This is a genomic window from Niveispirillum sp. CC-CTL257 (genome assembly GCF_059489915.1).
The window spans coordinates 749730-807400 of record NZ_JCAJXE010000004.1 but is presented as its reverse complement, the minus strand read 5'-3'; the positions used below and the strand labels follow the sequence as shown (position 1 = coordinate 807400).

Annotated in this window: 48 protein-coding genes (2 of these 48 cut by a window edge); 21 read left to right on the top strand and 27 right to left on the bottom strand. The window is 63.8% G+C overall.

The window, feature by feature from the left end:
* The 6 genes from ABC729_RS23970 to ABC729_RS23945 all read right to left on the bottom strand — a co-directional run.
* A protein-coding gene (locus tag ABC729_RS23970) for an FAD:protein FMN transferase (protein WP_495610135.1) crosses the window boundary here: on the bottom strand, positions 1-356 show its beginning. 631 nt of this gene lie to the left of the window's left edge; 356 of the gene's 987 nt are visible here — the first part of the coding sequence; it begins with the start codon at positions 354-356; the stop codon falls past the left edge of the window.
* A gap of 89 nt (positions 357-445) precedes the next feature.
* Positions 446-1261 carry a DUF4198 domain-containing protein gene (locus tag ABC729_RS23965; RefSeq protein WP_495610134.1) on the bottom strand — a complete coding sequence of 272 codons (816 nt, stop codon included), beginning with the start codon at positions 1259-1261 and terminating at the stop codon, positions 446-448.
* 39 nt (positions 1262-1300) lie between these two features.
* Positions 1301-1810 carry a DUF2271 domain-containing protein gene (locus ABC729_RS23960; RefSeq protein ID WP_495610133.1) on the bottom strand — a complete coding sequence of 170 codons (510 nt, stop codon included), beginning with the start codon at positions 1808-1810 and terminating at the stop codon, positions 1301-1303.
* Between the two features lie 18 nt (positions 1811-1828).
* Positions 1829-2446, bottom strand: a complete 618-nt coding sequence (locus tag ABC729_RS23955; protein WP_495610132.1) for a PepSY-associated TM helix domain-containing protein — start codon at positions 2444-2446, stop codon at positions 1829-1831.
* A 208-nt stretch (positions 2447-2654) separates the two neighbouring features.
* The gene (locus ABC729_RS23950; protein ID WP_495610131.1) at positions 2655-3806 is read right to left on the bottom strand and encodes a M20 family metallopeptidase; all 1152 of its coding nucleotides are present in this window, start codon (positions 3804-3806) and stop codon (positions 2655-2657) included.
* Positions 3807-3981: 175 nt separating this feature from the next.
* Positions 3982-5244 (bottom strand): Zn-dependent hydrolase, encoded by a 1263-nt coding sequence (locus ABC729_RS23945; protein ID WP_495610130.1) that lies wholly within the window; start codon positions 5242-5244, stop codon positions 3982-3984.
* A gap of 149 nt (positions 5245-5393) precedes the next feature.
* Here ABC729_RS23945 and xdhA point away from each other — a divergent pair, with 149 nt between their 5' ends.
* The 5 genes from xdhA to ABC729_RS23920 all read left to right on the top strand — a co-directional run bounded on the left by xdhA (position 5394) and on the right by ABC729_RS23920 (position 11215).
* Complete coding sequence (xdhA, locus tag ABC729_RS23940; protein ID WP_495610129.1) at positions 5394-6890, top strand: xanthine dehydrogenase small subunit; 1497 nt, start codon at positions 5394-5396, stop codon at positions 6888-6890.
* Complete coding sequence (xdhB, locus tag ABC729_RS23935; RefSeq protein ID WP_495610128.1) at positions 6887-9217, top strand: xanthine dehydrogenase molybdopterin binding subunit; 2331 nt, start codon at positions 6887-6889, stop codon at positions 9215-9217. The genes xdhA and xdhB overlap by 4 nt, the downstream gene beginning before the upstream one ends.
* Entirely contained in the window at positions 9214-10047 is an 834-nt protein-coding gene (gene xdhC / locus ABC729_RS23930; RefSeq protein ID WP_495610127.1) for a xanthine dehydrogenase accessory protein XdhC, read from the top strand. The genes xdhB and xdhC overlap by 4 nt, the downstream gene beginning before the upstream one ends.
* Before the next feature lie 194 nt (positions 10048-10241).
* On the top strand, positions 10242-10628 hold the full coding sequence (locus tag ABC729_RS23925) for a hypothetical protein (protein ID WP_495610126.1): 387 nt from the start codon (positions 10242-10244) through the stop codon (positions 10626-10628).
* 191 nt (positions 10629-10819) lie between these two features.
* Entirely contained in the window at positions 10820-11215 is a 396-nt protein-coding gene (locus ABC729_RS23920; protein ID WP_495610125.1) for a hypothetical protein, read from the top strand.
* 64 nt (positions 11216-11279) lie between these two features.
* Here ABC729_RS23920 and ABC729_RS23915 read toward each other — a convergent pair whose 3' ends face one another.
* The gene (locus tag ABC729_RS23915) at positions 11280-12242 is read right to left on the bottom strand and encodes an alpha/beta hydrolase (RefSeq protein WP_495610124.1); all 963 of its coding nucleotides are present in this window, start codon (positions 12240-12242) and stop codon (positions 11280-11282) included.
* Positions 12243-12427: 185 nt separating this feature from the next.
* On the opposite strand from ABC729_RS23915, the gene ABC729_RS23910 reads away from it, so the two are divergent.
* Positions 12428-14074, top strand: coding sequence for an alpha-glucosidase family protein (locus ABC729_RS23910; RefSeq protein ID WP_495610123.1), 1647 nt, complete (start codon positions 12428-12430; stop codon positions 14072-14074).
* Positions 14075-14089: 15 nt separating this feature from the next.
* On the opposite strand, the gene ABC729_RS23905 is transcribed toward ABC729_RS23910, so the two are convergent.
* From ABC729_RS23905 to ABC729_RS23895, 3 genes are all read right to left on the bottom strand, one after another.
* Positions 14090-14980, bottom strand: coding sequence for an alpha/beta hydrolase (locus ABC729_RS23905; RefSeq protein ID WP_495610122.1), 891 nt, complete (start codon positions 14978-14980; stop codon positions 14090-14092).
* An 85-nt stretch (positions 14981-15065) separates the two neighbouring features.
* Complete coding sequence (locus tag ABC729_RS23900; RefSeq protein WP_495610121.1) at positions 15066-16061, bottom strand: inorganic phosphate transporter; 996 nt, start codon at positions 16059-16061, stop codon at positions 15066-15068.
* A 12-nt stretch (positions 16062-16073) separates the two neighbouring features.
* Positions 16074-16727, bottom strand: coding sequence for a DUF47 domain-containing protein (locus ABC729_RS23895; protein WP_495610120.1), 654 nt, complete (start codon positions 16725-16727; stop codon positions 16074-16076).
* Positions 16728-16926: 199 nt separating this feature from the next.
* On the opposite strand from ABC729_RS23895, the gene ABC729_RS23890 reads away from it, so the two are divergent.
* The 5 genes from ABC729_RS23890 (at position 16927) to rutD (ending at position 20570) form a co-directional block, all read left to right on the top strand.
* On the top strand, positions 16927-17355 hold the full coding sequence (locus ABC729_RS23890; RefSeq protein ID WP_495610119.1) for an NUDIX hydrolase: 429 nt from the start codon (positions 16927-16929) through the stop codon (positions 17353-17355).
* A gap of 199 nt (positions 17356-17554) precedes the next feature.
* Positions 17555-18634, top strand: a complete 1080-nt coding sequence (gene rutA, locus ABC729_RS23885) for a pyrimidine utilization protein A (RefSeq protein WP_495610118.1) — start codon at positions 17555-17557, stop codon at positions 18632-18634.
* Positions 18631-19362, top strand: coding sequence for a pyrimidine utilization protein B (rutB, locus tag ABC729_RS23880; RefSeq protein WP_495610117.1), 732 nt, complete (start codon positions 18631-18633; stop codon positions 19360-19362). Before rutA ends, rutB begins: the two co-directional genes overlap by 4 nt.
* 24 nt (positions 19363-19386) lie before the next feature.
* Positions 19387-19776 carry a pyrimidine utilization protein C gene (gene rutC / locus ABC729_RS23875; protein ID WP_495610116.1) on the top strand — a complete coding sequence of 130 codons (390 nt, stop codon included), beginning with the start codon at positions 19387-19389 and terminating at the stop codon, positions 19774-19776.
* Positions 19776-20570: a pyrimidine utilization protein D gene (gene rutD / locus ABC729_RS23870; RefSeq protein ID WP_495610115.1), complete on the top strand. Its 795-nt coding sequence runs from the start codon at positions 19776-19778 to the stop codon at positions 20568-20570. Before rutC ends, rutD begins: the two co-directional genes overlap by 1 nt.
* Before the next feature lie 46 nt (positions 20571-20616).
* On the opposite strand, the gene ABC729_RS23865 is transcribed toward rutD, so the two are convergent.
* Both ABC729_RS23865 and ABC729_RS23860 read right to left on the bottom strand, forming a co-directional pair.
* Positions 20617-20859, bottom strand: a complete 243-nt coding sequence (locus ABC729_RS23865) for a type II toxin-antitoxin system ParD family antitoxin (RefSeq protein ID WP_495610114.1) — start codon at positions 20857-20859, stop codon at positions 20617-20619.
* 13 nt (positions 20860-20872) lie between these two features.
* Positions 20873-22798 (bottom strand): TonB-dependent receptor domain-containing protein, encoded by a 1926-nt coding sequence (locus ABC729_RS23860; protein ID WP_495610113.1) that lies wholly within the window; start codon positions 22796-22798, stop codon positions 20873-20875.
* Between the two features lie 267 nt (positions 22799-23065).
* On the opposite strand from ABC729_RS23860, the gene ABC729_RS23855 reads away from it, so the two are divergent.
* Entirely contained in the window at positions 23066-24232 is a 1167-nt protein-coding gene (locus ABC729_RS23855) for a GGDEF domain-containing protein (protein ID WP_495610112.1), read from the top strand.
* Between the two features lie 13 nt (positions 24233-24245).
* On the opposite strand, the gene ABC729_RS23850 is transcribed toward ABC729_RS23855, so the two are convergent.
* Entirely contained in the window at positions 24246-25508 is a 1263-nt protein-coding gene (locus ABC729_RS23850; RefSeq protein ID WP_495610111.1) for a virulence factor family protein, read from the bottom strand.
* A complete protein-coding gene (gene mprF / locus ABC729_RS23845) occupies positions 25505-28081 on the bottom strand; it encodes a bifunctional lysylphosphatidylglycerol flippase/synthetase MprF (RefSeq protein WP_495610110.1) in 2577 nt (858 codons plus the stop codon). The genes ABC729_RS23850 and mprF overlap by 4 nt, the downstream gene beginning before the upstream one ends.
* 132 nt (positions 28082-28213) lie before the next feature.
* Here mprF and aptA point away from each other — a divergent pair, with 132 nt between their 5' ends.
* Both aptA and ABC729_RS23835 read left to right on the top strand, forming a co-directional pair.
* The gene (aptA, locus tag ABC729_RS23840) at positions 28214-29542 is read left to right on the top strand and encodes an omega-aminotransferase AptA (RefSeq protein ID WP_495610109.1); all 1329 of its coding nucleotides are present in this window, start codon (positions 28214-28216) and stop codon (positions 29540-29542) included.
* A 47-nt stretch (positions 29543-29589) separates the two neighbouring features.
* Complete coding sequence (locus tag ABC729_RS23835; protein WP_495610108.1) at positions 29590-31047, top strand: NCS1 family nucleobase:cation symporter-1; 1458 nt, start codon at positions 29590-29592, stop codon at positions 31045-31047.
* On the opposite strand, the gene kynA is transcribed toward ABC729_RS23835, so the two are convergent.
* From kynA to ABC729_RS23815, 4 genes are all read right to left on the bottom strand, one after another.
* Complete coding sequence (kynA, locus tag ABC729_RS23830; RefSeq protein WP_495610107.1) at positions 31044-31877, bottom strand: tryptophan 2,3-dioxygenase; 834 nt, start codon at positions 31875-31877, stop codon at positions 31044-31046. The two genes, ABC729_RS23835 and kynA, sit on opposite strands and share 4 nt — an antisense overlap.
* Before the next feature lie 102 nt (positions 31878-31979).
* Positions 31980-34376, bottom strand: coding sequence for a glucan 1,4-alpha-glucosidase (locus tag ABC729_RS23825; RefSeq protein ID WP_495610106.1), 2397 nt, complete (start codon positions 34374-34376; stop codon positions 31980-31982).
* A 169-nt stretch (positions 34377-34545) separates the two neighbouring features.
* A complete protein-coding gene (locus ABC729_RS23820) occupies positions 34546-35655 on the bottom strand; it encodes a hypothetical protein (RefSeq protein WP_495610105.1) in 1110 nt (369 codons plus the stop codon).
* A 290-nt stretch (positions 35656-35945) separates the two neighbouring features.
* Positions 35946-37298, bottom strand: coding sequence for an MFS transporter (locus ABC729_RS23815; protein ID WP_495610104.1), 1353 nt, complete (start codon positions 37296-37298; stop codon positions 35946-35948).
* Between the two features lie 315 nt (positions 37299-37613).
* Here ABC729_RS23815 and ABC729_RS23810 point away from each other — a divergent pair, with 315 nt between their 5' ends.
* The 4 genes from ABC729_RS23810 to ABC729_RS23795 all read left to right on the top strand — a co-directional run bounded on the left by ABC729_RS23810 (position 37614) and on the right by ABC729_RS23795 (position 42007).
* Positions 37614-38828 carry a sugar MFS transporter gene (locus ABC729_RS23810; RefSeq protein ID WP_495610103.1) on the top strand — a complete coding sequence of 405 codons (1215 nt, stop codon included), beginning with the start codon at positions 37614-37616 and terminating at the stop codon, positions 38826-38828.
* A gap of 126 nt (positions 38829-38954) precedes the next feature.
* Positions 38955-40034, top strand: coding sequence for a LacI family DNA-binding transcriptional regulator (locus ABC729_RS23805; RefSeq protein WP_495610102.1), 1080 nt, complete (start codon positions 38955-38957; stop codon positions 40032-40034).
* A 43-nt stretch (positions 40035-40077) separates the two neighbouring features.
* Positions 40078-41049, top strand: coding sequence for a glucokinase (locus tag ABC729_RS23800; protein WP_495610101.1), 972 nt, complete (start codon positions 40078-40080; stop codon positions 41047-41049).
* 76 nt (positions 41050-41125) lie between these two features.
* Positions 41126-42007 (top strand): hypothetical protein, encoded by an 882-nt coding sequence (locus ABC729_RS23795; protein WP_495610100.1) that lies wholly within the window; start codon positions 41126-41128, stop codon positions 42005-42007.
* Positions 42008-42069: 62 nt separating this feature from the next.
* Here ABC729_RS23795 and ABC729_RS23790 read toward each other — a convergent pair whose 3' ends face one another.
* From ABC729_RS23790 to ABC729_RS23780, 3 genes are all read right to left on the bottom strand, one after another.
* Positions 42070-43365 carry a DUF3667 domain-containing protein gene (locus ABC729_RS23790; RefSeq protein ID WP_495610099.1) on the bottom strand — a complete coding sequence of 432 codons (1296 nt, stop codon included), beginning with the start codon at positions 43363-43365 and terminating at the stop codon, positions 42070-42072.
* Between the two features lie 233 nt (positions 43366-43598).
* The gene (locus tag ABC729_RS23785) at positions 43599-44666 is read right to left on the bottom strand and encodes an efflux RND transporter periplasmic adaptor subunit (RefSeq protein WP_495610098.1); all 1068 of its coding nucleotides are present in this window, start codon (positions 44664-44666) and stop codon (positions 43599-43601) included.
* A 193-nt stretch (positions 44667-44859) separates the two neighbouring features.
* A complete protein-coding gene (locus tag ABC729_RS23780; protein WP_495610097.1) occupies positions 44860-47970 on the bottom strand; it encodes an efflux RND transporter permease subunit in 3111 nt (1036 codons plus the stop codon).
* 201 nt (positions 47971-48171) lie between these two features.
* Here ABC729_RS23780 and ABC729_RS23775 point away from each other — a divergent pair, with 201 nt between their 5' ends.
* The 3 genes from ABC729_RS23775 to ABC729_RS23765 all read left to right on the top strand — a co-directional run bounded on the left by ABC729_RS23775 (position 48172) and on the right by ABC729_RS23765 (position 50118).
* The gene (locus ABC729_RS23775) at positions 48172-48822 is read left to right on the top strand and encodes a hypothetical protein (RefSeq protein ID WP_495610096.1); all 651 of its coding nucleotides are present in this window, start codon (positions 48172-48174) and stop codon (positions 48820-48822) included.
* Between the two features lie 79 nt (positions 48823-48901).
* Positions 48902-49615 carry a hypothetical protein gene (locus tag ABC729_RS23770; RefSeq protein WP_495610095.1) on the top strand — a complete coding sequence of 238 codons (714 nt, stop codon included), beginning with the start codon at positions 48902-48904 and terminating at the stop codon, positions 49613-49615.
* Between the two features lie 62 nt (positions 49616-49677).
* Positions 49678-50118, top strand: a complete 441-nt coding sequence (locus ABC729_RS23765; protein ID WP_495610094.1) for a YbjN domain-containing protein — start codon at positions 49678-49680, stop codon at positions 50116-50118.
* A 118-nt stretch (positions 50119-50236) separates the two neighbouring features.
* Here the strand turns inward: ABC729_RS23765 and ABC729_RS23760 are convergent, their stop codons facing one another.
* From ABC729_RS23760 to ABC729_RS23735, 6 genes are all read right to left on the bottom strand, one after another.
* Positions 50237-51658, bottom strand: coding sequence for a helix-turn-helix domain-containing protein (locus tag ABC729_RS23760; RefSeq protein ID WP_495610093.1), 1422 nt, complete (start codon positions 51656-51658; stop codon positions 50237-50239).
* Between the two features lie 336 nt (positions 51659-51994).
* A complete protein-coding gene (locus ABC729_RS23755; protein ID WP_495610092.1) occupies positions 51995-53347 on the bottom strand; it encodes a hypothetical protein in 1353 nt (450 codons plus the stop codon).
* A gap of 22 nt (positions 53348-53369) precedes the next feature.
* Positions 53370-53711, bottom strand: coding sequence for a hypothetical protein (locus tag ABC729_RS23750; RefSeq protein ID WP_495610091.1), 342 nt, complete (start codon positions 53709-53711; stop codon positions 53370-53372).
* 100 nt (positions 53712-53811) lie between these two features.
* Positions 53812-54228 carry a LuxR family transcriptional regulator gene (locus ABC729_RS23745; RefSeq protein WP_495610090.1) on the bottom strand — a complete coding sequence of 139 codons (417 nt, stop codon included), beginning with the start codon at positions 54226-54228 and terminating at the stop codon, positions 53812-53814.
* Between the two features lie 266 nt (positions 54229-54494).
* Entirely contained in the window at positions 54495-54929 is a 435-nt protein-coding gene (locus ABC729_RS23740; RefSeq protein WP_495610089.1) for a hypothetical protein, read from the bottom strand.
* On the bottom strand, positions 54916-57671 hold the 3' portion of the coding sequence (locus ABC729_RS23735) for an nSTAND1 domain-containing NTPase (protein ID WP_495610088.1). It continues 526 nt past the right edge of the window; only the last 2756 of its 3282 coding nucleotides appear in the window; the start codon falls outside the window, past its right edge; the stop codon is at positions 54916-54918. The genes ABC729_RS23740 and ABC729_RS23735 overlap by 14 nt, the downstream gene beginning before the upstream one ends.

The window sequence follows — 57671 nt, the reverse complement described above, 5'->3', positions numbered from 1 at the left end:
GGCCCCGGCGGGCCGAATCCCCAGGCATCGACCAGCCCGCCGATGGCCGGGTCATACGCGCCACCGCTCTCCATGGAGAGCGTCAGCGCCGCCGACAGCACCGCGCACAGCGACGCATCGACCGATACCCAGCCGGGCGGACTGTCATTATACCGGCACAGGTCGCTGTTCCGGTCCCAATGGCTCATCACCGCCACCACCCGGTCCAGGATGGCAACGATCCCCCGCCGCAGGTTTACGGGCGACGGCCCCTTCGGCGCGATCAGGGCGACCGACCAATAGGTGCCCATGGTCGTCCCCGACAGCCGCACCACGGGCGCGCTGGCCGGCGGCAACGCCGCCTCAGGCGCATCCATAGGCAGGATCAAGCGCAGGGGGGTGGGTTTATGATGCGGCAAGGGCATGGTTGCGGCGATAGAAGTGGGGTTTAAAGGAGAAGCCCCCCTTACTGCGCCAGCACCTCGAACGTCGCCGTATAGCTGGCCGACCGCTTGCTCGCCTGCGGCACGGTGGTCTTCTTGTCCTCGGTCTGGGCACTCATCCAATACATGCCGGGCGTCGGCCAGGTGACGGTGAAGGCACCGTCTTTGTCGGTCTTCACCTTCATCTCGCCCAGGTCGTTGCGGTAACGGATGCCGCCCGGAATGACGGTGACATCCACGTCCGCCGCCGGCTTGCCATCCAGCAGCAGCTTGAAGCTGGCCTTCTCACCCGCAAACAGATCGTTCGGATGGGTCACGGGCGACAGTTCCAGACCCTTGCCCGTGGGCTTCAGCACGGTGTCGGTGGGCTTGCCGGATGTCGCGAAGAATTCCAGACGCCGCGCGCCCTCCGTCACCTGCAACTTCTCGGCATTGGCCGGCACTTCCTTGGCAAAGGTCTCGGCGGTGCCGCGCCAGCGCTTGCGCTGCCCATTCTCTTCCCAACTGGCCATGACACCGCCGCTGGCCAGCGCCACCTTATAGGTACCGGGCTGGGTCAGATGGATGTCGAAGGTGCTGCGATACTTGCCCGTCGCCTGATTCTCCGCCGTGCCGGCGCTGCCATCGGGGTTGGTGACGGTCAGCCCGTCCAGACGCAACGGCACATGCTCGAAATAGAACAGGTCGTTGGACACGGCGGCATCCACCGTGATCCACGGGTCCTGCCCCGACAGAACCGTGGCCGATGGCAGCATCCATTGCCGGTGTGCCGCCGCCGGACCGGCAACAGAGATGGCAAGCGTCAGCGCCAGCGTGGCGCGGGTCAGCAGCGACTTCATGGGGAAACTCCTTGATCTATCGATTAACAAACGGGGCTTTTAACCTTTGACCTCGACCGCGATGCGGCCCAACTCCGTCTCGCCCTTGGCCTCGGCCTTGGCGCTCTTGCCGTTCCAATCAAACGGCACGCGGATCAGTTCGCGCCCGCCCACCTCACGCGCAGCCTCGACCACCAGCGCATAGGAACCGGGCTTCAACCCGTTCAGCGGGGCCTTGCCGCTGTCCCAGGACAGGCGGTTTTCGCCCACGGGCAGGGTGGGGGCCGACACGCCATCGACGGGCATGGTCAGATCGCGGCCCGACCGACGCCACCATTGGCGCATATCCTTCAGCCACTTGGTCCCCTCATTGTCGCGCATCTTCACGTCGTACCGGACGGTCAGATTGGCGACAAACTGCTGGTCCGGCGTCTCAATCCAGGCCGCGACATAGGGGCGGTGATATTCCGCCACCTCCAGCTTGGGGATCTCCACCGTGACCGCCAATTCCCCCGCCAGCGCAGGGGTGACGGCCAGACCGGTCAGTGACAGCGACAAAAGTGTGCGCATCGGTTCAATCCTGAAAGTTCAGTGGATAAGAAGGATCAGCAGCAGCATGGGTGCGACCAGACCCAGCCCGACCAGGGGCCAGGTCCAGGGCCGCTTGCCCGCATGCAGATGCAGAAGGAAAAGCCCGGTGATGCAGAAGATCAGGCAGGCCACCGCGAAGACATCCAGGAACCAGGACCACACAGTCCCCGTCCCCCGCCCCTTGTGCAGATCGTTGAGATAGGAAACCCAGCCCCGGTCCGTCACCTCATGCAGGACGGCCCCATCCTCGCGCGCGATGGTGGCCCAGCCGTCGCCACCGGGGCGCGGCAGGGCGATGTAGAGTTCATCCTCGGACCATTCCGGCACACCGGCGGACACATCCACGCCCATCTCGGCGGCAAACCAGTCAACGATGGCCGCCGGCACGGCCCCTTGGCCAGCCGACAGCGCGGGGCGAAGTGCTGTGGGCAGGGTGGCTTCCTTGGTGACCGTTACGGACTTGGCCTCAACAAGGCGCGCATTGTTCAGCGTGATGCCGGTAATGGCGAACAGCAGCATGCCGATCAGGCACAGGGCCGAACTGACCCAATGCCATTGGTGCAGATGCTTCAACCAAAAGGACCGCCGCCCCTGCTGCTCCGCCCCCGCCGCCATGACCCCGCTTCACCCGCGATTGATAATGGATCGCAAATAAGCACGACTGCGAGTTATTCGCAATATCGAAACGGCGGGTGGGGCATTCGCAAATCGGATGAAGGGTTTGGTGACGTGGGACGTAGGTCAGGTCGAGCCGAAGGCGAGCCCTGACAGATATGGATTGAAAGCCTTTGCCGTCAGGTCGACGCATATGCGTCGACCTGACCTACGCCACCACCCCCAACACCCGCTCCACCACGCCTTCAAGGATCGCCGTCGCCGCCACCAGCTCGTCCAGCGGCACATATTCGTTGGCTTTGTGCCCCTGCCAGCCGGCTCCGGGTCCGAAATTAACGATCTCGATCCCGTCATCGGCGAAGTAGCGGCCGTCGCTGGCCCCGGTATCCTTCAGGAATCGGGCCGATGCCCCCGTCACCCCCTCGATGGAGGCACACAGCGCTGATACCAGCGGCCCGTCATGGGGTGCCCGAAAACCGTTGGTGCCGGTCAGCAGGCGACAGGACAAATGTTCGGCCTCTGGATGCGCCGTCACCAGCGCCTCGATCTCCGCAAAGGCCTCGACAATCTTTTCCTCGGGCAGCAGGCGGCGGTCGATCTCCACGCGGGCCAGATTGGGCACGACATTGGTGTTCTCGCCGCCCCGGAAGATGCCGATATTCATGGTCGATTGCTGCTCGCCGACCTTTCGATCCCGCAACCGCTCGGCCATCACCCCATCAATATGGGTCATCACCCGCATCAGGCGCAGGATGGCATTGTCGCCCGCCGCCGGGTTGCCGGCATGGGCCGAAAGCCCCCGCGCCGTCACCTCCACCCACATCACCCCGCGTTCCGCCGTGATCAACTGGTTCTCGGTCTGCGTCCCGACCACCAGCATGTCGGGCTTCACGGCCCCAATCTCACGCAGGTAGAAGGCCCCGTCCGGCCCCAGATTTTCCTCATCCCCGCAAAAGGTGAAGACGATCTTGCCGCGCGCCGGCCCGCCGCGCCGCGCCACCTGTTCGGCCAGCCACAGCTGTGCCGCCATCGACCCTTTGCAGTTGCCGGCCCCCAGCCCATGCACGCGCCCCTCAATGACGGTGGCGACCAGCGGCTCCGTCTCCCACATGGCGCGCTCACCAATGCCCACCGTGTCGGCATGCGCGTTAAACATCAGGGTCGGGCCGGGTGCCGCCCCATCCCACTCCGCTACCACATTGGCAATCTGCGGCCGGTCGCGGTGCAGCACCTGCACCTTGTACCCAACCTTTTCCAGCCGGTCGGCGGCATAGGCACAGATCGCCGCCGTATCACCGGGCGGAAAAGTGCTGGGAATGGCGATCAGGTCGGACAGGATGGACAGGACGGGATGGGTCATGATGGGGCCTGAGTTTGCTCACCCCTTTCCCTCGTCATCCCGGCGAAAGCCGGGACCCAGGGGCCAAGGGCAATACGATCCACGGATCAATGAAAACGCTTCGCCTGCTCCCCCTGGGTCCCGGCTTTCGCCGGGATGACGAAGGGGGCGGCGGGATGGGTAGGCAGCAATGCCCCTACCCCGCCAGCCGCACCAGCGTCTCCGCCAGCACCGCCGCCCCCGCATGGCAATGCTCCGGCGACGCATATTCCACTTCATTATGGCTGATCCCATCCTTGCACGGGATGAAGATCATACCCGTGGGGCAGCGCGGGGCCATGAACTTGGCATCGTGATTTGCACCGGACGGCATGTCGCGGTTGGAGTAGCCCAACCCCACCGCCGCCTCCCGCACGGCGTCCACCACGCTCGCGTCGAAATCCACGGGTGCCGTTTTGCTGGTCTCCTTCACCACCACCTCACAGGGGGCGGCCAGCGAATGGATCAGCGGCGCCACCTTATCCCCCCGCTCCTTCACCAGTTCCGCATCGGGATGGCGGAAATCGATGGTGAAGATCACCTTTCCGGGCACGGTATTGGGCGAGCCGGGCAGCACCTCGAACCGGCCAAAGGTGCAGCGGATAATGTCATCCGGGTCATGCATCAAATCGTTCAGGGCATTGACCATTTTCAGGGCCGTCTGGAACGCGTCCTTGCGGGCACCATGCGGCGTGGTGCCAGCATGGGCCTCCTGCCCCGTCACCTCCACCTGGAACCAGCGGCTGCCCTGGATGCCCTGCACCACGCCGATGTTCTTGCCTTCGGCCTCCAGGCGCGGTCCCTGCTCAATATGCGCCTCAACATAGGCGGCAGCCGGTGATCCAAACTCCCGCACTGGCATATCGGGAGCCAGGGCCAAGGTTTCGGCCAGGGCGTCGCGCACGCTGACCCCCTTCGCGTCGGTACAGGACAGGACCATGTCCAGGTGCATCTTGCCCGCAAACAGGGCCGATCCCATGCAATAGGGCTGGAACCGCGACCCTTCCTCATTGGTCCAGGCTACCACCTCAACCGCATGCTTGGTCACCGCGCCCGCATCCTCCAGCGCCTCCAGCACCTCAAACCCCGCCAGCACGCCATAGACGCCGTCATAGCGTCCGCCCGTCGGCTGGCTGTCCAGATGGCTGCCCGTCATCACGGGCGGCAGGGTCGGGTCGCTGCCTTCGCGGCGCACATACAGGTTGCCGATCCCGTCCGTGGACACCGCGAATCCGCGCGCCTTGGCCCAGCTGGTCAGCAGCGCGCGGGCCAGCCCATCCTCACGGCTCAAGGCCTGGCGATTGACGCCCCCCTTCTCCGTCGCCCCGATCTTCGCCATATCGGCCAGCCTTTGCGCCAGCCGATCCTGGCTGACATGGGCGGCGATGGAACCGAAGGACCGGTTGCTGGGATAGGTCATGCGCGGGAACCCCTGTTCATGTTCGTTTGTTTCAAGGGGACGTTTCCGCCCCAGAACAAAATGTTGCACCGCATCATTGTTCTGTAAAGCGACTTGACAGGGGACGTTTCCTGTTCTGCCATGCTTTCTTTTGGAACGAATGGAATACCATGGTCGATTGCGTCCGCTTCGTGCACCGGGGACAGGTTGTCACCCTGTCCGACGTCCCCCCCACCCGCACCGTGCTGGATTACCTGCGGGAGGATCGGGGACGGCGCGGCACCAAGGAAGGCTGTAACGAGGGGGATTGCGGTGCCTGTACCATCGTGCTGGGCACCCGTGTCGGCGTGCTGGGCATGGCGGAGGCTGAAAGCATTCAGTACCGCGCCGTCAATGCCTGCATCCTGTTCGTCACGGCCCTGGACGGCAAGGAACTGGTGACGGTGGAGGATCTGGCCGCCCCTGACGGCACGCTCCACCCCATTCAGCAGGCGATGGTGGACCATCATGGCAGCCAATGCGGCTTCTGTACGCCCGGCTTCGTGATGTCGCTGTTCGCGCTGTACCACACCGACGCCAAACCCGACCGCCCCCGCATCGATGCGGCCCTGGCCGGTAATCTCTGCCGCTGCACCGGCTACCGCCCCATTGTCGATGCCGCCCGCGCCATGGGCCGCGCACCCGATTCCTACACGGCCCGCATGATAGAAACCCTGGCCTTGCTGCGCAGCATTGACCGGCAGGACATGTTGTCCCACCCCGGCGGCACGGCCTTCGCACCCGCCACGGCGGATCAATTGGCGGACCTGCTGCTGACCCACCCTGACGCCACCATCGTGGCCGGCGGCACCGATGTCGGGCTGTGGGTGACCAAGCAGATGCGCGATCTGGGCACCATCATCCATATTGGCGGCGTTCGCGATCTGGCCGCCATCACCCGCACCGACGGCCATATCACCATCGGGGCCACCGCCACCGTCACCGACGCCGCAGAGGTTCTGGCCCCGCTCTACCCCGACTTAAGCGACCTGTTCCGCCGCTACGGCTCTGAACAGGTGCGCAATTCCGCCACGCTGGGCGGTAACATCGCCAACGGCTCCCCCATTGGCGACAGCATGCCGGCTTTGATCGCGCTGGGCAGTACCCTGGTCCTGCGGCGCGGTGCTGTGACGCGGGAAATGCCGTTGGAAGATTTCTTCGTGGCCTACCGCAAGACGGCGCTACAGATGGGCGAATTCGTGGCCGCCATCCGCGTGCCCGACCCCGCGCCCGACCGCCTGTTCGCCTGCTACAAAATCTCCAAACGCTTTGACCAGGATATCTCCGCCGTGATGGCCGGCTTCGGCCTGACCCTGTCGGATGGAATCGTCACCGCCGCGCGTCTGGCCTTCGGCGGCATGGCCGGCACGCCTAAGCGTGCGACCGCCGCAGAGGCCGCCCTGATCGGTCGCCCCTTCGATGCGACATCGGCCAAGGAAGCCGCCGCTGCCTTGGTGCAGGATTTCCAGCCGCTGACCGACATGCGCGCCAGTGCCGATTACCGGCTGATCACCGCCGGCAACCTGATCGTGAAATGGCAGATGGAACAGGCCCTGCCCCCCACCGCCACCCGCGTGCCCGCCTTCGCCCGCGCCACGGGTACCCAAGCCAGCGGGGGTGCCGCATGAGCGCCCGTCCCCCGCGCAGCCCCGCGCCCATCCCCTTCCCCGCCACGCATCAGAATATCCGCCATGACAGCGCCCCGCTGCATGTGGCGGGCACGGCGCGCTATGTTGATGACATGCCGGAACCGCCGGGCCTGCTGCATGTGGCACTGGGGCAAAGCGCCAAGGCCCATGCCCGCATCCTGTCCATCGACCTGTCCACCGTGCGGGCCTATCCGGGTGTCATCACCGTCCTGACCGCCGCCGATATTCCCGGTATGAACGATGTCGGCCCCGTGGTGGCCGATGATCCCATCTTCGCCGAAACTCTGGTCGAATATGTCGGGCAAAGCCTGTTTGCCGTGGCCGCCACCACCCGCATCGCCGCCCGCGCCGCCGCACGGCTGGCCAAGGTCACCTACGAGGAACTGCCAGCGATCATAACCATCGCCGACGCCCGCGCCGCCGACAGCCATATCCTGCCGCCCAAACGGGTGGAACGCGGCGATCCGCTGGGTACCCTTTCCACGGCCCCGCACCGCCTGTCGGGCCATCTCGCCATGGGCGGGCAGGATCATTTCTACCTGGAGGGCCAGATATCCATGGCCGTACCGGGGGAGGATGGCGACATGCACATCCTCTGCTCCACCCAGCACCCGTCGGAGGTGCAGCATCTGGTGGCCCGCGCCCTGGGCCGCCCCGACAATCACGTCGTGGTAGAGGTGCGGCGCATGGGTGGTGGTTTCGGGGGCAAGGAAACCCAGGCCAGCCTGTTCGCCGCCGTGGCCGCCTTGGTCGCCGATCGCACGGGCCGCCCGGCCAAGCTTCGCCTGGACCGCGACGACGACATGGTGATGACGGGCAAGCGCCATGATTTTGAGGTGGCCTATGATGTCGGCTTCGACGCCGATGGCCGCATCCTGGCCCTCGACCTTACCCTGGAAAGCCGCTGCGGCATGTCCACGGACCTGTCGGGTGCCATTAATGACCGCGCCATCTTCCATGCCGACAATTGCTATTTCCTGCCCAATATCCGCATCACCTCCTACCGCTACAAGACGCACACCGTCTCCAACACCGCCTTCCGGGGCTTTGGCGGACCACAGGGGATGTTGGCGATTGAGGGGGTGGTGGATGACATCGCCCACCATCTGGGCCTCGACCCGCTCGCCGTGCGCCGCGCGAACCTGTATGGCGGGCCGGACCGCAACCTGACGCCCTATGGCATGAAGGTGGAGGATTTCATCGCCGACAGCCTGCTGGAGCGGCTGGAATCCACCTCCTCCTATAAGGCGCGCCGCACCGCCATCGCCGCCTTTAACGCCGCCAGCCCCGTGCTGAAACGCGGCATCGCGCTCACGCCTGTGAAGTTCGGCATCTCCTTCACCACCAGCTTCCTGAACCAGGCCGGCGCCCTGATCCAGGTCTACACAGACGGCTCGGTGCTGCTGAACCATGGCGGCACGGAGATGGGCCAAGGGCTTTACACCAAGGTGGCGCAGGTGGTGGCCGATGTGTTCGGCATCGGGCTGGACCGGGTGCGCATCACATCCACCCGCACGGACAAAGTGCCCAACACATCGGCCACCGCCGCGTCCGCCGGGGCCGATTTGAACGGCATGGCCAGCTTCAATGCCGCCCGCACCATCCGCGACCGGCTGTCCGCCTTCATCGCCGCCCGCTGGGGCGTGGAACCGACCGCTCTGTCCTTCGCCCATGGCAAGGTCACGGCGGGCGACCACACCATCGGTTTTGATGATCTGGTGCGCCAAGCCTATCTGGCCCGCGTCTCGCTCTCGGCCACCGGCTTCTACGCCACGCCCAAGATCGATGTGGATAAGGAGACCCTGATCGGCCGCCCCTTCTATTATTTCGCCTACGGTGCCGCCGTCTCCGAAGTCGTGATCGACACGCTGACCGGCGAAACCAAGCTTCTGGCCGTCGACATCCTGCATGATTGCGGGTCATCCCTGAACCCCGTGCTGGACCGGGGACAGGTGGAAGGCGCCTATGTGCAGGGCATGGGCTGGCTGACCATGGAGGAACTGGTCTTCGATGCGGCGGGCCGCCTGCGCACGCACGCCCCCAGCACCTATAAAATCCCCGGCTGCGGCGACATCCCCGACCATTTCAATGTCGATCTGGTGAACCAGCCCAATCGGGAGGACACGATCCACCGCTCCAAGGCGGTGGGCGAACCGCCCTTCATGCTGGCCATTTCCGCTTATCACGCGATCAAGGCCGCCGTGGCGGCGTCCGGCGGCACCGGCCCTGTGAAACTGGACGCGCCGGCCACGCCCGAACGCGTCCTGATGGCGGTCCGCGCCCGGCAATCGGGGGGTGGCGCATGAATACGGACTGGATCACCGCCCTTGCCGATTGTCAGCGTGACGGACGGTCCAGCGTGCTGGTCACGGTGACGGAGGTGGCGGGATCTGCCCCCCGCGCCGCCGGTACCAAGATGCTGGTCACCGCCGATGCGTTACACGGCACGATCGGCGGCGGCGCGCTGGAATTCACGGCCATTGAAACGGCCCGCGCCCTGCTGGACGGTCATGTAACGGAATTACGCACACAATCGTATCCCCTCGGCCCCGCCCTGGGCCAATGCTGCGGTGGTCGCGTCACCCTGCTGTTCGAACCGCAGCTGCCCCCGCGCTTGCGCATCGCCCTGTTCGGGGCGGGGCATGTGGCCAAGGCGCTGGTCGCCATCCTGGGCACCCTGCCGGCCCGGATCAGCTGGGTCGACAACCGCCCCGACCTGTTCCCCGACACGCTGCCCGCCAATGTGACGGCGCAGGTGGCGGAGGAGCCGGAGACGGCGCTGGGCCCAGAACACAGCCATATCCTGATCATGACCCATGACCACGCGCTGGATTACCGCCTTGTCAAATCAGCCCTTTCCCTGCCTGGACAGCCCTTTGTCGGTGTCATCGGGTCAGACACGAAACGCGCACGATTCGCCTCACGCCTGCGTACCGACGGGCTGGACCCGGCCCGCCTCACCTGCCCCATCGGCCTTCCGGGCCTGACCGGCAAGCATCCGGGCGAGATCGCGGTGGCCGTGGCGGCACAGCTGCTCAGCCTGCCCACCCCGACCGCCATTGCCCCCTCAAAGGAATTTGTTAGCGATAACAATTGCCTGGGCTGCGCCACGCCCTGCGGTGCGCAGACGCCATGAGGAATTGTTAATTACTAAAATTGATTGCGTTATTTGGCGCATAGCTAAAAGCCTGTGCGTAGTGAAATTACCGACATATGCTGAAACACATAAACGAACCGCCGGCCCACGGGACCGGCGGCACTGTCGGGGGAAGCGAACGAGCAAGGCAACCATGACGGCATATCCTGCTGTCCAGCTTTGTGAGGATCGCGATGAAGAACCTGTTTTCTGCCTTGATCCTTTCCACCCTGGTCCTGGCTGCCGCCAGCCCCGCCCTGGCCGATGTGTCGGGCCTGAATGCCGCCTGCGGTGGTCTACCCGCCGCCCCGTCCGTTACCCAGGGCGACAGCGCCGATGAAACCGCGATGCGCGCCTATGGCGCCGGCATGCGCGATTACACGGCCCGCCTGATGACCTATCTCACCTGCCTGGACAACCATCCAGCCAGCAGCGCCGACATGGCGTCGGCCAGCTACCGGCGTGAGGTGATCAGCCACCGGCAGCAGGTGGTGGATCAGCTGGAAAAGACCGTCAGCCGCTTCAACACCGAACTGAAGACCTTCAAGTCGCGGCAGGCCCAGGTCGCCGCCATTCCCTGACCACATGCACATCACGCATGGCTGCATCCTGTGTCAGCGGTGTCATTAACGATCTTTCCCTCTTTCGCTGCACCGCAACCACTTTATACTGCGTCGCACAAGAACACGGTTCCGGCCCGATCCGGACCATTGAAGGGAGCGAACGTACAAGGCCCGAAACGTCGGTGGCATCCCGCCCCGGTTCCAGCTTTGTGAGTATCGCTATGAAAAAGCTCTATTCCGCTCTGATCCTCTCCGCCCTGGCCCTGCTCGCAGCCGGTCAGTCCCAGGCCGCTCACCCCGCGCTGAAGCGCATCTGTGGTGAGGCTCCGGCCGCCCCGCAGCTGGTGGAAGGCTCCACCGCCACCCGTGACAGCATGGTGCAGGTCGCCGGCTCCGTCCGCGGCTTTGCGGACCAGTCGCTGAACTATCTGTCCTGCCTGGACAGCCAGCCGGCCTCCACCTCCTACATGGCGCAGCCGTCCTTCCGGGCACAGCTGGCAGCCTACCGCGACCAGGTGGCCGACCGCCTGGAAGCGACCGTGAACGCCTATAACGCCGAACTGCGCGACTTCAAGGCGCAGCAGGCCCAGGTGGCACAGAAGTAAGGACCGGCGTCACGCCTTGGTCCTGGCAAAAGGGCGGGTGGCAACACCCGCCCTTTTTGTTTAGTCACACCCCCAACAGGAACCGCAACGGCACATCCACGCGCTTGCGCCACGCCACCTCATTATGCGGTTCACCGTCATAAAGCCGGGTCACCCAGTCTTTGCCCTGGACATAGCCCAGGTCCGGCATGAAGACATCAACCTTGGCCTGGAAGGGCGGATAGAAACTGTCCAGCTCGGCATTGCCCAGATCGAAATAGATCCGGTGCTGGCCCGCGCGCGGCAGGTTGGCCTTCACCCAGCCGATGAAAGTATCGGCGATGGTCACCATGCGCGGATCGCCATTCTTGATCCAATCGAAATTGGCGACACTGGGCCAATGGGTTGAAACACACCCCGCCGACCCGAACACCGCCGGATAGCGGATCAGGGCGTAAAGCGAGATTAGGCCGCCCATGCTGGACCCCATGATGGAGGTGTCCGCCAAGCCGGGCTTTGTGCGGTATGTCGCGTCGATAAAGGGCTTCAACTCCTTCACCAGAAAATCGACATAGCCATTGGACAGGGCCGGACCGCCTGATCCCTTTTCATAGTCGGCCCGAATGTCCGCCGGCACCGTCTCATAGGGCGCCTGGGGCAGATATTCCCGGCGGCGATATTGGGTGTTCCACACACCCACCACGATGGCGGGCTTCACCGCCCCCTCGCCCATCAGGCGCACCATCGTCTCATCCACCCCCCATTCCCCGAACGGGGTGGAGGCCGGGTCGAACAGGTTCTGACCATCATGCATATAGAGGACGCGCAACCGCTCGCTCCCGCCCTCATACCCCGGCGGCAGCCAGACATCGACACGGCGCGGCTCCGTCAAGCTGCTGGGAAACAGGTCGTACCGCCACAGGCTGCCCGCCGGCACCGGTACCGCTACGGGCTTTGGCACCGCCCCACCGGCGGCCAGAACCGGCAGCGGCAGCAACGGCAGGGACAGCGCCCCCAGAAGGGCGCGGCGGCTGGGGCGGGACATCATGGCGAACCTCCGTTAACCTTTTTGTTGCCTCCAGGATCACCGCTTTCGGCCCCGCGCCAACCGTAAATACGTATGCGTCGCAGCGCAGCATGGAAGCGCATACGTATGCGCCCCATACCCGTCTGACGCTGCCGATTTTACGATAGGGGCAACAGAACAAGCGTTGAGTACCGGGGGGAGTGATCATGAGTGTGACGGCAAACGCGGTTCGCGCCGACGGGGCGGCCGGGCCTGACCAGGGCGTCATGCATCCCTGGTGGCAGGGCGCTGTCATCTATCAGATCTATCCGCGCAGCTTCGCCGACAGCAATGGCGACGGGATCGGCGACCTGAAGGGTCTGCTGGCCCATCTGGACCATGTCGCGTCCTTGGGCGCGGATGCCATCTGGATTTCGCCTTTCTTCAAGTCGCCCATGGATGATTTCGGATACGACATATCCGATCATTGCGATGTCGATCCGATTTTCGGGACCATGGCGGACTGCGATGCCGTCATCGCGCGGGCCCATGCGCTGGGTCTGAAGGTGATCATTGATCAGGTTTATTCCCACACCTCCATCGAACATCCCTGGTTTCAGGAAAGCCGACAGAACCGAACCAATCCCAAGGCCGACTGGTTCGTCTGGCAGGATGCGAAGCCCGATGGCACGCCGCCCAACAACTGGCAATCGGTGTTCGGCGGCCCGGCCTGGACCTGGGACGCGCGCCGCCGCCAATATTACATGCATAATTTCCTGTCCAGCCAGCCGGACCTGAACCTGCATAACCCCGAGGTGCAGGAGGCCATCAAGGGCGTGGCCCGGTTCTGGATGGACAAGGGCGTGGATGGTCTGCGCGTCGATGCCGCCAACTTCTTCATGCATGATCGGGAATTGCGGGACAATCCCATCAACCTGGAAGCCACCGCGCCCAAGCGCCCCTATGAGTTTCAGCGTCAGGTCCACAATATCTCGCAGCCCGAAAATCTGGGCTTCATCGAGGACCTGCGCGCCCTGCTGGACAGCTACCCCGACCGTTTCATGGTGGCGGAGATGGGGGAGGCACCGTTCGACATGGTGGCCGACTACACGCTGCCCGGCAAACGCTGCCATTCCGCCTATAATTTCTCCTTCCTCTATCACAAGCAGTTGGATGCCGGCGTGCCGCGCCGGGTGATCGGCGGCTGGAATCAGGCGTCGGGCGGGGCCTGGCCCTCCTGGACCTTCTCCAACCATGACGCACCCCGCGCCGTCAGCCGCTGGGGCGGTGACGTGCCGCCGCCGGCGCTCGCCCGTTGCCTGAACACGCTGCTGGTCTCGCTGCCCGGCTCCGTCTTCCTCTATTACGGGGAAGAACTGGGCCTGCCACAGGCGCGGGTGGCGTTTGAGGATCTGGTCGATCCTGAAGCCATCGCCAACTGGCCCCACACCCTGGGCCGCGATGGGGCCCGCACGCCCATGCCATGGTCCAAGGATGCGCCCAACGCCGGCTTCTCCACGGCCAAGCCCTGGCTGCCCGTGGATCGCAACCATTTGCCGCTGGCCGTGGATGTGCAGGCAGGCGATCCCGACAGCACCTTGTCGGTGACAAAGCGTCTGCTGGCCCGCCGCCATGCGGAACCGGCCCTGCGCTGGGGCGATATCCGCTTCCGCCCGCCCGCCGATCCCGTGCTGGCGTTTGAGCGTATCCACGCCGATGGCGATGTGCTGGTGGTGATCAACCTCTCCGCCGACCCCGCCCCGCACGGCCTGATCGATACGGCCAACTGGGTACCGGTGGAAAGCGTCAATGGTGCCGACCTGTCATCCGGCACCCTGCCCCCCTATGGTGCCGTTATCGCGCGGCGGGCGTAACGGCCCGCCGCCGGATTACCGCAACCGATCCCGGATTTCCGCCTGGATCACGGCCCAGGCGTCCGTCTGCGGCGTGACCAGCTCGAAATGCCCCGCCCCCTCAATCTCCAGCTCGCGCAGCTCCGGCCCCTGCGCCTTGGCGGCGTAATGCTGGGCAAAGCTGGGCGGGACGATATGGTCGCGTGTCCCTGACACCAGCGTCAGGGCCAGTTCCTTGACGGGCGCTTCACCGGGGGACGTATCGGCGAACGGGTTGCCCGTGCGCCCGGCACTGTCGATCAGGCGGTCGATGGTGTCCGGCCCGCCGCAGGCGTCCGGCCCCCGCGCGTGATAGTCGCGCAGATCAATGATCCCGGCCAGCGACACGACACCGTGCATGCGCAACGGGTCCTTGCCCCGCACGGCGCTGTCGGCGGGCAGATTGCTCCGCCCCGCCGCCCACAGCGCCAGATGCCCGCCGGCCGAATGGCCCGACAGGACGACGCGATTCAGGTCCAGCGGATAGGTCCCCGCCAGGGTGCGGACATGATCGACGGCTGCTGCCACATCCTGGAACGTGCCGGGATAGCCGGCCCCCGCCTCGCCCAGCTTGCGATACTCAATATTCCAGACGGCAATGCCCTGGTCGCGCAGGGCCGCCGACATCGGCCCCATCAGGTCGAACCCCGCATATTCCGCCAGCCAGCAGCCGCCATGCACCAGCACGACCAGCGGATGCGGCCCGTTGCCCTTGGGCAGCCAAAGCTCACCGAACTGCTGCGGTGCCGGGCCATAGGCGATGCGGACATCGCCGCTCATCTTCGGGCGCTTCGACAGTTCCTGATAGGTGAGCAGCGGTGGCAGGTCAGCGGTCATGGCGGGCACCGGTAACAGCAGGGTGAACAGCAAGGCAAACAGACGACACATGATCTGTGGGCACCTTCTGTCGGTCCCGTCCCACCCCTGCGGGCGGACGGGACCTTGGGTCAAACATCCCGCCATGGATGCGTGGTTACAGCACGCGCGTCAACCAGTAGAAGCCTGCCCCCACGGCGGCCGCCGCCGGCATGGTCAGGACCCAGGCCACCAGGATGCCCTGTGCCAGACCCCAGCGCACGGAAGAGGCGCGCTGCGCCGACCCGACGCCAACAATGGCCCCGGTAATGGTGTGGGTGGTGGAGACGGGAACACCCAGATATGTGGCCGTAAACAGGGTGATGGCCCCTGCCGTCTCGGCACAGCTGCCATGGACGGGCTTCAGTTCCGTCAGGCGCGACCCCATGGTCTTCACGATCTTCCAGCCGCCGAACAGCGTGCCCAGACCCATGCAGAACTGGCAGGAAATGACCACCCAGAACGGCACATGGAATCCGTCGGGCATATAGCCCTGGCTGAACAGCAGGACGGCGATGATGCCCATGGTCTTCTGCGCGTCATTGCCGCCATGGCCCAGGCTGTAGAGCGAGGCCGAGACGATCTGCACGCTGCGGAATACCTTGTCCACTTTGAAGGGGGAGAAGCGGCGGAACACCCAGGAGACGATGACCATCAGGATGATGGCCAGCACAAAGCCGACCGTGGGCGAAATCACGATGGCCACCGCCGTCTTGATCAGGCCCGAACCGACCACCCCGAACCCGGCCTTGGCCACACCAGCCCCGACCAGACCGCCCACCAGCGCGTGGGAGGAGGAGGAAGGGATACCGCCCAGCCAGGTGACGATGTTCCAGATGATCGCCCCCATCAGGGCCGCGAAGATCACCGAGGCGTCGATGACATTGGCATCGACAATGCCCTTGCCGATGGTATTGGCGACATGCGTGCCGAAAAACACAAAGGCGATGAAGTTGAAGAATGCCGCCATGATCACGGCATTGCGCGGCGACAGCACGCGCGTCGACACCACCGTGGCAATAGAATTGGCCGCGTCATGCAGGCCGTTCAGGAAATCGAAGGCCAGCGCCAGCGCGATCAGGCCGATCAGGATCGGCAGGGAGATCAGTTCCATGGGAGGCGCCGATCAGACATTATCGACGATGATGCTGTCGACGATGTCGGCGACATCCTCGCCCGCATCCAGCACGGCTTCCATCAGCTCCAGGATCTCGCGGATCAGGGCCTGACGATAGGTGATGGGGGCATCCAGACCGCCGCTTTCCTGACGCAGGCGCGATTTGGCGGCGCGCAGGATCTTGTCGCTGTCGCTCTCCAGTTCGGAAATCTCGCGCGTCATGCGGGTCATTTCCGCGACATGGCGGGGAATGTCACGCAGCTTGGGCAGGCATTCCGGCAGGATGGTGGCGCAGCGCACGATCAGGTCCGACAGGGCATGCATCTCGGCCGTATATTCCATCGGGCCGGCTTCGGTGATGTGACGGGCCACGTCCTGGATCAGGTCGATGATGTCATCCATGCGCTTGGCCAGATCCTGGATGTCGGACCGGTCGAAAGGCACGATGAAGGAACGGTGGACAGCCGCCTGGATCTCCTTGGTGATCTTGTCGGCGTCATTCTCGGCCTGATGGATGCGCTGGAACCGCATCTCCAGCTGATCGCCATTCTTGACCAGATCGCGCAGCGCCTCTGCGGCAACCAGGATCAGGCGGGCATGGTCGGTGAAATGGTCGAAAAACCGTTCTTCGCGGGGCATCATGGCCCGGAACAGGCTCAGCATCTTCTATCCCGATAACGCATTGGCAAGGGGCACTGACGGCGTACCGCCGCAGTCTGGGCCCCCTGTAGCATTGAATGGCCCGTCTCTGTAATGTTAATGTCACAAAACGGTCATGTTGAGCCAAGATACTGGGTGATTATCCGTGGCACTAAGAACGGATAGCTATTCAGGCAGTTCGTTCAGGGTGTAAAAGCAGTAAATGGGTGATCGTAAAAACACAGTCCAGCATGCGGCCCTGCCGTTCCGCATGACCGAAACCGGCCCGCAGATCCTTCTGGTCACCTCGCGTGAGACGCGGCGGTGGATCATTCCCAAGGGCTGGGCCAAGAAGAATGTCGAACCGCATGAGATGGCCGCCATCGAAGCGTTCGAGGAAGCGGGCGTGCGCGGCAAGATCAAGAAGAAGGCCGTGGGCGAATACCGCTATGACAAGCGGTTGGACGATGGCAGCACCGTCACCTGCGACGTATCGGTCTTCCCGCTGGAAGTGACGACGGAACTCCCCGACTGGCCCGAACGCCCCCAACGCGACCGCCGCTGGTTCCCCCCCGCCGAAGCCGCCATGCTGATCTCCGAGCCGGGGCTGGTGGATATTTTCCAGAAACTGGCGGTGAAGTGGGAGGATTGAGCCCTCCGCCCAATTTCCCGCCATCTGCCGCTTTTCCTGGCACCTTCGCCGCAACAGGCGTAGCATCTCCCCCAACCGGTCACGCATAACGACCGGGCTTTGCCATGATTTCCGCCATTCACACGCCTTTGGCACGGAACCTGCGAAGCTGATCGGCTTTCCCACGTTTCGACCCAAGGTCACTTTCAGGGGAGGCAGGATGGAGATCGGTGTTTTCATTCCCATTGGGAATAATGGCTGGCTGCTGTCGGAGAACGCGCCACAATACAAGCCCAGTTTTGATCTGAACAAACAGATCACCCTGTCGGCGGAAAAGCACGGTCTGGATTTCGTGTTGTCGATGATCAAGCTGCGCGGCTTTGGCGGCAAGACGGAATTCTGGGATCATAATCTGGAAAGCTTTACCTTGATGTCAGGTCTGGCCGCTGTGACCAGCCGCATCAAGATCTACGCCACCGCCGCGACTCTGGTCATGCCGCCCGCCATCGTGGCCCGCATGGCCTCCACCATCGACAGTATTTCGGGCGGTCGCTTCGGCGTGAACCTCGTCACCGGCTGGCAGCGGCCGGAATATTCGCAGATGGGCATGTGGCCGGGGGATGAGCATTTTGCCAACCGCTACGACTATCTGGCCGAATACGCCACCATCCTGCGCGAATTGTGGGGCACGGGCCGCAGCGACCTGAAAGGCAAGTACTTTCAAATGGATGATTGCCGCCTGTCGCCGCGTCCGCAGGCCGATGTGAAGCTGATCTGCGCCGGATCGTCCAATGCCGGCATGGCCTTTTCCGCGCAATATGCCGACTATAATTTCTGCTTCGGCATGGGCGTGAACACGCCCACCGCCTTCGCCCCCACTGTGGAACGTATGCGGGTGGCGGCGGAGAAGACGGGGCGCGATGTCTCCTCCTATGTCCTGTTCATGATCATCGCCGATGAAACGGACGAGGCCGCCCGCGCAAAATGGGAAAGCTACAAGGCGGGTGCCGATCAGGAAGCCATTGCCTGGCTGGGCCTGCAGGGTGCCGCCGACACCAAATCCGGCTCCGACACCAATGTCCGGCAGATGGCCGACCCCGTTTCCGCCGTGAACATCAACATGGGCACCCTGGTCGGGTCCTATGAAACCGTGGCGAAGATGCTGGACGAGGTGCCGACGGTGCCCGGCACGGGTGGCGTGCTGCTGACCTTCGATGATTTTGTGAAGGGGGTGGAGGATTTCGGTACCCGCATCCAGCCATTGATGAAATGCCGTCAGCATATCAAGGGGCTGGCATGAGCAGCGCCGGGTATGAACCACCGGCGGAACGCTCAAAATCGGTCACTCTGCCCGCCCGCCCGGAGCCGATCCGCCTGAACCCGGCGGAAACCGCCGTCATTGTCGTGGATATGCAGAATGCCTATTCCACGCCCGGCGGTTATGTCGATCTGGCCGGGTTCGACATCTCGGGCGCGCGCGGCACCATCGCCAATATCAAGCGCACGCTGGATGCCGCCCGCGCGGCTGGTGTCCTGGTCGTCTATTTCCAAAATGGCTGGGACCCGGACTATGTGGAGGCTGGCGGGCCTGGGTCCCCCAATTGGCATAAATCCAACGCCCTGAAAACCATGCGCGCCCGGCCCGAATTGCAGGGCCAATTGCTGGCCAAGGGCACCTGGGATTACGCGATTGTGGAGGAGTTGCAGCCGCAGAAGGGCGACATCCTGATCCCAAAGACGCGCTATAGCGGCTTTTTCAACACCAATGTCGACAGCGTCCTGCGCGCACGCGGCATCCGCAATCTGGTCTTTGTCGGCATCGCCACCAATGTCTGCGTGGAAAGCTCGCTGCGCGATGCCTTCCATCTGGAATATTTCGGGGTGATGCTGGAGGACGCGACCCACCATTTGGGCCCCGACTTCATCCAGAAGGCAACCGTTTATAATGTCGAGAAATTCTTCGGCTGGGTCGCCACCGTCGACGATTTCTGCGGCACCATCTCCCAGGGCGCCCCCATCGGCGCATAACACAACAAACAGGAGCAGCAAACCATGCCCAAGCAGATCATCGTGCCCGAAGGCACGCAAAAGCCCATCGCCCCCTATTCGCCGGGCACCCTGGCCGATGGCATCGTCTATGTCTCCGGCACCCTGCCGTTTGACAAGAACAACGACGTGGTCCATGTCGGCGATGCGGGGGCCCAGACGCGCCATGTGCTGGAGACCATCAAATCGGTGATCGAAACGGCGGGCGGCACGATGGAGGATGTGACCATGAACCACATCTTCATCACCGACTGGGCCAATTATCAGGCCGTCAACAAGGTCTATGCCGAATATTTCCCCGGCGACAAGCCGGCGCGTTATTGCATCCAATGTGGTCTGGTAAAGCCTGACGCGCTGGTGGAAATCGCCACCGTCGCCCATATCGGGAAGAAGTGATGCATGTGGACATTCATGGCCGGGGCGACACGGACGCCCCGGTCCTGATCCTGTCATCGGGCCTGGGCGGGTCGGGCGGTTATTGGGCCGCCCAGATCCCCGCCCTGGCCCCGCATTTCCGCGTCATCACCTATGACCATCGCGGTTGTGGCCGCACGGGCGGGACAGTTCCCGAAAATGGCGGCATCACTGCCATGGCCGATGATGTGCTGACCATCGCCGACCGTCTGGGGGTGCAGCGTTTCAGCCTGATGGGCCACGCGCTGGGCGGCCTGATCGGTCTGGATCTGGCCTTGCGCGCACCCGACCGACTGGAAAAGCTGGTTCTGATCAATGCCTGGAGCAAGGCCGATCCCCATTCCGGCCGCTGCTTCGATGTGCGCCTGGAACTGCTGGAAAAATCCGGCGTACCGATGTTCGTGAAGGCGCAGCCTTTGTTCCTCTACCCCGCCATCTGGATGGCCCAGAATGCCGACCAGTTGGAGGCTGAGGAAGCGCACGCCATTGCGCATTTCCAGGGTGCCGACAGTATCCGCCGCCGCATCGCGGCCCTTCGTGGCTTTGATATCGATGCCCGATTGGGGTCCATCCCCCACCCCTGTTTCGTCATCGCCACCAAGGACGACCTACTGGTCCCCTACAGCCGCTCCCTGCGTCTGGCCGACGGCCTGCCCAACGCACAGCTGCACCTGACGGATTTCGGTGGCCATGCCGTAAATGTCGTGGACCCGGATGGGTTCAATGCGGCGGTGCTGGGTTTCCTGCGCGACCGGCATGATCGTAGCGCGGATTAGCAAAGCGTAATCCGCGGGAACCCCGGCGCTGCTCTGCGGATTACGGCTACCGCCTAATCCGCGCTAGGTGCTTCGCTTCCTCCGCGTCCAGGATCGCGGTCAACGCGTCACCCTCGACCGCCCCACCCCGTTCAATCGACGCATTCAGCGTCTCGCGCAAGGCCTGCAACTTGGCCTCGCGCTCCTCGACAAGGCGCAGACCCTCGCGGATGACCTCGCTGGCAGAGCCATAGCGACCGCTTTTCACGGCATCATCGACAAAACTCTCCCAACGGCGACCGATCGACACATTAATGCGGCCCTCACATCCTCACCGTCAGCGACAGGCGCCAGGTCCGCCCCACCATCGGTTCATATTCCCCATCACCCTCAACAAAGAACCCCTGCGCATCGAACAGGTTTTGCACCTGGGCGCGCAGGCTGGCCTCCTGCCCCCACAGGCCGAATTCCTGGCGCAGGCCCGCATCGACCAGCGTATAGGCGGGTCCATCGGCCAGATTGTCACCGCGCGCGGTGGTCTTGGCGCTGTGATCGATGCTGGCATCGACGGACAGACCGTCCACGATACCGGGTGCATAATCGACGCTGGCCTGCCACTGCATCCGGCTTTGCCCCACGGGCCGCCGCCCGATCAGGCCCCGTTCCACCTCATCCCCCCGCACCTCGGGGTCCAGCAGGACAGCGCCCAGCACCACCGACAGCCCTTCCACCGGCTCCCCCGACAGCGACGCCTCCACCCCCCGGTGCCGCACCTCACCCAGGAAGCCATAGCGGCCACCCGCATCCACCCCATCATAGGGCCGGCGCACATCAAACACCGAACTGGTCAGGGTCAGCGGCCCGATACCGGTGCGAAGCCCGGCTTCCCGCTGTGTGGTCTTCACCGCCGGCAGCACGGCATTGCGGTTGACGGCGGTAATGGGTGCCGATCCGCTTTCCTCCAGCCCCTTGGAATAGCTGGCATAGGCGATGACGCCATTGTCGAACCGCCAGGCCGCGACCCCATTATAAAGCCAGGGCTTGGACCCGCCCCGCGCCTCCCCGCCTGTGCCGGGCCGCGCGATCTTGGTGTAATCCGCCTTTTGCAGCCCGGCACCCAGGTCCAGCCGCCCGTCCCAGGACAGGTTATAGGCCACGCCCAGCGTATGCTGCTTCACCTCGTTACGGTCCTGCGGCTGGTCGAACAGCACCACGGGTTCCGCCACATCGGGCCGGCGGTCCATGGCCCAGGGGCCGTAATCGACCTCGACATCGCCGCCCATGCGGCTGCGCTTGGACAGGCCGCGCCCCGCCAGACTGATGGTCTGTTGCGTCTGACCCGCCACCCATTCATAGGCGACCGATGCCTCCCCCGACAGCGCCGCATATCGCGTGGCGGGCAGCAGCACATATACCATCCGCCCCTGCCGGTCGGGTGTCACCGACAGCAGCGCGAAGGCATCATAGGGCAGGCGATGCACCGACCGGAACAGACCGGCCCGCGCCGTCAGCCCCTCCATCAGGCCGGCATCGATAATCAGACCCTGGTTCTCCGTCTCATAGGCCCAGTCGCCCCAGGGCAGCGTATGATTGACATCCCGGTCCACGCGCGGCGGCAGGTACGGCCCCTCGGGCAGGTAATTGGGCACCACCTCGCTATCATGCATCTGGTCCCAATCGGCGAAACCCGTGACCGACACATCCTCCGTCACCTGCCATCGCGGCACGAACCCGGCGGACCAGGACCGCTGATCTCCGCCGAACGCGCCGTTCTGATCGGGCCGCGCGGCCACCCCCGCCGACAGCTTGAACCGCCCGTCCGCCGCCACATAGGCGGTGTCCAACTCCATGAAAGGCGATGTCTGGGGATCAAGGCCCAGCCGCATCTCGGCCCCCGTGCGGTCCGGGTCGCGCAGTGACAGATCGGCGATCCCCGACGGGGCCGGGAACAGAAGGCCGACGGTATTCAACCCCACCCGGATGCTGGTCGCATCCACCACCCGGTCCGACAGCGCCCCCTGCTGTGAGATGAAAAGGCCCTGCAAACGGACATTGCCGGCGCTGTCGGGGCTGAACCCGCGCACATTGCCGGCATCATACAACCCGATGGATTCGGTCCCCACGCGCAGGCCGAAGGCATCGGTGGCATTGCGCACGACATTGTCGTCATTTTGCTGCGCCATCGCCGGCAGGGCGGACAGCAGGGCCAGGGCACAGACGCTGCACCCGGCGAAATTCTTCATGGACATGGATCACTGCCTGATTTTGTTCTGGTTGATCGTTCGCGGCAACAATGCGCCCCTCCTACCATAGGTCTATTTCATCCGCCATAGGATATATTCTGCCATCGGTGTCATGCGCCGGCATGCCACGTCAAACGCTGCTGGAAAGATCAAATCCCGGTTTTGAACTGGCCCAGGGCCATCTTTTCGGCAAACCTATGCCATTGCACAGTTTCGTAAGCTGCCATCCTGGGTTTAGCTGATGATGACGTGCCGTTGGTGTTGGAGGACAGGGTGACAGGTGATCGCAATGTGGTGGGCCGGCTGACAGCGGCCTATGTGATCGCTTTGACCCTGATTGCCCTGCTGTCCGGCGGGGTGCATCTGCTGCTGGACAATGTCATCGCCGAACAGCGCGATGCTGCCACCATCATCAATGTCGCCGGCCGGCAGCGCATGCTGTCGCAGCGCATCGCGCTGTTGGGCAATGACCTGCACCAAGGGGATGAAACGGCGCGCGAACCGCTCCGCGACGCCATCGCTCTGATGCGCCGGTCACAGGATGCGCTGGTGCGCGGCAATGATCTGGGCATTTCCAACCCGCTTTCCGCCGATGCCAGCGCCCATTATTTCTCCGGCCTCAATCCGCTGGACATGCGCGTCCGCAGTTTCCTGGACGATGCTGAGCGTTTTCTGGCGACCGGCGATGAAATCGCCTTCCGGCAGTTCCATCTGGCCGCGCGCGACACGCTGCTGCCGTCCCTCGACCGCGCCGTGTCCATCTTCGAAGGCGAAGCCAATGGCCGTACCCATTGGCTGCGTCAGGCGCAACAGGTGGTGCTGGCCATCCTGTTGACCACCCTGCTGGCAGAGGCGTTCTTCATCTTCCGCCCCATGGTCACACGCATCCGCCTCTATGCCAGCCGCCTGTTCGATATGGCCAGTCGCGACAGCCTGACCGGCCTGCCCAACCGCCGCTTCCTGGTCGATAGCGGGGAGGCCGCAATTATCCAGGCCCGCCGTGACGGAACCGACCTTTCCTGCCTGCTGGTCGATCTCGACCATTTCAAAACCATCAATGACCAGTATGGTCACGCCACGGGCGACGCCGTCCTGGTGCGTTTCGGCGAACTGGCACAGACGGCCCTGCGTCAGGGCGACATTGTGGGCCGCACGGGGGGCGAGGAATTCGCCGTGCTGCTGCCCGGTGCTGGAGAGGCCGGCGCCCTGCTGGTGGCGGAGAAACTGCGCGCCATGCTGGATGCCGACCGCAGCGAAGCCCTGCCCCATTTCACGGCCAGCATCGGGGCCACCACACTGGCCGTCGGCGACCGCACCCTGGCCGACCTGCTCTCCCGCGCCGACGCCGCCCTCTACGCCGCCAAGGGCCTGGGCCGCAACCGCGTGCGGTTTGAGGCGGGGCAGCCGGCGGTAAAGGCACCGGCGATGGAGATGGCGTAACGGGCACGCCCCCTCACCGCCCCATCCTCACCCCCACCCCCGCCAATATCCGCGCGGCCAGCGCCACATAATCACCGTCGAAATGATGGCCGCCCTCGGTCGCCACCACCTCCACGCCCGTGCCGGTCAGTGTGTCGCACACCCCGTCCGGGTCCTGACGCCCCTCGAAACATTGCAGTTTACCGGGCGCGATCCGGTCCAGGTCGGGCTTGGTCGGCTGCGTGCTTTCGCTGTTGGCGGTCAGAAATTCGCCCACCGTCACCTCGAAATTGGCCTTGGCCGACAGGGCCAGCAGCGAGACCTGCACCACGCTGTCCCGCTGTTCCTGCGGCAGCAGGTTATAGAGGGCGGGCATGACATCGGCCCCAAACGAATAGCCGATCAGCACCACCTTCTCCACGCCCCACGCCTTGCGGTAATGCGCGATCAGGCGGGACAGGTCGGCGGCACTATCCTCCGGCGACCGCCAGGCCCAGTAATAGCGCAGCATGTCCACACCCACCGTCGGCACGCCCTGGCCTTGCAGATATTCCGCAATATCCTTGTCCAGGTCGCGCCAGCCGCCATCCCCGGAATAGACGATGGCCAGCACCCCGTGCTTCACCTCCGCCGGCAGTTCGGTCAGCGGCAGGTCGGACAACTCATCCGCCCCCTGTGCGTCCACCCGCCGCGCCATCTCGGCGACCAGCCTTTCGCCCGGCCGCCCACCGCCGCTGGGCCGCACCACGGGCACCTGTGCCCCTTGCGGGTTGGCGCAGAATGGCTTGGGCAGCGGTCCCTTGGTCTCGTCCACGGCCACAGCCCCGCCCAGGATGGCGGGCGTACCCGTCCCGGCCATGGCGACCGCCATATCCGCCCCCGCCCCGATCCCGGCCAGCACCGGCAACTGATAGCGTTTCAGGCCCAGCCCCCGCTGTGCGGCGTGCGCGACATCCTGCAACGCCCAACTGGGGTCCACGCATTCCCCGTCCGCCGCCGCCATCCGCGCCGTCACCTCTTTCAGATCCAGCCCGATGACGACCACGCCCGCATGCACCAGACGCCGGGCCAGATGTCCGCTGCGCGCGTCCCACCCGTCCGGCCCCGACAGCAGCATGACCACCGGCCCGTCTTTCTCCCGCAGGGTCTGCATCACCCGGACAGGGCCCAGCAGCCCATCGACCGGCAGATGTACCCAGGACGGGGCGATATCATAGCGATGCACCCACCAGGCGGGCACGGTCAGCGCCGCCAGCCCGGCCACCAGCAGGCCCATGATCACGCCGCGCAGTCTCATTTCCCCACCACTCCCCGCAACCCGCCGGCGATCAGCACGGTGATATCGGCCAGCGCCAGCATCGGGTTCAACCCGCCCGGCACCGCCATGTAGCGCGCCTCCCATTCTGGCGCGAACTTGGACTTGAAGGTGCGCAACCCGCTGAAATTATAGAACCGGTCGCCGCGCTCATAGACCGCCCTGCCCACCTGCTGCCACAGGCCCACGGCACTGGCCGACAGGCCCGACAGCGGCGCCATGCCCAGGTTGAAGCGCTGATACCCCTGTTCCTTGAACATCAGGATCAGGCGCAGCAGCAGATATTCCATGACGGCGGGCGGTGCCTTGTTGGAAAACCGCATCAGGTCGATGCTGGCTTCCTCCGCCGTCCCGGTCAGCATCAGGCTGGCAAAGGCCACCACCCGCCCCTCGCGGCGCAGCACGGCAACGGGCCGCAGCGCGATATAGTCGGGAATGAAGGCACCCAGGGAGAACCGCTTCTCCCGCACATTATGCGCCGCCATCCAATCATCCGACACGGCGCGCAGCTCGTCCAGGATGGCCGGCACGCCCTCCGCCGGCACCATCTCGAACTGCACGCCGGCCTTTTCACACCGGTTGGCGGAATTGCGCAGATTGGCCCGCTTTGATCCTTTCACGTCGAACCGTGGCAGATCAAGCTGCGCCTCCTCGCCCAGCTTGAAGGCGACCAGCCCCGCATCGGCATAAAGCGCCAGATTTTCCGGGGCCACCTGATAGAACACGGCCCGCCCGCCCGACGCCCGCGCCATCTCCACAAACCGCCAGATCAGGGGCGCCCATTCATCCTCCGGCCCCACCGGATCGAACAGGGCGATCCAGGACCGCCCCTGGCGGGCATACATGATGAAGGCCTGACCATTTTCAGAAAATAGCAGCTTCTTATCGCCCAGCAGGGCCAGCTGCGCCCCTGGCCGCCTTTGCGCATCCACCACAGCCCGCGCCCTGGTCAGCGCGTCCTTGTCCGGGTCCGGCAGGTCGGCCATCACCGCGGGCCGCAGCAGCGCCCACCCGGCCCCCAGCCCCGCCAGCAACGCGACACCCAGCAAGGCGCGCAATCCGCGTGGGGCCTCGCCCGAAAACTCGAACTGCCACCACAGATCATGGGTGTAATCGACACTCTTATAGACAAAGAACAGTACAGAAAGGGCGGCGATCAGCAGCAGGCCGACCGCCACCAGCCAGGGCCGCGTCAGCGCTGAATGCAGCAGCGAGGCCTTGCGCGTGAACTCTCGCCGCGACAACAGCAGCAGACACAGCAGCACGGCCAGCAGCACCATCTCCGTCACGGCCAACGCCTTGGCCAGCGCCAGCACCATGGCAGCCACCAGGATCGACACCGCCGCCCACCACGCCCCGTCCAGCCGGTAGGTCACGCCCCGCGCCACCACGAACAGCATCAGGCCCAGCACGGATGACAGGAAATGCGCCCCCTCCACCAGCGGCAGGGGCAGCAGGCCCGACAGCAGGTCAAGGCGCGCGTCATCGGCAGGCGTCACCCCGGAAAAGACCAGCATGCTGGCCAGCAGCAGGGTCAGCGCCCCCAGCACGGGCGGGGCCAACCTTGTCCCCACCTGCACCACCCGGCTTCCGGCCAGCAGCACCGCCACCCGCCGCGTCTCCAGCAAGGCCACGGTCAGGCCCGCCAGCAGCAGCGGCACCACATGATAGATGACACGGTAAAGCAACAGCGCGCCCAGCACCTGTTCGGTATCGGCCCGCCCGGCCACCGCCGCCATCACCACCGTCTCAAACACGCCCAGCCCGGCGGGAACATGGCTCAACACGCCCAGCCCGATGGCGACCGCATAAATGGCGATGAAGGCGGGCAGATCGATATCGGCACTGGCCGGCAGCAGCACCCACAGCACTGTCCCCGCCGCCGCGATATCGACCAGGGTCGCCAGGAACTGGATGATCAGCAGGCGGGGTGCCGGCGGCTCCACCGACCAGCGCCCGATCTTCACCGCCTGATGCCGCCCCGACGCCACAATCAGGGCGGCCAGCGCACAAAGCCCGACCGCCCCCACCCCATGCCCGATCCAGCCGGGCATCCCCATACCCGTGACGTCACCGGCAAAGAACAGGCCCAGCGCCGTGACCCCCGCCACGCCCAACCCGAAGGTGGCCGTCACGAACCCGACGATCCGCGCCACCTCTTCGGGTTCCAGCCCGGGCGGCGTATAGAACCGATACCGGATCGCACCCGCCGTCAGCGGCCCGAACCCCACCGTGTTCCCCACCGCATAGGCGCAGAATGATGTCAGCCCGATCACCGGATAAGGCACCCGCCGCCCGACATAGCGCAGCGCCGTCCAGTCATAAAAAGTCAGGGCCAGGAAACTGACGCCTGTGGCCGCCAGTGCCACCGCCAACGCCCATGCCGGCGTGGCACGCAGGGCGTCCACCACCTCCTGGTACGAAATCTCCGCCGCCAGATGCGACAAGGCCGTCCAGGCCAGGGCACCGACGGCCAGGATCACCAGCCCTGTCAGCCCACTCTTGATCCAGCCGCGCCACGGCACCCGCCCCGCCTCACCCGTCACATCCGCCATGATCCGCGATCACCCCTCTGGACCTTGCTGCCTGCGGGTCCTTTCCGGTTGTCATCGGCCAACTTCCTGCACACGGCAAATTACTTCTATGTCATCCTATGCTTATCGCTAACAAGATGGAGCCACCGTGTCGTGACCGGAACCGCGCACCCGTCCACCAACAATCTCGATGCTTTCTGGATGCCGTTCACCGCGAACCGGCAATTCAAGCAGACGCCGCGCATGCTGGTTTCGGCCAGCGGCATGTATTACCGCACCGATGATGGCCGCCCCATCCTGGATGGCACCGCCGGCCTCTGGTGCGTGAATGCGGGCCATTGCCGGCCAGAGATTGTGAAGGCCATTCAGGCACAGGCCGCCGAAATGGACTATGCGCCCGCCTTTCAGATGGGCCATCCCGGTGCGTTCGACTTCGCGTCACAGCTCACGGCCCTGCTGCCCCCCGGCCTGGACCATGTCTTCTTCACCAATTCCGGCTCGGAATCGGTGGATACCGCGCTCAAGGTGGCCTTGGCCTATCACCGCGCGCGTGGGGAGGGGCAGCGCACCCGCTTCATCGGGCGGGAGCGCGGCTATCATGGTGTGGGTTTCGGCGGTATCTCCGTCGGCGGCATCGTCAGCAACCGCAAGGCGTTCGGCACCATGCTGCCCGGCGTCGATCACCTGCCCCACACCCATGACCGGTCACGTCAGGCCTTCTCGGTCGGCCAGCCCGAATGGGGTGCGCATCTGGCGGATGAGCTGGAACGCATCGTCGCCCTGCATGATGCCAGCACCATCGCCGCCGTCATTGTCGAACCGGTTGCCTGCTCCACCGGCGTGCTGGTCCCGCCCAAGGGCTATCTGGAACGGCTGCGCGTCCTCTGTGACAAGCACGGCCTGCTGCTGATTTTTGATGAGGTGATTACCGGCTTCGGTCGCCTGGGCACGCCCTTTGCCACCGATTATTTCGGCGTCGTGCCCGACATCATCACCGCCGCCAAGGGCCTGACCAACGCCACCGTCCCCATGGGGGCCGTCTTCTTTCAAAAGAAGATCTACGACGCCTTCATGACGGGGGCGGAGCATATGATTGAGCTGTTCCACGGCTACACCTATTCCGGCCACCCCTTGGCCGCCGCCGCCGGTCTGGCAACCCTGAAGGTCTACAAAGATGAAGGCCTGCTGACCCGTGCGGCGGATCTCAACGATTACTGGGCCAATGCCGTGCATTCGCTGAAGGACGCCCGCCACGTTATCGACATCCGCAATCTGGGCCTGATCGGTGCCATCGAACTGGACCCGTTGCCGGGCCAGCCGACCAAACGCGCCTTTACCACCTTCCTGAAATGCTTCGAAAAGGGCGTCCTGATCCGCACCACCGGCGACATCATCGCCCTCTCTCCACCGCTCATCGTGGAAAAATCCCAGATCGACCAGATCGTGGAGACGATCCGCGAGGCACTGGCGGGGGTGGAATAGACATCCCCTATCCCCGCGCCCCCTCCCCCAACCCACAGGCCCCGCCCATGTCCGATCCGGTCAACACCCAATCCGGTCTCTGGAACCCCGATCTCGCCCCGGTGCCGGCGGAACGGCGGACATGGAACTGGGTGCATTATGCCTCGCTCTGGATCGGCATGGTGATGTGCATTCCCGCCTACCTGCTGGCCTCGGGCCTGATACAGCAGGGCATGTCGGCAGGACAGGCGGTATTGACGGTCCTGGCCGGCAATCTGATCGTGCTGGTCCCCATGGTCCTGATCGGCCATTCGGGGGCCAAGTACGGCCTGCCCTTCGCCGTCATCGTGCGGTCCAGTTTCGGCACGCGCGGCAATAAACTGCCCGCCGCCCTGCGCGCTCTCATCGCCTGCGGCTGGTTCGGCATTCAATGCTGGGTGGGCGGTAGCGCCATCTACGCCATCGCCAATATCATGACGGGCGGGGCGCTGGCGGGGGAGAAGATTGCAGCGCTGGGCATTGATGCCGGACAGCTGGCCTGCTTCCTGTTCTTCTGGGCCCTGCATCTCTGGTTCATCAAACGCGGGCCGGACAGCATCCGCTGGATTGAAACGGTCACGGCCCCCTTGAAGATCGTCATCATGCTGGCCCTGCTCTGGTGGGCCTGGGACAAGGCCGATGGCTTCGGCCACCTCCTCTCCGCCCCTTCACAATTCGTGACCGGTGGCGCCAAGGAAGGTCAGTTCTGGGCTGTCTTCTGGCCCGGCCTCACGGCCATGGTCGGTTTCTGGTCCACCCTTGCCATCAATATTCCCGACTTCACGCGGTTCGCGAAAAGCCAGAAGGATCAGATGCTGGGCCAGTCTTTGGGCCTGCCCCTGCCGATGGCCCTGCTGGCCTTCGTCTCCGTCGCCGTCACCTCGGCCACCATCATTATTTATGGCGAGGCGGTTTGGGACCCGGTTGATCTGGCGGGCCGGCTGGAGGGCGTCGCCGTCGCCATCGGCCTGATCATCATCACCATCGATACCTTGTGCGTGAACCTTGCCGCCAACACGGTCGGCCCGGCCTATGATTTCTCGGCCATCTTCCCCCGCCATGTCAGCTTCGCGACCGGCGGCTACATCACCGCGGGCATCGGCATCGCCATGATGCCCTGGAAACTGATTGAGACGACGGACGGCTATATCTTCACCTGGCTGATCGGCTATGGCGCGCTGCTGGGGCCGATCCTGGGCATCATGCTGGCCGATTACTGGTTGATCCGCCGGCAGGTGCTGAACGTCCCCGCCCTGTTCGATGCGCAAGGCGAATACCGTTTCCGCGCCGGCTGGAACCCAGCCGCCCTGATCGCCTTCACCCTCGCCGTCCTGCCCAACCTGCCCGGCTTCCTGCACGCCGCCTTCCCCACGCCCTTCGCGGGTGTACCGGGCCTGCTCGTGGAGCTTTACAATTACGCGTGGTTCGTGGGCCTGGGCATTTCGGCCCTGATCTATCTGGCCCTGATGCGCCGCGCGCGCCCTTAAATCGCCGTCCGCACGCTCAACAGCTCCGGGAAAAAAGACAGGTTCAGCGCCTTCACAAGGTACGACACGCCCCCGGTCCCGCCCGTGCCCATCTTGTACCCGATGATGCGTTCCACGGTCTTCATATGGCTGAACCGCCATTGCTGGAACCGGTATTCCAGGTCCACCAGCTTCTCGGCCAGCTCATACAGTTCCCAATGCGCGTGCGGGTCGCGGTACACCACCGACCACGCCGCCTCCACCCGCTTATCTGCCTGATAGGGCTGTGACCAGTCACGATCCAGTGCCGTCTCCGGAATGTCGAACCCCCGCCGCGCCAGCAACGCCAGACATTCATCATAGAGCGAGCGCTCATTCAGCGCCGTCATCAGCCGCGCATGCACCTCCGGCATCCCCTGATGGACCGTGATCATCCCGGCATTCTTGTTGCCCAGCATGAATTCCAGCAGCCGGTACTGATAGCTTTGAAAGCCGGAACTCTGGCCCAGATGCGGGCGGATGCGGCTGTAATCGGCGGGGGTCATGGTGGACAGCACATCCCAGCCCTGGATCAGCTGCTGCTGGATGCGCGCCACCCGCGCGATCATCTTGAAGGCCGGACCCAGATCATCCTGGCATATCTGCTGTTTGGCCGCCCCCAGTTCGTGCAGGCAGAGCTTCATCCACAATTCCGACGATTGGTGGATGATGATGAACAACAGCTCATCATGCTCGCCTGACCGCGCATGCTGACAGGACAGCAGTTCTTCCAGCCCCAGATAGGCGCCATAGGACAGGTCGGGCGCCTGATGCACCCCTTCCTGCGACAGATCGACGGTATTGGGCTTCATGGGACCGGGCACCCCTGGGATCTCTGTTGCCCGACCATTTCACCTGCAACGATTGCCGTCAATGGGGTTGGGGCGCCGGATCGGACGCCCCAACCTTCACCCTCACTTCCCATACCGCGCCACGACGGGCGCATACAGGTCCCACACCTGCCGGTCGCGCACCGACCGCAGCAGCTTGACATATTCGGCGTGGCTCCAGGCCAGCGGCGTGGCGCTGTTGGTGCCTTCGCCCAGCTTGTATCCCTTGGGCATGACGCCGACCCCGTCCCAGACCTGTTCGGGGATCATCATGCCTTCATTGGCGAACTTCTCCATGCCCCGGACATAGGTCATGCGGATGGTTTCCAGCTCCGCCGCCGTCACGCCGCCCGGCTTGGCTCCGGCCCGCGCCAGCTCGTAATGGCCGCGCTCGCCCGTGAAGATCGGCCAGACGCGCCCGCGCTGCCCCACACCCATGCCGCCTTTCAGCTCCCCGGTGCCATAATTGCCGCCATTGCGGATATCCTCGCCATATCCGTCATTGCCGTACCGGCGCCAGCCGGGATATGTCGCCGGGTCGCCCGCGAACCTGAACTCATATTTCACGCGGAAATGGTCCGGAATGGACATGTCGTCCAACTCGCCCAGACTATCCACGACGCTGTCGGCATTGGGTGCCCGCACGCCATAGCGGACCAGTTCCAGGAACCCGCCATCCAGATAGACATTCTCCGTCAGGCCCTGCTGCCCGTTGGCGGCATTCACGGGGCCTTTGTCATTGGGATTGTCGTTCTGGTTGACGCGCAGGAAGTAGCGACCATTGCCATAGGTGCCCTGCGTCGTGAACATCCGCGCCTCGATGGCGCCATTGATGGCGTCGGCGGTGGCGCGGTAGGTCCTGGCGTCGTCATCCTGGCCCAGCTTGTCGGCGATCTCCGCCGCACTGATCAACCCCGCCACGATGGCGGCGGTGGTGGAGGGCGAATGGCCCGGCTGCTCTTCCCAGCGTTCCTGTTGGCTGTTGGGCGGGGTGATGGTGGCTTTGTTCCAGTCCAGCCCGATCTTGCCGCCCTTGACCAGGAAATCCGCCGCCGGCTTCAACATGGTCGGGTACATGGCCTTCAGGGTGGCCTCGTCCACCACACCCGCCTGCCACAGCTTCCAGCCCAGCATGATGGGCATGGCCGTCTGGTCCAGCTGCACGCCCACCCATTCGATGGTGCCATCGACATGGGTCTTTTGCAGGAACCAGCCATTGGCGCCCTTATTGCCCTTGGTCTGGGCCGACACCTGCACCGTCTTCAGATAGTTGAAGGCGGCCAGCGGCGTCTGCGTGTCGCCCAGCGCCAGCAGCGCCATGGCGCATTGATAGAAATCGCGCGGCCAAACGGCCTTGTATCCGGTCGCCAGCTTCTCGGTCGATACCGTATCGCCCCACGGTGCCGACAGCGACGCGATCAGGGCACCGGCAAAGCTCTTATCCTCCTGCGCCTTCAACACCATGGCAGACACAAAGGCCAGACTGCCGCCATCGGTGGCCATGGCCGCCAAATCTTTCAGCGGGGTCAGCCCATTGACATAATCTTCCCAGCCCACGGCCTCGCCCTGGCCGTTGAACTTGGCCAGGGTCGCGGCATAGCCTGCCTTCAGGCTGGCATCGGCCACGGCATTGGCGGCGGCGCGGTCGGCCCCGAAGGCCACGACCACATCATAGGTGGCCTCCTGCCCGGCGGACAGCGTCGGCAGCTCACCCGCCAGCGCGACATTGCCGGCCTTGGCCCCCGTCGTATCATAGACGTTCAGCGCCCCGTCCTTGCGCAGCTGACTCACCCCGTCCGACGTGCCGACAAAGCCGACGCTGGCCTTCACAAACGGCTTGTCCGCCTTGATGACCAGCGCGTGCGTGCCCTCCACGGCGTTCAGCGTGCCGCCGACCGTGTCGGCCTTGTCATTGCCGCCCGTGCCCGCCATCTGCGGATCGGCCAGCAGGACGGGCGTGATCCCCGCCTTCAGGGCGCGGAAAATGGTCCGCACGAACAATGTGTCGCGGTCGGGATCGGTAAAGACATGCTTTTCGATCTCATACCGGCCCTGACGGTCGCGGTTGACGATCCGGTAGGCCAGCGACAAGGGCCGCCCGGCCGCGTCCTTATGCAGGTAATCGACATGGGTTTCCATGTCGTCATATTCGGTATGGACGAAACCATCGCCCTTCACGGCAAATTGCAGCTCGCGCAGCTGCGCCTCATGGATCATGCCCTGCATGGTCTCGGTGATGACGCCATGGGCCAGCGAAAACCAGACCTTGGAGACCGGACCGGTCACGCCGCCATCCTGATAGCGGCCATTGACATAGGCCTCATAAGAGGTGCCGATCCCGTCCTTGCCGGAATAGGAAAAGGTGGGCTTGGCCCCCGGTGCGCCCGGTGCGGTCGCGGCCAGGGCCGTCCCACTCATCAACAGGGCGGCAAGGGTGCCAATGGCGGTCACGGCGGCGGCGCTGCGCAAGGTCCTGGTCATGTCTCTCCCCAATCCAACCGATTTCACCCGGCTTCATGGCCGTGGCGCTTGAGGAGAATAGATCGGGCATCCCCGCTGATTTTGTCGGCTGAATACGTATGTTGTGCGCTGCGAAGCCGGGTGAAATACGTATGCGGGCAAACAGCCATCGGCTGCCCGCCCGCTGCGTTCACTTGGTCATGTCCAGCACATAGACCTGCCCGATCTCCACCACCTGCTTGGCCCCGGCGATCTGAAAGCCCAGGACGCCCTTGCCCGCATCAAGGGTCATGCTGGACCGCATCTTCACCTGATGCAGTTTCCAATCGGTTCCAACCGACAGCATGCTGTCGCCGAACCCGGCATAGGGGGCGGCATTCTCCTGCATCCGCAGGCCGATCCGCCCCTTGCCGTCCGGCGTCTCCGCCGAAACGGTACGCCCCCAGAAGGCCACCGTGATGTTGCGGTCGGGTGCGATGGCCGCCACCAGCGGCACCGACACCCCTATATTATAGGGCTTCTCATCTGCCGCCGGGCTGCTGACCCGCATGGCATAGCCGCCGCCGGCATCGGGGGTTTCCACCTTGGCATGGCTCTGGTTGGTACCATAGACAGGCCAGTCGATGCTGGCCGCGTCATTCAGCAGCTTGCCCGGAAGGCCCGTGGGCACCGGCATGCGTATCGCGGTTGCCCCGCCGCCCGCCGGGGCCGCTGCCACGGCTTTCACGCCCATATCCAGAACAAAGACCTGCCCGATCTCCACCACCTGTTTGGTGGCGGCCACCTGAAAGCCCAGAACGGCCTTGCCGGGATCAACGCTGATGCTGGCCTGGGCTTTCACCTCATACATTTTCCACTCAGGCCCGATGGCCAGCATCGTATCCCCGAACCCGCTATAGGGGGCCTCGTTCAGCTGCAACCGCAATCCCAGCTTGCCATTGCCGTCCGGCGTGTCCGCAGAAACGGTGCGCGCCCAGAAGGCAACCGTGATGGCCTGACCCGGCATGAACCCGGCCTTCAGCGGTACATTCACGCCGATACTATGTGCGGCGTCCGATGCCGACGGTGATGTCACCTGCATCGCGGCCCCGCCGCCAATGCCCGGCGTCTTCACCCGCTTGTTCTTCTGCCCCTGGCCATAGACGGTCCAGTCCAGCACCGTCGGATCATTCATCAATTTGCCGGGCAATTGCGCCTGCAACGCGGCCAGCGCCGCCTCATCCGCCATCGCCACATTGGGCGAAGCAATCCCACCACCCGCCAGCAGGGCAAACGCCACCACCGGCAGGACCCAACGCATCCTGCACATGCTTCCTCCCTTATCCCGTTATCCGGGTTCTTGGTGGGGAACAGTAAAGCGCCGGTTTGGATAGCGATCAACGAAAAATGTGAGCGCTATCATCTATACATCACCCCCACCCATGCCGGTGGTACTTCTCCGCCGAATACAGGCAGGATTGCTATTTTAATTTTATGAGAATCCACTCATATAAATTCTATCAAAAGGCAGAGGGTTCGCCCCATCCCTGACCATGCCTTTGTCATGGATGTCCACTCATTGGCCAAATCACCTGACAACGCTGGCAATTGTCACCGGTTACCCAGCCTCTGCACAATGGCGGCGTGGCGGCGCAGGTCCAGGCGGTAATCGCGCATGATGAACATGGCGGCCAGGATGCCGGCCAGCGGGATCAGGCCCATGACCATGCGCAGGCCCATCTCGGATGCCTCCCCCTGCCCCTTGGTCACGTCAAACCCGTGGAAAACTGCGGCCATCAGCAGGCCCGACAGGCCCAGGGCGGCCTTTTGCAGAAAGGCGGCCAGCCCGAAAATCTTGCCCTCGTCGCGCCGTCGGAACCGCCATTCGCTCCAGTCCACGGTGTCGGGCAGCATGGCCCAGATGCACACCGCATAGGCCGTATGACCGGCACAGGCGACGGCCAGCGGGATGAACCCGCCCCAATAGCTCCATTCCGGCATCAGCGCGAATCCAAGGGAGCCGACGGCGAACAACCCGCCCCCCACCATGAAGCCCGTCAATTTCTCCGTCCGCCGGATCAACCACACCCAAAGCGGCACGGACAGCACATTGATGGCCCCGAACAGGGCCATGGCCTGGTCGGCGCGGCTCATATCCCCGATGCCATATTTGAAGAAATACAAATAGTTACGGGCCTGCAACGGCACCATGATCTGGGAAATCAGGATGCAGAGATAAAGCTGCACCGTCGGCCCGCCGCGCCGGACCAGAGCGATGAAGCCCTTCAGATCGTCCCAGAATCGTTCTTGCCGCGCCATGCGCGCCGCCACCACGGGCTGTTCGCGCACGATCAGGAAGCACAGGATGAAGGCTACGACCGATACGCCGCCAATGATGGCGGCCGCCACGGCATAGCCCTGGGCACCGTCCAGACCGGCAAATTGCCGGGCCAGGACCGGCATCATCCAGGATACCGCCGCCCCGCCCAGGAACGCGAACTGCATGCGCCATCCGGTCAGGGATGTGCGCTCATCGGCGTTACTGGTCATGCGCGCCGACAGGCTGGAATAGGGGATGGCCACCACCGTGTAGGTGGTGCGCAGCAGCATATGCGTGGCCAGCCCATACATCACCGCCGCCGGCCCCGTGAAGCCAGGAGCCGTGAAGGCCAGGGCCAGACTGGCCGCCAACGGCACCGCCCCGAACAGCAGATAGGGCCGGTGGCTGCCCCAGCGGCCGCGCGTGCGGTCGGCGATCACCCCCATGATCGGGTCGGTAATCCCATCCCACAGGGCCGCCGCAAAGAAGGTGACGCCCGCCCAGACGGGGGACAGGCCCATGATCTCTGTCTGGAAAAAGGTGAGGAACAGGCCCATTCCCTGCCAATGCAGGTTCAACCCGAAATCCCCCAGCCCATAGCCGAATTTCCGGCCCAGGCTCAATGTGCCAGCCTTACTCTCCAACGGCTTGTCCTCCCAGGGACGCCCCGGTGGCGGTGGTTTCCACCTGTCCCCGGTGCTTCTTGTTACCCATCACTGAACATGCTCGGACCCGTTCTGCCAAGGGCCGTTTACGAAATTACCCGATCCACCCCCTTTTCCTGTTGCATCATTACGGGATTCAGCAGAAAACAAACCGTTCATGCAAATCGGTGTCGACAGCGTTGTCAATTTCTGCGACATGTCGGGACAAAATCAAAACGATGGGAGGTCGCCTTGGCGCAGTCCGGTCCTATGTCAGCATCCGGGGGGGACGGCACGTTCCCGGTGGCCCGTTCGATGCTGCCTTTCACCTATATGCTGTTCTTCGTCGTGGGTTTCGTGACCGTTCTGGTCGATCCGCTGGTGGCGAAGTTCAAGGCGGCCTTCAGCCTGGGCTATGCCGAGGCGATGCTGACGCAGTTCTGCTACTTCCTGGCCTATTTCCTGATCTCCCTGCCGGCCAGCCGTGTGCTTGACCGTCTGGGCTATCTGCGTGGTGCCATTGTCGGCTTCGTCACCGTGGGCCTGGGCATCCTGCTGTTCGTGCCCGCCATCGAGATTGCGCAGTACTGGGTGTTCCTGCTGGCCCTGTTCATCATCGCCACGGGCGTGACGATGATCCAGGTGGTGATGAACCCGCTGACCTCGGGTCTGGGCTCACCGGAAACCGCACCGCAGCGTCTGACCCTGGCGCAGGCCTTCAATTCGGTTGCCACCTTCATCGGCCCGCTGCTGGCCGGCGCCATCATCTTCGACGCGGTGACGGAGGTTGTGCCCGCCGGCGAGGGTTCCGCCACCACCATGCTGCGCGTTCTGGAAACGCCCTGCATCGTGCTGGCCGGCATGATGTTCGCGGTGGCGGCCTTGTTCTGGGCGCTGCGGGGTAAGGAAACGGTGGTGCGCCGTGAAACCGCCCACTGGCACATGCCGTCCTTGAAGGAAAATCCGCGTCTGGCCTTCGGCGCGCTGTGCATCTTCGTCTATGTCGGTGCCGAGGTTGCCATCGGTTCGCTGATGATCAATTACCTGGGTCTGGAAAGCACCCTGGGCCTGACCGAAGAACAGGCGACCAAGTATCTCGCCTTCTACTGGGGCGGGGCCATGGTCGGTCGCTTCATCGGGTCTGCCGCCATGTCGAAGATCGCGCCGTCCAAGGTGCTGGCCTTCTGCGCCATCATGACGACGGTGCTGGCCGCCATCTCCGGCTTCACCACGGGTCCGGTTTCGGCCTACAGCGCCATCGCCATCGGCCTGTTCAACTCCATCATGTTCCCCACCATCTTCTCACTGTCGGTGAAGGACATGGATGATCAGACACCGGCGGCGTCCGGCCTGCTCTGCCTGTCCATCGTCGGCGGGGCCGTGGTGCCGGTGCTGACGGGCCTGTTCGCGGATGCCACCAACCTGCATCTGTCGATGATTGTGCCGGTTGTCTGCTATCTGGTGATCGTGGCCTTCGGCCTGAAATGCAGCAACGGTACGCTGGAAAACGGCTACGGCCGCATCCGCTGACCCGGATCCGCATTGTCCTCTGGTGGCGGGGTCTTACAACCCCGCCACCTTTGCGGCTTTTGACAGTGGACCCGGCAACCGAATAAGCAGACAATTGCACCGGTCAAACCGGGAGATTCTCTAAAAATGGCGCAGCCGCATCGCAAGCCGACGATCAACGACGTGGCGGCCCTGGCCGAGGTGTCGATCAAGACCGTCAGCCGCGTCATGAACAAGGAGCCGAATGTCCGCGACGTGGTGCGTCAGCGGGTGCAGGCGGCCATCACGGAATTGGGCTATCAGCCTTCCTTGTCCGCCCGCTCCCTGGCCGGCGAACGCTCCTTCCTGATCGGCCATTTCTATGGCGATACCGGCGGCCAGTATACGCACGACATACAGCTGGGCATGCTGAACCGCTGCCGTGCCGCGGGCTATCACCTGCTGATCGAGGAAATCGCCTATAACGCCCCGGATGTAGAACAGCGCGCCGCCGCCCTTGTCAATCAGGTGCGTATGGCCGGCGTGGTGCTGACCCCGCCCGTGACCGACAATCCCATCGTGCTGGGCGTGCTGCAACGCGCCGGCGTGCCCTATGTCCGCATCGCGCCCGACCGCGATATCGACACCTCGCCCATCGTCCGTATTGATGAATGGAAGGCGACGCGCGACCTGACGGAACATCTGATCCGCCTGGGCCATACGCGCATCGGCTTCATCAAGGGCAAGGCACAGCATGCCGCCACCCGCCTGCGCTATGCCGGCTTCTGCGAGGCGTTGGCCGATCACGGTCTCGCCCCCATGCCCGACCTGATCGAGGTGGGGGAGTTCAATTACGCCTCAGCCCTGCCCGCCGCCACGCGGCTGCTGGAACGGGCCGACCGGCCCACCGCCATCCTGGCCTCCAACGACGAAATGGCCGCCGCCACGCTTGCCGTGGCGCATGGCATGGGCATCACCGTGCCGGAACAGCTGTCGGTCGTCGGGTTCGACGATATGCCCATCGCCACCATGGTCTGGCCGCAGCTGGTGACCATCCGCCAGCCGGTGATCCAGATGGCCGAAGCCGCTGCCGACATTCTTCTGGAACTGATCAAGCGTAAGGATGCGGGCGTGTGGGAAAACCCCATGCCGCACCGGCAGCTGGATCACTCCCTCATCATCCGCGGGTCCACCGGCCCGGCCCCCGGCCAGCCCGGTGCCGCCCTGCGCCCTGTGCGCAGTGCCTGACCCATTCTTCAAACCGCCTCTCCGCCTGCCTGGAACGACACGCATGACCGACGGTACCGCCCCCTTCCTGATCGCCGATATCGGTGGCACCAACGCCCGCTTCGCCCTGGTCGGGCCGACCGGCGCGCCCTATAATGAACAGGTGCTGCGCTGCGCGGATTACCCCACGCTGCAGGATGCGGCTTTGACCTATCTGAAGATGCAGGATCTGGTGGGCAAGGTGCATGCCGCCACCTTCGCGGTCGCCTCCCCTGTCACGGGCGACCTGATTCGCATGACCAATCTGGCCTGGGAATTCTCGATCAAGGCCGTGGCCCATGATCTGGGCTTCGCGCGGCTGGACCTGATCAATGATTTCACCGCCGTGGCTCTGGGCATTCCCGAACTGACGCCCGATGATTACGTGCAGGTGGGCGATGGCGACCCGGTGGCCGGCTCCCCCATCGCGGTGCTTGGCCCCGGCTCCGGCCTTGGCGTCTCCGCCCTGGTGCCCGACAGCGCCGGCCATTTCACGGCGCTGGCGACGGAGGGCGGGCATGTCACCATGGCCCCCATCACCGACCGCGAAAGTGCCGTCCTGGCGCAACTGCGTAAACAGTTTGAACATGTCTCCGCCGAACGGCTCGTCTGCGGCCCCGGCCTCGTGAACCTGTACGAAACCCTCTGCTTCCTGGACGGGGTCGAGCCGGAAAAGCTGACCGCCGCCGAAATCTCGGACCGCGCCGTGGGCAAGCGCGACGCCGTGTGCGTGGAGGCCTTGGACATGTTCTGCGCCATGCTGGGTGCCGTCGCCGGCAATCTGGCCCTTTCGCTGGGGTCGCGTGGCGGCGTCTTCATCGCGGGCGGCATCATCCCCCGCTTCATGGGCTGGTTCCAGCACAGCCGCTTCCGCAAGCGCTTCGTGGAAAAGGGCCGCATGCGCGCCTTCCTCGGCCCCATCCCCACCTACGTGGTGACCCACCCTTATCCGGCCTTCCTGGGCCTGGCGGCGCATGTGCGGCGGGTGGGAAGGTAGAGGGGGCATACAGGCCCTTGACGTTGGGGCGTAAGCGCGGTCTGCTTCAGGTGGCTACTATTGGAATCCGCCCCCGATGGTTAAACGCTACTTCCCCCCTCCTCTCGCAACGGCAAAAAAGACGGCAAGCCAGCCTACCATGCCGCAGCCACCTGCCCTTGTGCAGCTGAAGCCAGGGCAGGCGGTGGCTAGATCCGCTGTACCACCCCCTCCCATCGCTGGCCGTCCAGGGATCATCCATGCGCCGGTCATGCAATTAAAGGCGGGGGCGTATATGCCGCCCCCGCCTGTCGCGGGCCATCCCAGCACTGCTTCCGCCCTGCAATTGAAGCCATTACCGGCCTCGCACATCCCCGCTGTGCATCGGCAGCCAGGGCCCCGCATCATTCAGAAGATGGACAAAGAGGAAGCAAGGCTCGACAAGTGGTGCGCCAGCCGCGACGACAATGGATTCGTCGGGGGTTCTTATAAATCAACCAAAGATATCAGTTGCCAAGGCGTGCGTGAATCAGACCACACGCCGCCAAAAAGCACCTATGCTGGAACATATTATAGCGGCATCTCCGAAGACAACATGCCTGCTGTCAGCATGCCATGGATCGTCCACCGCCAGGGGCAGAGCGGCATGGGAGGTGGTGTTTCCACCACTGGCAGTCAGGCCTACATCGTGAGTTATCGAAGCGGAATTGCCGAACACATGAAGAAAAAGGAGTTCTATAAGGCCTTCATCATGGCTGCGATCGATCAACAGAACGCCTTGGGTAGCCTTCTGAGCAGCCTCAAGAGCGCGAAGGTCGATGTCAGCCTCTTGGCCAAGTTGGTGACCACCCTGATCCCCGCCCAACTGGATGCCCTCAATTATGCGGAAAAACTCGGCCTTGTCACCGATGTACAGAAATCGGCAGTACTGATTGAGATAGATCGCCAGCAATGGCTGGACTACATGCTCAAGGCCTGATCGGGTTTGTCGGTCCTCAGCCTGTGTGACAGGCCTGTGTGACGTCACACCCCTGCCCGCCCCTACCCCGCCACCCCCATCGACACGATGAACACCACGAACAGGATGCTGGTCATCAGCGTGATGAACAGCAGCGCCCAGGTGCGCCACAGCGCCCCGAAATTGGACAGGCTATAGGTGCCCCGCAGCTGAAAGAACATGTGAAGCGGCGGGGCCAGCAGGATCAGCGCGGCGATCAGCCCGTCCTGTTCGGGCAGGAACTTGATCGCCAGCGATATGACGATGAACAGCAGTGACATGAAGGACAGGGAATAGAGCGAGAAAATGGCATGGTCATACATGGCCACGCCACGCTTCCAGAAGAACAAAAGCCACAGGAACGGCAGGGAGATGGGGATCAGAAGCCAGGAGAATTTATAGGCCGTATTCTGCATCTTATAGAGCAGCAATTCGGGGTTCTTCAGCTTCTTCTTGATCTTGGCCTCAAGTTCCGGGTCCCCGATATTGATATTCAGGTCGTCACCAAGATTAACGGCCAGTAGATCCGCGAGGTTGCGGGTGGCAGCCGGGGCCTTGGGGTTGCCGATATTGATGTTGATATCCTCACCCGATGTTGCCTTCTGCCCCCCGGCGGGGCTGTCCGTCGCCGTCGGGCCGTTGGTAACCACCTTGGGCAGGTCCGGCATGGCGGGCTTTTCCCCCGGCTTGGGCGGGGTAGGCGGCACGATGGCGACACCGGCGGCCGCCAGGGCGGCATCCATGGCCGCCACCGATTTCACGGCCGTATCCAGCCGCCGCTGCGCCCGGTCACGCTGCTTGGTCTCGGCCTTGGTGTCCTCCCCGGCGGCCAGGGCCTGGGCCAGTTCCGTTTCCGCCTCGGCCAGATCGGCGCGCGCTTCCTCCAGCCCCTCGCGGGCATGGGTCAGTGCCTCCTGCTGTTCCTGCACCGGCAGGGCCACCGGCACATTCGTGCTGATACCCAGCAGGGAGAAGCTCATGAACATGACAAAGACGGAGAACAGGAACATGGCCATGGGCGTGACATAGCGCGCCCGGTGGCCATGGATATAATCATAGGTCAGCTTGCCGGGCCGAAACGCCAGCAGCGGCAGGGTGCGCCAAGCCTTGCTGTCGAAATGCAGGATGCCGTGGAAGAATTCTTCCACGATATGCAACATGGAGCGGTGGAGATGCCCCGCCTGTCCGCAGGCATGACAGAAATTGCCGGTCAGTGTGGTGCCGCAATTGGCGCAGACCCCATGCGCCCCGTGTCCATGCCTGCCGCTTTCGCCCTCAATGGCCGCCGCCGCCAGGCCAGCCGTGGCCATGGCGCCCACAGATTCAATCCCGTCGCTCATGCAATCCCCCCTCGCACGCACGGGAGAGGGTGCCAGGGAAAGCCCATAAAGATCAAGACGCTGTTGACGTACCGCCAGCACTTCGGCGTCGAGGAGGAAACAATACCAGACTGCGGTGAGCATAGCTCACGGCAGTCTGGTTGGCGCGTTGAGCGCGAGCACCCCTGATGGGCGCGTAAGCCAAGGCGGCGGATGCCGCCGCCCGGCGCTTGAGGGACCGCTTACATCACCATTCAGCTCACCTTAGGGTCCAGCTCGACCTCCTGCCCATCACGCAGCCGTTCGGCTCCGCGCACGATGGTGCGGTCGCCCTCGCGGATATCGCCCGTCACCTGCACCCAGTCGCCGATGCTGGTGCCGGTTTTCACGGCCACGCGCTCGGCCTTGTTCTGGGCATTGACCTTGAACAGCCAGGTGCCGTCGCCGCGCAGGACCAGGGCGTCGCGATGCACCGCCACCACCTGTTCGGCGGTGGCCGAGGGCAGGCCGACCTTGACCGCCGACCCGACGATCCAGTTCGCCTCCCCGCGCGGCAGGGCCACCCGCACCTCGAACGTGCGCGACTGCGCCTCGCCAATTCCGATGATGCGCGTCACCTTGCCCTGCGCCGGCTGGCCCTCGACATCCAGGGAAACGCTGATCCCTTCGCTCAGATGCCGGGCGATGGAAACCGGCGCTTGTGCCCGCACCTCCACCTGATCGACGGCCACCAACCGCGCCACCTTCACGCCCGGCGCGGAATATTCACCGACCTCCAGCATGCGTTCGGCCACTTGGCCCGCGAACGGTGCCTTCACGACCGTGCGTTCGATCTCAAGCTGCGTGCGGTCGCGGCTGGCCTGGGCACGGACCAGATCCTGGGCCAGCACATCACGGCGGCTATTGGCCTCCTCCAGCTTGACGAGGGTCGCCGTGCCCCGCTCGGCCAACTGCCGCTGCCGCTCCAACTCGCGCTCCTGGAACGACAGCTGGCTTTGCAGGCTCTTGATCTGCGCCTCATATTGGCGAAGCTCCAGGCGCAGCAGCCGGTCATCGACCCGCGCCAGGGCCTCCCCCGCCGCCAGCTTCGTGCCGGCCTCCGCCACCCAGGTGACCCGCCCCGACACTTCCGCCGCCACATCGGCATCCTGGCGCGACATCACACTGCCCGGCACCTGCAGCACCGGTGCCATCTGGCGCAGGCTGGCCGTCTCCACCTTCACCTTGGCGGCGGGCTGCGGCGGTGCCTGCTGTGCGCTTGCCGGCAGGGCCATGGCAGACAGCAGCAACAGGGCGGCAAGCGGGCGATGGAAAGCGTTCATGATCCGGGGTCCCTTCGATGGGAGAATATTGCACCCTTGTAATCAAAACCCCGTTACCTGCGGGTTTCGAACTGTAACGGGTGTGTAAAGGTGGAGAACAGACCGTAGTGATTATGTAGCGCGGATTAGGCGGAGCCGTAATCCGCGGAACGCCGTCACCGTGGCCCCGCGGATTACGCTTCGCTAATCCGCGCTACTCCGCCGCCAACCGCGTCACCTTCTGCCCATAATCGGGTTCCGGCTCCTCCACGGCGCGGCGGTCCTTTTCACCCATGCGCAGCAGCGCCGGCAGCAGCAGCAAGGTGAACACGGTCGACACGGCCAGCCCGCCGGTGATCACCGCCGCAATGCCGCGATAGATCACGCTGCCCTCGCCCGGCACTACGATCATCGGGGCCATGCCGGCCACCGTGGTCAGGGTGCCCATGAAGATCGGCTGGATGCGCGACCGCAGCGCCTGATGCACCGCCTCGGCCCGCCCCTTGCCCTCGCCCTCGCACAGGCGCGTTTCATCGACCAGCAGGATGGCATTGTTCACCACAATGCCCAGCAGGATGATGAAGCCGATCATGGTCAAGAGGTCCAGCGGCTGGAACGTGAACAGATTGGTCACATCCAGCAGCGCCAGCCCGCCCACCGTGGCCAGCGGGATGGAGATCATCACCATGGCGCTGTCCTTCACCGACTTGAAGGTCAGCGCCATCAGCAGGAACAGCAGGCCCAGCGCGATGACGAAATTCTTGCCCATGGCCAGGACGGTGGCATCCAGCCGGTCGGCCGACCCGCCATAGCGCAAGGTGCCATCGGCCGGCAGGAAGGCGCGCAGCTGCGGTTCGATATCCCGCCGCAGCATGACCATCACATCCTCCAGCGCGATATTCTCACCGGGCTGCAGGTTCAGGGTAATGGTGCGCCGTCCATCGACACGGGTGATGCTGGACGGCCCCACCTCGCGGGTGACCGACACCAGCTGGCCCAGCGGCACCACGGTGCCCGACGGGGTCGCCACCGGCACCTGCTCCAGCTCCTCCGGCCCGGTCCAGGCCGGCGACCGCAGGATGATGTCCAGCCGGTTCTGCCCGTCAAAATGCTCACCCAGCCACAACCCATCGCCCAGGGCGCGGACCGCCTGGCCCACCTGCACACGGGTCCAGCCCACCTCCGAAATGCGGCGGTCATTGGGGATGACGGTCAGCTGCGGCTGCGCCATTTCCGGGTTGGGGTTGGACCAGGACTGCACATCCGGCAGCTTCTCGCGCAGCAACGCCAAACCCTTGGACGCCGCCTCCGACAGGCCCGCAGCGTCGGAGGATTGCAGCAGGATGGAGACATTGCCCTCCGCCCCCAACCCACCGAACAGGTTGCCGCGGTTGGTGAAGCCCTGCACGTCGGGGAAGCCGGCCAGGATCTCGTTCTTTACGATACCCATCATCTCGTCCAGCTTGGTGTCATCCTCCAGACGCACCGCGATGGACCCGCCGCCGGGCCAGCCCAGGACATAGAAATTCTTGGCCTTGGGCAGCTTCTCGCCCGTGTAATAGGGCATGAACCGGTCCACAATGACCTTGGCCACCTCCTCCCGCGACAGATCGACCGACGTGCCCACGGGGAAGTTCAGGAAGGCGTCGACGCTGTCGCGCTTCACGGGCGGCAGATACGACATGGACGGGAACAGCAGGTAGGACCCGCCCAGCGACAGGGTCACCAGACCGGCGATCACGGCGGCGCGTTTCTTGTTGGTGGCCGTCAGATCCATGATCTTCAGCGACAGCCATTCCACCCACCGCGCCTCCCCATCCATGCGCGGCGTCACCTTCATCAGCTTGGCTGTGGCGACCGGCAGAACGGTGGCACAGACGATCAGGCTGATGGTCACACCCACGGCGATGGTCAGGGCCAGATCGGCGAAGATCTGCCCCTCCACCTCCCGCATGAACACGATAGGGACAAAGGTGATGACCGTCGTGGCCGTGGACGCGAACAGGGCCTTGATGACGCGCCGCGTGCCCTCATGGCTGGCCTCGTCATTGCCCATGCCCCGGTCACGCATGCGCACGATGTTTTCCAGCACGACAATGGCGCTGTCGATCACCATGCCCACCGCAAAGGCCAGACCGGCCAGCGAGATGACATTGATCGACCGCCCCGTGATGGAAAGCACGGCAAACAGCGACAGCAGCGAGATGGGAATGGTCATGGCGACCAGCAGCGTCAGCTGCGTGCGCCGCAGGAACAGCCACAGCGCGCCCACCGCCAGCAGAATGCCCGACAGAAGATTGCCGGTCAGCAGGCCGATGGCGCTCTCAATATAGACCGACGGGTCAAAGCTCTGATTATTGGTCAGACCCTTGGCCTTCATCTCCCCGTCACGCATCTCGGCCATCAGTTCCTTGACCTCGGTCAGGGTGGCCAGGACATTCGCCCCCTCGCGGCGGATGACGCGCAGGCCGATGGCCTCGTTGCCATTCTGGAACGCGTACTGCCACTGCCGGCCCAGCTGCACCTTGACCTCAGCCACATCACCCAGCTTCACCGGGCGGCCATCGCGCCATTCCAGCACCAGATCGCTGAACTGTTCCGGCTTGAACCGGCCCTTGTAGCGGACGGTGTAGATGCGCCGCCCATCATCGACAAACCCGCCCGTCACATCCTGCGCCCGGCCCACCAGACCCGACACGGTCGGGATGGTGATGTCATATTGCGCCATCTTGAACGGGTCGAAGATGATCTGCACTTCCTGCTGCGGTGCTTCGGCCTGCCCGCCGAAATCCACGCGCGCCACGCCCTGGATCGCCTCAATCCGGGGGATCACATCCTCGATGATGTAATGGTAATGGTCGGTCAGAACGCCCGGCGTGCCCGGCATCTTCTGCACGAAATAATAGATCAGGGTCTCATTGGCATTATCGCCCCCACCCATGATCAGGCGCGGCGGATCGGCATCGGCGGGCCGCGACGGGATGCGGTTCAGCCGGCTGATGACATCCAGCATGGTCTGCTGCATGTCGGTCTTGGCATCAAACTCCAGGCTGACAAACGCCCCACCGGGATTGGCAAAGCCCTGCATCTCCGTGACGCCGGGCAGGCCCTTCATCACATCCTCGATGGGCTCCAGGATCTCGCTCTCCACCTCCTGCGGTGAAGCCGCACGCCAGGACGCCTCAATGCCCAGCGTCGGCTGCTTGACCTCGGGGAACAGCTGCACCGGCAGGGTCAGGGCCGACCAGATACCCAGACCCACCACCAGCAGAACCGAAACGGCAAGTGCCGCCGGATTGCGCAAACCCAGTTTAATGACATCCATGACCGCCCCCGGGGGAAAGGTATGCGGGAAAACAGCGGCCACGGCCCGACCAGAACCGCCCCGCCCATGGCATCACCATAGGCGGGGACATGTAACCTGTCTGTCGGGGTTGGTTACGGGATGGTAGGGATTTGTAACGGGCTGTTACGCTTGATCGGAATGGCACGCCGCATCGGATTGAACCAAACCGAGGACTGTAGAATGATCGATTCAGCGAATCTCGATAGAAAGGGATTGAAAAATACTTTACAAGATTGGATGAACCCCCATCGCATGTACGATATATTCATCAAAAGCTCTAAAAATATGGGGCCCAAATATTTCTTTACTAAAACTGGACTTCAGTTCCTGCGAGAAGCCTATATTGCATCAAAATTCGGCATGATTGCTGGCTACGAAATGGTCCGCTTGGCTGATACTGATCCTCCAGACTTTGAAGCAAGGCTGCTCGCCAATGGCGAGACCGAGCGTTTCGAAGCGGTAGAAGCAGATTTACCTGACCGTCGCCGGGGTGACGAATACAAGGCAGCAGGCGATGCACTTAATGACATCTCAGAATACACCCCCGAAGAAGCCGATATCGCTGAAAAATCCATTGCACAAGCGGTAACGATGGCAGCCAGCAAAAAATCAAATAAAAAATATAAAGAAAAATATAATTTAATAATATACCTGAATATTGGCAAACTACTCATTAGCGATAACCTACTTCTGGAACATGAGCGGTCATTTTGGAAATACACTATATCAGCCAGGGAGAAATTCAAAGAGGTGTGGATTCTGTGGGGAGATAACGTTTACCTTATTTGGCGAGACGGAATTCTGTCATATCGTAAGAAATCCAGCTCATAGCAAGCCCGCCTTCCACGGGCGTAACCTTCCCCCCACCCATGCGAATATCCCATGATCCGCCCCCCCCAAGGACCATCCCTTGCGCCCCCTTCTCCTCCTGCTTCTGCCCCTCCTCCTCCCCCTCCCCGCCGCCGCGCAGACCACCGACGCGCGCTGCGGCCCCGATCTCTATCGCCCCGGCATCGTCCTCACCGCCTTCCCCGTCTGCGGCGCCGTCTACAGCCAGCATGTCCCCGACCTGGGCCGCCTGCATCTGGGCGTCTTCCATTCGCTGGACCGATCCAAACCGGACGAGGCGGCGGGCCGCGTCATCAACCTCACCGCCGGCACCTTCTACCGCCTCAATGACGACATCGCCGCCTACACCGATTACGGCTTCCGCATCGAGGATGGGCATCCGGCCGCGGCGCTCTACCACGACTTCATCCATTACGCCTCCGACGACCTGCGCTTCTTCGCGGGCTATGAGGGGGTGCGCTTTTTCAATGGCTTCACCCGTGCCTATGACAGCCTGCATGTCGCGGCGGAACAGAAGCTGCGCCTGGATGACGGGCGTCTGGTCATTGATTTCGTCGCCATGGCCTATTGGACGCGCAAGGGCGACGGTCCCGCCGCCGACAGTTTCAGCGGCCTGAACCCCTGGGTGGAGGCCACATATCAACCCTGGCGAACCACCGGCCCCCGCTGGCGGCGCGTGCTGCGCTTCTATACCCAAGTGGCGAGCTTCACGGGGCAACCGGGCCGCCCCGGCCTCTATCTGACCGGTTTCGCCGGCATCCGCACCAGCTTCTGATCCGGCTTGCCACCGGCCCCACCGCTATTGCATGGTCCCGGCAATAGCGATGCAGGAAGGATATGATGTTGGACAAGCTGTTGCGCGGCGTGACGCTGACGGACCTGGAAGCCGCCCTGGAACAGTTGGGCCTGCCCGCGACACAGGATTTGACGCCCGGCGGCGCGCCCGTCCTGCGTTCCGCCATCGGCGGCCTGACCTTCAATATCCGCCCCGGTGCGCAGCTGGACCCGGAGGCCGCCCGCTTCGGCGACTATAATTTCAACCTGATGTTCCAGGTGCAGGACAGTTTCGACGCCGCCATCCTGAACCAGTGGAACCGGCACAAGCGCTTCGCCCGCTTCTCGCTGCGCGATGATTTCCTGGTCCTGGAAATGGACAATCTGGCCGTCGGCATCACCGGCGATCAGATCCTGGCCAGCCTCGAACTCTGGGGCCGGCTGGTGGTAGAGGCGCTGAACTTCCTGCGCACCGCCCATGGTGCCGAAGCCGGGCATTCGTAGGCTTTGCTGTTCCCTCAAACGCCGGGCGCTGCCATCCGGCGGCTTGGGCTTACGCGGCATGGGCCGCGCGGCGGCAGTCGCCGCCGTGGCGTCTTCACGGACAACCGCGAAGACGCCCTTAACTGACGCTGTACGGCACCACCCGCCGCTCATGCGCATCCACGCGCAGCGCCTTGCCGATGGGCGGGAAGGCGCGGTGGCGGCAATCCTCACGGTCGCAGACCTTGCAATTGGACCCAATGGGCACCGCCGCATCGACATTGCGCAGGTCCAGCCCGGCGGAATAAACCAGCTGGTCGGCATAGGCGATTTCACACCCCAACCCCACCGCCGCCTCCCGCGGGCGGGACAGGTACGAATTGCCCTTCGCCACCACGGTGCGCGCGATGCACAGATACGTCGCTCCATCCGGCATGCGCGCCTGCTGCACCAATATCCGCCCCGGCTGGGCAAAGGCCTGATGCACATTCCATAGGGGGCATGCCCCGCCGAACCGTGCAAACTGGAACCGCGTGGCGCTGGATCGTTTGGCGATATTCCCCGCCATGTCCACCTTCACGAAGTAAAAGGGCACCCCCGGCATGCCGGGCCGCTGCATGGTGGACAGGCGGTGACAGACCTGTTCAAAGCTGACATTGAAATGCGCTGACAGCCGGTCAATATCGTACCGCATCCGTTGCGCCTCCGTAAGGAAGCGCTTGTAGGGCAGGATCAATGCGCCTGCGAAATAATTGGCCAGGCCCACACGCAGGATCGACCGCGCCTCGATGCTGGACAGCCCGGCTTCCGCCACCAGCCGCTCAATCTCCACCCCGTAATCCAGCAGCGCGATCTGATGGGCCGCGAAAAACGTCCGGCTCTCGCGCGGCGTGCCTTCCGATACCAGCAGTTCTTTATCGTCGGGATCGTATCGCCACAGCACATCATGGCGCGCCAGCATGGGCGACACCCGGATGGTCACCCCATGCCGGTCGGCCAGATGCTGGGCCAGATGCTCCAAGAGGCGATCCTTGGAGAAATGCCCGCCCTCGAACAAATCCTCGGCGGCATGGTCCAGCGTTTCGAAATGGTTGCGCTGCTGCTGTACAAAGTCGCGCACCTCGTCATAGGGAAAGGCCGCCGGCCCCGCCACCGCGTCCCCGCCGCCGACCTTATCGACCAGCGCCCTGTATTCCTCGTCCAGCCCCTGATAGGCACGATAGAGCTTCAGCAGCGATCCCATGATGGCGGGGGCCGCCCGCACCGCGTCGCGGATGCCCGCGAACGTCACCGATGCATCCCCAAACAGCGGATCGCCCAGCACTTCGCGCAGTTCGGACGCCAGCCTTGTGTCGCTGTCATCGGCGAAATGGCTCGGCTCCACCTGGAAATAGGTCGACAGCCGGATAACCGCCGCCGCCGACAGGGGCCGCTGGTTATTCTCGATCTGGTTCAGATACGACGTAGACAGCCCCACCTCGACCGCGAGTTGCGCCTGGCTGATGCCGCGCGTTTCCCGAAGACGGCGTATCCGTTCGCCGGCATAGATTTTCGCGGTCATCCCACTCCCCTTCCGGGTCGGGCGGGGTACAGTTCCCCGGCCCGACGCCCGGCCCCGTCCGGGGGCCGTTACGCGGCGAGTTGATAATGCCCGTTGCAGGACTTGTGCTGCAAGCCGTCAGTCAGGCGCATTGCCCATCGGGCCCGTTCCACGGGGGATCGAAGGAACGAACGATGATGATCTTGCAGTAACGCACGCCGTTTTCTTCCTTATGGTCGACGCAATGAACCGAAACGTTTCCCCTGTTCTGCAACAATTCCTGCTTCCGTGCCGCAGCCACAGTACAGGGGACCCATTCAAAATCCCACATTGACGCCTCCCGTAATCAAGGTTGACTCAGTTTGAAGGTGCAGGTGCAGGTGCAGGTGCAGGTGTTGCAGTTGCCTGCGTGGCAGAAGCAAGCTCGGCCTTCGCAAACTGACAGACTTCATTCTCATGATCTGACAGTGACAGGCTACGCTCCTTGTTCAGGCCGTGGGACGTCTGGATGCCGCTGACATAAATGGCACCGGCCATTGTCAAAGCCGCGGCGCGTTGACTGTCTGGGACGTCCTTCTGCGCGGCAACCGACAGGTTGCTCGCCAACTTGAAGGCATTGACATCCCCCAACACCTTGTTTGAGACGCCGCTTAACCATGCCTCCTGCCTGCGCGCCGGTGAAGTTATCTGGCCATAGCAGCCTAGAATGGCATTTACATGCGCATCCTGCGCCGCTTGGGTCGCCCGATAATCGGCTACCACGGCGCTATTCACATCCTTTTTGAACAGCTTCTGAAACTCCGCATCCTTGGACAGATTATCGGCAGCCGCGCCGGAGGCGAAGAACTGGACATTGCTCAGCCCCGCTCGTTTCTTCGCATCATCATCCTTTTCAGAGGTGGTTTTGCCCGTCGCCGGCGTCTGCGTCTGTGCCTTTGATGCATCCGCCTCCACCACCTTGGCTGCTGCATCAGCAGCGCTTTGTCCTGGGGCAACCGATGGATCAATGAAGCCGGCGGATGTCAGGCTGGCAATGGTAGAGGGATAAATGGAATTGCCTCCCCCACGCTGCGTTAACGGTAGAATGGAGAATTCCTTACGGCGATAGCCCAGGACATAGTCCTGCAAAGCCGCCTGCGTGGGTGCGGACAATTTAAGGCCAAAAATGGTGCTGGTCCCGAAAAAGCCGATGGAGCGACACACATCGCCCTGCTGAATGCCGATACAGGTGCGCTTGGGATCGACGGTCCCTGCACCTGAAACGGCCGTGGTCTTCTGCAAAGCCTTGACGGCGGCTGTGGCCGCATCGGCGGCATCCGTCGCTGCCTGCATTGCCCGCAGAACATCGGGCGGCAGCGTCGTTGGCGGCTTGCTCTGGCTGCCGTTACAGCCATCTCCCGTGCAACTGGGGACGGAAAGATGCTCTGCCGCGCGGCCCGTCGCATAAACCTGCTTGGTGTTGCGCGAGATAATGCCACCATCGGTGGCAAGATAGCCGTAAACCGAAGGCATTTGGCCATCTTCAAGGGCGGGGCCGATCACGCCTTCGGTCCGGTCGAAGGCAATCTTGCCCGCCCCTTCCTTCGCTTCAAGCGTACCGCCGATAGTCGTAGAAGTTACAAACATCACCCGGTTGGGGTCTGTGCATCCCCCCGCAAGCGGTAGAAGCAGCAGTAAAGGTGAAATCTTTGAAAATTTGGAGATCTCCATTACTCACCCCCACCTGTCTGGTTTACTTCCCCTCTGGCTTTGAGCCAACATTACCCTGTTCCGGCAGCGCGCCGAAAACGGCGTTACATTCGAATGCCGTGGTCAGTCCCTCGCTGACATAGCCAACCCCAAGGCCGCCGCCAGCACCATGGTCATAAGCAACGACACCGAAGGCCGTCACCCTGGAGCCGCGTAAACAAGTCTGCCCGGCATTCGCCGGCGGCGGGATCTCTACAGAAGCCAGACCGACAATGTGGCGAACCCCCTGTTCATCCACATAGTCAACGGCGCAACCGGGCAGCACGATGCCTGGAACCAGCAACATGAGGCCGAGAAGGCGCCAAGACTGCCCGTGAAAGCCCATGACAAGTATACGCCCTAAACATACTTATAAGGGAATAGTGCGCCTATATATCTAGAACCACAAGGCGCAAATATGCCGGTTTTTAAAAGAGTGGAACCGGTCAGACGGATACCCGCCCCCGCTTGATCATTTCGCCCACGGTATGAACGCCCAGCTTTTCGCGCGCCCGTTCGCGATGTTTTTGAACGGTCAGCAGGCTGATTTTCAGGATGCGGGCAATCTCCTTGCTGGTGCATCCTGAAACCACATGCCGCACCACCTCGGCCTCTCGGGGGCGCAGGCGGTCCCAGGACAGGGGGGCCACCTGCGGCTGGTTCTCGTCCGGTTCTCCTTGTCCGCCGGCAAAGGCGATCAACTGGGCTGTGGAGCGCAGCCCCGCCTTGCGCATGATGGAGGACCGGTGCTTGCGGATGGTCAACTCACAGATACCCAGTTCGGCGGCGATCTCCGCGCTCCGCAAGCCGCGTCCCGTCAGGACCAGAACCTGACGTTCGCGGTGGGTCAGCATCTCGGACATGGTGGGGTTTCCCTGGCTGGTTGGCGATGGCCAGACCCTGCCAGGGATCGGAAGAAATCATTCTTCTGTTATCCTTCCGGCCCATAAGTATATGATTTTAAACAAATCAAATCGGAAGAAATCGCATTCGCCCAAACGCAAAAGGGGTGGACAAAGGCCTGTCTGGCCCTGGTCCACCCCTGATACCCATCGGCCGAAGGCTTGCCTTTGGCAGCCGGCCCGGCGTTCGTGCGCCGACAGCCAAGCCGCCAGACAGCGGCGCCCGGTCAGGGAACCACGCCGGTATTGATCACTTCCGGATCGGAAGAATAGTGGACCTGACGCTTTACCGTCTCCTGCCCACCTCCGGCATTCTTCAGGATAAAGAACAGGGTGATGCTCCCAACCGCTTCCGCATTCGTGTTCAGCTGGTGATCATCGATATAGACCACATCTTCCAGAACCGCTGCGATCTTCAGGTCTGGATAGATGTTATCGCCGTGAACTCTCGGCTCGATATTCGCACCAGTGAAGATAAACTTGATCGGTGAATTGTCCATATCGATCTTGAACTTGATCCCATCGAAGTTCTTGGAAAGATGAATCTTATGGGTATCGCTGATATTCTGGTAGATCAGATAGGGTGACGTCTCACCCGTGATCCTGTCATCACAGGTAACGGTGACGAGGTAGTAATTTTTATCCTGACTACTGGTTGACATCGCTCATCTCCTTCAGGTTGCTGATGGCACGCTGGTAATCGGCCTCTTTGTATCCCGCCTTTTCCAGAATGCTGATGCCGCGCTGGGCGGCGGAAGGGGTTCCGGCACAGAGATTGGCGCGGACCCAGGGGGCCAGGATTGTTGAATCCTGACTTGATTGGGCGGCGGCCCGCAGGGTTTCCGCCGCTTCCCGGCACAGGGTGCCGGCCTGCGCAGCGCCACCACCGGCCCGTTCCAGGGCGGCGCGCATTAACAGGACGTTGGCCATCAGTGTGGCGCCCCGGTCGTCCCGGGGGGCCTCCCGCGCCATGGATTCGGCCTTGGCAAGAGGGGGCCCCGCCTCTTTCAGGTTGCCTTGCCGCAGCAGCACATAGGCCTGCTGAACATGGGCCTGAACAATGACGCGGCGAAAATCGGCAGTCTGGGCGGCGGCGACGGTTGATGCCTTTCCCACCTGGGTCAAGGCGCGACTGATCTCCACGCCGGCATCAGCGACGCGCCCCTGGGAGAGGTAGAGCCGCGAGCCCACGATGCGCAGGTCAGCCTCGTCGCGCAGCCAGAGCAGGTTGCCCGGCTCCTTGGACAGCAGCGTGGTGATCATGGCGATACCGTCGGCGATGCGGGCGATCGCCTCCTCCGCGCGCCCCTGGGCCGTCAGCAGAATGCCTTCCAGCTTGTAGGCCAGGGCCAGCTGATAGGCCCAGGCCAGCGCCTCCGGTTGCGCCCGGCGCAGATCTTCCAGGATGGCGCGTTGTTGCTCATACAGCGGAACGGCATCGTTCAACCGGCCTTCCTGCGCCCGCGCGCTGGCCAGCCAGGATTGGGTGTTGGCAATGCTGGCCGCCAGGCCATGGTCTTCACGGCGTTGGCTCAGGACATGGCGTTTCAGGTCAAGGGAGTGTTGGAAGTACGCCGCTGCCTCACTCACCTGACCCTGGCGCAGCGCCAGGCTGCCCAGGCTGGACAGCGCGTAGGACAGTTCCAGACTGGCCTCCTCATCCTGCGGGCTGAGGTCCAGCATGCGCTGGGAAAAATCCCGATACTGGCCGAACCGCGCTGCCGCCTCGTCCAGCTGCCCGCGATCCAGCGCGATCTGCCCGAACCAGAAAGCCACCGCCCCCGCATTCTTCAGCAGGTCGCCATCCACCGGCCCCCCGGCCAGATTGGCCTGCAAAAGCAGCTCCGCGCGGCCCAGCGCCGTCAGGGCCGCATCGACATTCCCGCGTGACCGGTTCACGTCCGCCAGCGTCAGCAGCGCCTTGGCCTGCCTCAGGCGCTGCGGCCCCGGCAGGCGACCGGGGTCCTCGGCGGTCAGGTAATCCATGGCCTTCTGCGCCACCCCGTCCAGAAGGTCGAGCTTGGCCAGCGGCTGCAATTTCTGGGTCAGGTCGCCCAGCATGAAATCGACCAGCCCTTCGGCCTCCTGCCGGCGCTGATCGGCCAGTTTTTCGGCCTCGCGCGCCTGAAACCCCATGATGACGGCCACCAGCGCCACCAGCGCAAACCCGACCACCGCCCCCAGCCGCAGCCGGTCGGCCCGCCGTGCCTGCCGGGCCGAGGCGTGGATCAGAGCGGCCACATCATCCGACAGCGGCACGACCTTTGTCTTCAACAGGTCGCGCGCCTCTTCCAGCGGTCGGCCCCGGCGCAGCAACCGGTCGGCCCGGCGCCCCTCGGTCAGCCATTGCTGCGTCTCCCCCTCCAGCCGGGCGCGGATACGCAGGGCCTGGTGATGTTCGGTGATCCAGGCCACGGCACGGGGCCATTGCCGCAGCAGGGCTTCATGCGCGACCCCGAATACCGGCTCCGCCCCATGCATCAGGCTGACGAACAGCCGCTCATCGACAAAGGTCTGCACCAGCCGCCTTTCATCCGGGCCCGACAGGGCGGACCAGGGCGCGCGCAGGCCCCGCGCGGCACCGTCCCCGCCCCCCACCGCGACGATCAGGGAAAAGATGCGGGGCAGAACGGCCTGCGCGGTCGATGGCAGCGCCGCCAGGATCGCATCCGCCCGCCGCCCGATAGCCCCGTCGATTCCCCCCAGTGCCTTGTAGGCGGCGATGGTCAGCTCGCGTCCGGGGCTGCGCTGCTGATAAAGCTGCTCCAGCGTATATTGCAGCAGCGGCAAGGCGTCGGGATTATCCGCCACCCCCTCGCACAGCATGTCGTCCAGCCGCCGGTCGCTGTCGGCATCCATGCCGAAACGCAGGTCGGCGATGGCGGCGGGGCTGCGGATCATCTGCATGATCTCCGCCCGCGTCGGCGGGGCCAGATCGAAATGCCCGCCCGTATCCTTGCCCGCCATCAACTGCGGTTCGCGCGCCAGATCGGGATAGAAATCATTGCGGCAGGCCGCGATGATGACAAACCGCCCCGTGCGCGACAAAAGATCAAGCGCCGACAGCAACCCCGCCCGTGCTGCGTCCACCGCCGGGCTGAACAGGGCCTCCAGCCGGTCAACGAACAGGGCGAAACGCTGGCCCACCTGGGCCGGGTCGCTGGTCAGCGCCAACCAGGCCTCCCCATCCGTGGCCGACATCAGGCTGGCCCCCAGCCCCTCTGCATGCTGACCGGGAAACAGCGGCGCGCCATCCACCTCCAGGTCCAGCAGCGCGCCCCCCAGCGCGGTGACCAGCGGCAGGTCGCCGCCATCGCCCAGGTCCAGGCTGGCCGACGCCGCCACCCGCACCATTCCCGGACCGAACAGCAGGGCCGGCAGCAACCCCGCCTGGATCAGCGAGG

Coding starts and splice junctions, on each gene's coding strand:
- ABC729_RS23965 (WP_495610134.1), bottom strand. CDS start 1,261: ATGAAGTCGCTGCTGACCCGCGCCACGCTGGCGCTGACGCTTGCCATC.
- ABC729_RS23960 (WP_495610133.1), bottom strand. CDS start 1,810: ATGCGCACACTTTTGTCGCTGTCACTGACCGGTCTGGCCGTCACCCCT.
- ABC729_RS23955 (WP_495610132.1), bottom strand. CDS start 2,446: ATGGCGGCGGGGGCGGAGCAGCAGGGGCGGCGGTCCTTTTGGTTGAAG.
- ABC729_RS23950 (WP_495610131.1), bottom strand. CDS start 3,806: ATGACCCATCCCGTCCTGTCCATCCTGTCCGACCTGATCGCCATTCCC.
- ABC729_RS23945 (WP_495610130.1), bottom strand. CDS start 5,244: ATGACCTATCCCAGCAACCGGTCCTTCGGTTCCATCGCCGCCCATGTC.
- xdhA (WP_495610129.1), top strand. CDS start 5,394: ATGGTCGATTGCGTCCGCTTCGTGCACCGGGGACAGGTTGTCACCCTG.
- xdhB (WP_495610128.1), top strand. CDS start 6,887: ATGAGCGCCCGTCCCCCGCGCAGCCCCGCGCCCATCCCCTTCCCCGCC.
- xdhC (WP_495610127.1), top strand. CDS start 9,214: ATGAATACGGACTGGATCACCGCCCTTGCCGATTGTCAGCGTGACGGA.
- ABC729_RS23925 (WP_495610126.1), top strand. CDS start 10,242: ATGAAGAACCTGTTTTCTGCCTTGATCCTTTCCACCCTGGTCCTGGCT.
- ABC729_RS23915 (WP_495610124.1), bottom strand. CDS start 12,242: ATGATGTCCCGCCCCAGCCGCCGCGCCCTTCTGGGGGCGCTGTCCCTG.
- ABC729_RS23910 (WP_495610123.1), top strand. CDS start 12,428: ATGAGTGTGACGGCAAACGCGGTTCGCGCCGACGGGGCGGCCGGGCCT.
- ABC729_RS23905 (WP_495610122.1), bottom strand. CDS start 14,980: ATGTGTCGTCTGTTTGCCTTGCTGTTCACCCTGCTGTTACCGGTGCCC.
- ABC729_RS23900 (WP_495610121.1), bottom strand. CDS start 16,061: ATGGAACTGATCTCCCTGCCGATCCTGATCGGCCTGATCGCGCTGGCG.
- ABC729_RS23895 (WP_495610120.1), bottom strand. CDS start 16,727: ATGCTGAGCCTGTTCCGGGCCATGATGCCCCGCGAAGAACGGTTTTTC.
- ABC729_RS23890 (WP_495610119.1), top strand. CDS start 16,927: ATGGGTGATCGTAAAAACACAGTCCAGCATGCGGCCCTGCCGTTCCGC.
- rutA (WP_495610118.1), top strand. CDS start 17,555: ATGGAGATCGGTGTTTTCATTCCCATTGGGAATAATGGCTGGCTGCTG.
- rutB (WP_495610117.1), top strand. CDS start 18,631: ATGAGCAGCGCCGGGTATGAACCACCGGCGGAACGCTCAAAATCGGTC.
- rutC (WP_495610116.1), top strand. CDS start 19,387: ATGCCCAAGCAGATCATCGTGCCCGAAGGCACGCAAAAGCCCATCGCC.
- rutD (WP_495610115.1), top strand. CDS start 19,776: ATGCATGTGGACATTCATGGCCGGGGCGACACGGACGCCCCGGTCCTG.
- ABC729_RS23860 (WP_495610113.1), bottom strand. CDS start 22,798: ATGTCCATGAAGAATTTCGCCGGGTGCAGCGTCTGTGCCCTGGCCCTG.
- ABC729_RS23850 (WP_495610111.1), bottom strand. CDS start 25,508: ATGAGACTGCGCGGCGTGATCATGGGCCTGCTGGTGGCCGGGCTGGCG.
- mprF (WP_495610110.1), bottom strand. CDS start 28,081: ATGGCGGATGTGACGGGTGAGGCGGGGCGGGTGCCGTGGCGCGGCTGG.
- ABC729_RS23835 (WP_495610108.1), top strand. CDS start 29,590: ATGTCCGATCCGGTCAACACCCAATCCGGTCTCTGGAACCCCGATCTC.
- kynA (WP_495610107.1), bottom strand. CDS start 31,877: ATGAAGCCCAATACCGTCGATCTGTCGCAGGAAGGGGTGCATCAGGCG.
- ABC729_RS23825 (WP_495610106.1), bottom strand. CDS start 34,376: ATGACCAGGACCTTGCGCAGCGCCGCCGCCGTGACCGCCATTGGCACC.
- ABC729_RS23820 (WP_495610105.1), bottom strand. CDS start 35,655: ATGCGTTGGGTCCTGCCGGTGGTGGCGTTTGCCCTGCTGGCGGGTGGT.
- ABC729_RS23810 (WP_495610103.1), top strand. CDS start 37,614: ATGCTGCCTTTCACCTATATGCTGTTCTTCGTCGTGGGTTTCGTGACC.
- ABC729_RS23805 (WP_495610102.1), top strand. CDS start 38,955: ATGGCGCAGCCGCATCGCAAGCCGACGATCAACGACGTGGCGGCCCTG.
- ABC729_RS23800 (WP_495610101.1), top strand. CDS start 40,078: ATGACCGACGGTACCGCCCCCTTCCTGATCGCCGATATCGGTGGCACC.
- ABC729_RS23795 (WP_495610100.1), top strand. CDS start 41,126: ATGGTTAAACGCTACTTCCCCCCTCCTCTCGCAACGGCAAAAAAGACG.
- ABC729_RS23790 (WP_495610099.1), bottom strand. CDS start 43,365: ATGAGCGACGGGATTGAATCTGTGGGCGCCATGGCCACGGCTGGCCTG.
- ABC729_RS23785 (WP_495610098.1), bottom strand. CDS start 44,666: ATGAACGCTTTCCATCGCCCGCTTGCCGCCCTGTTGCTGCTGTCTGCC.
- ABC729_RS23780 (WP_495610097.1), bottom strand. CDS start 47,970: ATGGATGTCATTAAACTGGGTTTGCGCAATCCGGCGGCACTTGCCGTT.
- ABC729_RS23775 (WP_495610096.1), top strand. CDS start 48,172: ATGATCGATTCAGCGAATCTCGATAGAAAGGGATTGAAAAATACTTTA.
- ABC729_RS23765 (WP_495610094.1), top strand. CDS start 49,678: ATGATGTTGGACAAGCTGTTGCGCGGCGTGACGCTGACGGACCTGGAA.
- ABC729_RS23760 (WP_495610093.1), bottom strand. CDS start 51,658: ATGACCGCGAAAATCTATGCCGGCGAACGGATACGCCGTCTTCGGGAA.
- ABC729_RS23755 (WP_495610092.1), bottom strand. CDS start 53,347: ATGGAGATCTCCAAATTTTCAAAGATTTCACCTTTACTGCTGCTTCTA.
- ABC729_RS23750 (WP_495610091.1), bottom strand. CDS start 53,711: ATGGGCTTTCACGGGCAGTCTTGGCGCCTTCTCGGCCTCATGTTGCTG.
- ABC729_RS23745 (WP_495610090.1), bottom strand. CDS start 54,228: ATGTCCGAGATGCTGACCCACCGCGAACGTCAGGTTCTGGTCCTGACG.
- ABC729_RS23740 (WP_495610089.1), bottom strand. CDS start 54,929: ATGTCAACCAGTAGTCAGGATAAAAATTACTACCTCGTCACCGTTACC.